This window comes from Gemmata obscuriglobus, assembly GCF_008065095.1.
GTDB lineage: Bacteria > Planctomycetota > Planctomycetia > Gemmatales > Gemmataceae > Gemmata > Gemmata obscuriglobus.
In genome coordinates this window covers 2,871,473-2,928,396 of sequence record NZ_CP042911.1, presented here as the reverse complement: position 1 = coordinate 2,928,396, position 56,924 = coordinate 2,871,473, and the positions used below count along the sequence as shown (strand labels likewise).

Below are 56,924 nucleotides of genomic sequence, written 5' to 3'. Positions count from 1 at the left end.
CGCCGGCACACGCCCCCGGCCGAGAACCAAAATCGCCCTCGGCCGTTGCTAAAGGACGATAGAATACGGGCCGCCGTCACGCAAACCCGGCGCCACCGGAATATCTCCCGCGGACACCGCTTACGGCTGCGCAACCTGCCCGGTCGGCGGTGCGGGCTCCGCAACCGTCACCGGCACCTGCAACGACTCGCGCGGCGGCGGCGGGTCGGGATTGAACGCCCGCCACACCTCCACGCCGACCGTGTACGGCAGCGTAACCGTGTCCCCGAAGGCCGACAGCCCCAGATCGATCGCGGACATCACCGGCAGCACAATGTAATCGATGAACGACGGCGTGTCGCGCCACGGGTACTCGGTCATCATGCCGAAGTCACCGCGGACCCCACCGTACACCCGGCACACGTGCGTGTTCGGACTGTTCGGCAGCGGGTAGACCGGGCGGCGCACGTTATCGACGGTCCCGCACCCACCGCCCAGCGCGGCCGCGAGCGCCGCGATCACAAGTTTGTTCCGGCCGCCCATACGGATTACCCCGAAAGCCGGCGCCGCGTGACCCGCGCCGCCGGTCCTGTTTATCGGGTTCGGCGGGCGGGCGGGTGGAGGAAATCGGCCGGGGCGAGACGTTTCCGGAGGAATGGGTAAGCGCGGCGAACCGTGCCGCGGGCCGTCGCGTACCGGCACCATGCGAATCTCGTTCGACCTTGACGACACGCTCATCTGCTACCACAACGGCGCGCGGCACGATCCGAACCGCGTGTGGTGGCTGTTGCGCGGCTGGCTCCACGAGCCGCAGCGGTCGGGCGCGGGCGCGCTGCTGCGGGAACTCGGTCGCGATCACGAGCTGTGGGTGTACACGACCTCGTACCGCGACCCGCGAACCGTGTGGTGGTGGCTCCGGTGCTACGGCGTGCGGCTCGGGTACGTCGTCAACCAGTACCGGCACGAGCGCACGTTCGGCCGCCGCGGGCCGAGCAAGTGCCCGGCGCAGTTCGGCATTCACCTGCACATCGACGACAGTTGGGGCGTGTGGGAGGAGAACCGGTGGGACCGGAACGTGTGCGTGGTGTCCCCGCACGACCCGGATTGGGCCGACCGCGTCCGCGCGGCCGTGGCGTGCGTGGCACGCAAGGAGCCCCCACCGGTCCCGCCGGAGGTGCCGGAGGAGTACCGCGCCCGCGGTTGGGTGTGAGCCGAAGCCCGCCCTTCCGAACCTGAAGCCCGGAACTATATTGAAGCCGCCCGAACTCTCTCACGTTCCGCGGTGACCCTCATGCCACTGAATTCCGTCTGCGTGTTCTGCGGGTCGGCCGCCGGCACGAACCCGCTCTACGCCGAAGCCGCGCGTGAGCTGGGCGCGGCGCTCGCCGGGCGCGGGCTGGCGCTCGTGTACGGCGGGGGTCGGGTCGGGCTGATGGGCGTCGTCGCATCGGCCACGCTGGCCGCGGGCGGGGTGGTGGTGGGTGTGATCCCGCACTCGCTCGCGCTCAAGGAAATTGCTCAGGAAGACTGCACCGAGCTGATCGTTGTCAACACCATGCACGAGCGCAAGGCGCTGATGGCCGACCGCGCCGGGGCGTTCGTCGCGCTGCCCGGCGGGTTCGGCACCGGCGACGAGCTGTTCGAGATCCTGACGTGGGCGCAGCTCGGCATCCACACCAAGCCGGTGGCGCTGTTGAACGTCAACGGCTTCTTCACCCCGCTGCTGGCGTGGCTCGACCACATCGTGTCGGAAGGGCTCCTCAAGCAGAAGCACCGCGAGCTGTTGCTGGTCGCCGAAACCGTTCCCGAGTTGCTCACGAAACTCGAAACGTGGCGGCCGGCGGAACCGCTCACGAAGTGGGTCGAGCCCGGCGAGCGGTGAGCACTGTGTCAGGACCGCCCCGGACAACCGCTCTTGCCCCGCCGCCCCCGTTTGCGTTATCACATGTGCCGCGTCACGGAGCGGTACTATGCGCAGGGTTTGTGTGATCGGCGCCGGCTCGTCCGGAATCGTCGCGGCCAAGACGTTCCACGAGCGCGGCGTCCCGTTCGACTGCTTCGAGAAGGGGTCGAACGTCGGCGGGCTGTGGCGGTACGAGAACGACAGCGGCGCGTCGGTCGCGTACCGGTCGCTGCACATCAACACGTCGCGCGCGAAGATGCAGTTCGCCGACTTCCCGATGCCGCGCGACTACCCGGACTTCCCGCACCACTCGCAAATCGCGCGGTACTTCGACGCCTACGTCGACCACTTCGGGCTGCGCGACCGGATCACGTTCCGCACCACGGTGCAGCGGGTCGAGCCCCTCGCCGACGGCACGTTCCGGGTCGAAACGACCGACGCGACGGGCCGCAGCGAGAGCCGCGCGTACACCGATGTCGTGGTCGCGAACGGGCACCACTGGCACCCGCGCGTGCCGACGTTCCCGGGCACGTTCGCCGGCACGGCGCTGCACGCCGGCCGGTACCGGTCCCCCGAGAGCTTCGCGGGCCAGCGCGTGCTGGTGCTGGGCGTCGGCAACTCGGGCTGTGACATCGCGTGCGAGGTGTCGCGCGTCGCCGACCGCACCTTCTTGGCGATGCGGCACGGCGTCCACCTGATCCCGAAGTACCTGTTCGGGCGCCCGCTCGACAAGCTGGTGTCGCCGTGGATGTGGCGCCACCTGCCGCTCCGGTTGCAGCAGTTCATTTTCGGCACGGCCCTCCGGGTCGCGCGCGGCAAGCTCAAGCGCTTCCACCTGCCGGAACCGCGGCACCGGATTCTGGAAGAGCACCCGACGATCTCGTCGGACCTGCTCAACCTGATCGGCCACGGCCGGGTCACGGTGAAGCCCAACATTCAGGAGTTCACCGGCGCCGCCGACGGGCGCGAGGTCCTCTTTACCGATGGCACGCGCGAACCCGTGGACGCGATCGTCTACGCCACGGGCTACGACATCCGGGTGCCGTTCCTGGCGCCGGAGGTGTTCGAGGCCCGCGACAACGAGGTGCGGCTCTACAAGCTGGTGGTCCACCCCGAGCACCGCGGGCTCTACTTCATCGGGCTGGTGCAGCCGTGGGGCGCGATCATGCCGCTGGCGGAGGAGCAGTCGAAGTGGGTCGCGGACCTCGTTGAAGGCAAGTGCGCGTTGCCGACGCGGGACGAGATGCTGACGGGCATCGGGCGCGACCGCGAGGCGATGCGCCGGCGCTACACGGCGTCGTCGCGGCACACGATCCAGGTGGACTTCTACCCGTACCTCGACGGGCTGCGAAAGGAGCGCCGGCGCGGCGCACGCGAAACGGCGCGAGCGGCGTGACGGCGTGACGGCGTGCTCAGGCGGCTACCACCGCAGCCCATGCCGAGATCACCCCGGGGGGCAACTGGCGGGCGTTTGCGTTCCAAGCTTCGGCGAGCTGGCGCACGCGCTCGGCCGCACCGACCCGATCGACGGGCGAGAGCGTCAGACGCACGGACCCGAACTCGACCTTGGCCGCGGTGAGCACTAACCCGCCCCCGCCGAGCGACTGCTCCTGAGCACTCAGTGAGAACACCAGGGGCTTGGCATGTTCGAACGCGGCGGGCAGGTCCGGCGCGGGTTCGTCATCCGACAGTTCGAGTTTGAGAACCAGTTCCGGCGGCAGAGATGCGCGCAGCCGGCTGAGTTCGGCCCGTGCCTCCACAACGTCCCGACGGGCCGCAGCGTCGGCCTCCCGAAGACGCGCCTCGCACGCGGCGCGATCGCGCCGAACCGTCCGCAACATCACGAGAACGAACCCCAAGCACGTCAGATACTCGATCGTGATCACGGCGTACACTTCCACGGTCACGCTCCTAACCGCTTGTTGAGTTCGTCAACGACCTTCGCCAGCCGTTTCAGCTCGCCCCGCAGGACCGCGGCGGACTGCTCGATCATTTGATTTTTGAACTCGCTCAACTCTCGGCGCGCCTGGCCGACATCCGCGCTCCACTGGTCCTCGCGCTGAAGGTACTGTTTGGTTTGAGCCTTCAGCTCCCGGTGCGCGTACCACGCCACGAACCCTACAATCACCACAATCGGGTACTGAATCACCACCTGAATCAGCCAGTCCGGCATAGCGGCACCGTGAGCGCGGGGTGTCGTCATTTCCCACTCTCTACAATACCCGCAATTCCCGCTCGTCTCCAGCACAGGAACCGCACGCCGATGCGAGAGTACCGCCTCGAAACCGACAGCATGGGGCACATCCGCGTCCCCGCCGACCGCCTCTACGGCGCGCAGACCGCCCGCTCGCTCACGCACTTCGCGATCGGCGCCGACACCATGCCCCGCGCCGTGATCCGCGCGTTCGGCACGCTCAAGAAGGCCGCCGCGCTCACCAACAGCGCCCTCGGGCTGCTCCCCGCCGACCGGTGCAAGCTGGTCTCCGACGCCGCGGACGAGGTGATCGCCGGGTACCTCGACGACCACTTCCCGCTCCGCGTGTGGCAGACCGGCAGCGGCACGCAGACCAACATGAACGTCAACGAGGTGATCTCGAACCGCGCCATCCAGATGGCCGGCGGGGTGCTCGGCAGCAAGAAGCCGGTCCACCCGAACGACGACGTGAACATGTCGCAGTCGTCCAACGACACCTTCCCGACGGCCATGCACATCGCCGCCGCGGAGGAGCTCGTTCACGAGTTGGTGCCGAGCGTGCGGGCGCTCCGCGACACGTTCGCCGCGAAGGCCGCCGAGTTCGCCGACATCGTGAAGATCGGCCGCACCCACCTCATGGACGCGGTGCCGCTGACGCTGGGCCAGGAGTTCGGCGGGTACGTCGCGCAGCTCGATTACGGCATCGCGGCGGTCGAGAAGGCGCTGCCGTTCCTGTACGAACTCGCGCTCGGCGGCACCGCCGTCGGCACCGGGCTCAACGCGCACCCGGAGTTCGCCGTCCGCGTCGCCAAGCAGATCGCCGACCTCACCAAGCTGCCGTTCGTCACCGCGCCGAACAAGTTCCAGGCGCTCGCGGGGCACGAGCCGCTGGCCTTCGCGTCGGGCGCGCTGAAGACGCTCGCCACGGCCCTGATGAAGATCGCCAACGACGTCCGCTGGCTCGCGAGCGGCCCGCGGTGCGGCCTCGGCGAGCTGACCATCCCCGAGAACGAGCCCGGCTCGTCGATCATGCCCGGGAAGGTGAACCCGACCCAGTCCGAAGCGATGACGATGGTGTGCGTGCAGGTCATCGCCAACGACCTCGCGGTGGGCCTGGCGGCGTCGCAGGGGAACTTCGAGCTGAACGTGTTCAAGCCGGTGCTGATCCACAACTTCCTGCACTCCGTCCGGCTCCTGACGGACGCCTGCCGGAGCTTCCGCGAGCACTGCGCCGCGGACATGCCCGAGACCGACTACGAGGCGCTCGAGTACGTCGTCGGCAAGGACAGCGGGATGGTGGAAGTCGACCAGTCGAAGATCGCCCCCAAGTCCGGCGGCAAGGTGCGCAAGGGGATCGACGCCAACCGCGCGACCATCGCCCGGATCGTGAACGAGTCGCTGATGCTGGTGACCGCACTAAACCGGCACATCGGGTACGACGCGGCGGCCAAGATCGCGAAGACCGCGCACCACAACGGCACCACGCTCCGCGCCGAGGCGATCAAACTCGCGCCGCCGCTCAAGGACGGGAGCGGCCCGCTCACCGCCGAGAAGTTCGACCAGATCGTCCGGCCCGAGAAGATGACCGCGCCCGGGGCCGACTGAGTTGGGAAATGCGGAGTGCGGAGTTCGGAATTCGGAATTAAAGAGACAGAGAAGAGCCAAAATACGCTCCGCACTTTGTCTTCAATTCCGCATTCCGAATTCCACATTCCGCATTACTAAAGAACACCGCCCGGCGGTGCGGGGACACCACCGGGCGGCCGGGAGACCGACCCACGCGGGGTGCGATCTTGCTGTCAGCGTAAACACGTCGCGCGGCCCGTTCAATGGCCTGACACGTTTTTTCTTAACCCTTCTCCGCCCAGGTCCGCGACAATACGGCCGATTTTCGCCTGCGCCCCAACTTTTTCGGCCGCCGTATCGTCCGGAATCGAGAAGCCCAGATGTCGCTCTCACTTTTCTCAGGCTCAACGAAATGCGGAAGTTCCTGCTCACAACCGCCGCTCTGGTGCTCGGCGTCGGCTCGACCGACGCCCTCATGATCGCCATCCGCCCGGCCCCCCAGCGCGCCATCACGGCCGAGGCGGTCGTGGTCGGAAAGGTCACGGCGATCGAAAAAGACACCGTTGAAGCGGTTTTGCCGTTCCCGGGCGCGAAGGAGAAGGTCACGTACCGGGTCGCGGTCGTGAAGATCGAATCGACGCTCGCCGGCGCCGCCAACCTCACGCACATCAAAATCGGTACGCAGCCCCCGCAACCGGCACCCGTTCCGGCCCCGCCCGGCGGCCCGGGCGTCCGGCCGATTCGCCCCATCCGGCCCGGGTTTCAGGCACCGGAGCTGAAAGAGGGTCAGGAGATGCTCTTCTTCCTGACCAAGCACCCGTCCGCCGACTTCTACATCATCCCGAACATGAGCCTGCCGGTTGACATCAAGACCGACGCCGGGAAGAAGGAACTCGAAGCGGTCAAGAAGGTGACCGAGGTGCTGGCCGACCCGATGAAGGCCCTCAAGAGCGATAAGGCCGAAACCCGGCTGCTCGCCGCCACGACGATGGTGACCAAGTACCGGTCGTACCCGGATTTCGGCGGCGAGGTCGAACAGGCGGCGATCGCCGCCGACGAGAGCAAGCTGATCCTCAAAGCCCTCGTCGAAGCGGACTGGAGCAACAAGGTGCGCCCCGCCCCGGGCGCGGACGTCTTCGCGAACCCGATCAACGCCTTCTACCAGCTCGGGCTGAGCGAGCAGGACGGGTGGGCGCAGCCGGCGTTCCCGCGCCCGCAACCGGGCCAACCGCCGGTCGACTTCAACGCGCTCACCAAAGAGGCGTTCGTGAAGTGGCTCGACGGCCCCGGCAAAGACTACCGGATCAAGAAGCTGGTCCCAAAGGCGACCAACAAGTAAGTGCGTCCCCGGCGGCCCGGCGGATGTTAGACCTGCACCGCTCACCACTCCCCCTACTGGTGGCTCATGTTCCGCTTACTCTGCGCGGCGCTGGCCGTCGGCTCGCTCGTTACGACCGCACGCGCCGACCGGATCGCGCCGTACGCCACACCCGTCGAGCGTGCCCTGCGCGCGCCGGTGGTGGTCGTGGGCAAGGTCACCGCGATCGAAAAAGAACCCGTCAGCGCCCCGCTTTACCCCGGCGCCCAAAAGGTCGCGCACACCATCGCGGTGGTGAAAGTCGAAAGTAACCTCTTGGGGGCCGAGAATCTCACGCACCTGAAGGTCGGGTTCGTTCGCCCGGCCGCCGAGCAGGGCGCCGGCGTCCAGGCGGGGCGCGGGCTCAACAACCCGGAGCTGAAAGAAGGTCAGGAGTGGCTCTTCTTTCTGGTCAAGCACGCCGACGGCGCGTTCTACGCCGTCCCGTACATGACGCCGCCCGTTGAGACGAAGAACGACGGCTTCAAGGACCAACTCGCGGGTGTCAAAAAAGCGCTCGCGGCCGTCGCCGACCCGGCGCGGGCACTGAAGGCCGAGAAGGAGCAGGACCGATACGAGGCGGCGGTCACAATCGTTTACACGCTTCGCACACCGCGCGAAGGGACACGCGGCGAGACGGAACAGGTGCCCCTGTCGGCCGAGGAAAGCGGCCCCATTCTGCGGGCGCTCGGCGAAGGGGTGTGGGCGCCGACGCCCGCGTCACAGAGTCTTAACGGGTACGGCGCGTTCTCGATGCTCGGGCTGACCGAGAAGGACGGCTGGACCGCGCCCGCCGTAGCCCCGGGCGCGGATTTCTTCGCTACCAGTCGCCAGGCGTTCGTGAAGTGGCTCGCCGGCCCAGGCAAAGACTACCGGATCAAGAAGCTCGTTCCGAAAAAGTAACAAGCACAGGAGCCCCACCCGGGGAATTTACATGATCCGCACGCTGTTCGTCGCGGCCCTCGCCGCGCTGCTGCTCGTGACCCCGGCAGAAGCCAAGCGCGTCCGCATGTTCACGCCGCTGGAAAAGCTGGCCCGTGCCAACGCGGTCGTGGTCGGCAAGGTGACGGCCATCGAGAAGGAACCGGCCGTCGTGCCGGCCGAGCCGGGCGCGAAGGAGAAGGTGTCGTACCGGGTCGCGGTGGTGAAAGTCGAAACGCCCCTCATCGGGGCGGGCGAGGTCACGCACATCAAGGTCGGGTTCGAGCCGACCGGGACCAACATCGACGCCCCGGCCCCGCCGCGGCGCGGCGGTCTGTCCCCGTTCCGCCCGACCGTGGACGCGGAAGGGCTGTTCTTCCTCGTCAAGCACCCCACCGGGGACTTCTACACGATCACCCCGATGCTGAGCCCCATACTGGCCGACACCGCGGACTACAAAGACCGGGTTGCGGAAGCGAAAAAGGCCGCCGCGACGCTGGCCGATCCGATGAAAGCCCTGAAAGCCGATCAGGCGGCCGACCGCACCCTGGCCGCCAACATCCTCATCGCCAAGTACCGTGCGTACCCCGAGGGCGGCGGCGAAGCCACGACCGCCAAGGTGCCCGCGGACGAGAGCGCCCTCCTGCTCAAGGCGCTCGCCGAAGCCGACTGGAAGGCCGAGGCGAGCGGGCTCACCGCGTACCAGTCGTTCAGCATGCTCGGGCTGAACGACAAGGACGGCTGGACGTTCCCAATGGTGAAGCCCAACGAGGACTTCATCGCGAAGACGAAAGAGGCGTTCGTGAAGTGGCTCGACGGCCCCGGCAAGAGCTACCAAATCGACCGCCTCATGGCCAAAGTGTCCGGGAAGTGAGCCGGTAAGTTTCCCGCCGTCGTGTTGCGCCACCCGCCTGCTGATGTCGGCGGGTGTATCTTTTGGGCGGTTTGCATCCCACGAGACGTTCTCGTAAACCCAACAAGAGGAACTATCGCCCCTGTTTGCCTAAATCCCCCAGACGCCGCGATGTTCACCAACCAGCACCACCTCAAGCACCTCTTGCGGCCGCACCATTACACGTCCGAAGAGCAGTACCGGGCGGAACTGCGGCACCTGTTCCAGCCGGCGTGGCACCCGGTCGCGACCACGAGCGACCTCGCCCGGCCCGGCGACTTCATCACGCTCGACCTGCTCGAAACCCCGTTCATCATCCGCAACTTCGACGGCGAGCTGCGGGCCTTTCTGAACGTCTGCCCGCACCGGCACAGCAAACTCACCGAGAAGCCCCGCGGGCACGCCGAGAAGCTCCGCTGCCAGTACCACGGGTGGGAGTTCAACAAGGACGGCGGGACCGGCAAGATCCCGGACGCGAAGGTGTTCCGCCCGTGGGACCGCGAGAACTCGTGCCTGAAGAAGTTCCGCGTGGACACCTGCGGCGATCTGGTGTTCGTGAACTTCAGCGCGAGCGGCCCGGGCCTGCGCGAGTGGCTCGCGCCCGTGTGGGACGTGTGGCGGCACTACGGCGGCGCGTACCGGCACGCGGCGACGTGGGAAAAAGAGTTCGCGTGCAACTGGAAGGTGGTGCTGGAGAACTCGCTGGAGTCGTACCACATCCCCGAGGTTCACCCGCACACGTTCAAAGAGTTCCCGGCCGAAGAGAACGTGTGGCACGAACTCACGGAGCGGTTCTCGTCGTTCAAGACGCTCCCGCCCAGCGACTTCGCCGGCCGCGCGCAGGCGTGGATGGTCCGCCGCATGGGCCAGCCGGTGACGAACGAGTACTGGCACCAGGTGCTGCACCCGCACGCGACCGGCAGCTCGCTGGACTCGTTCCGGATGATGCAGTGCGTGTTCCCCACCGGCCCGGCCACCTGTCGCTACCGGTGCATCTTCTTCACGCTCCGCGGGACGCGCACCAACCCGCTGGCGTGGGTCCTTTACCGCACGCTGAAGTCGATCGCGACGGCCATCGGGAAGAAGGTCTTCGCCGAGGACGGGTCGATTTACCTGGGCATCCAGCGCGGGATGGAGGCGAGCCCGTTCCCGGGGGTGATCGGGACGCGGGAAGAGCGCGTGTACCAGTTCCAGAAGTACGTGCTGGACAACACGAAGGGGCCGCGCGAGTTACCGCAAGCGCCGGCGCCGTCCGAACCGACGCCGGTCTGCGCGGGCTGAGACCGAAGGCGATTCTTGCCGGCACAATCAGATCACGTACTGGAGCGGCTCGCCGGAATCGACGAGCTGAGCGAGCGTCGTGGATTTGAGGATCGCGGCCTGCTTCAGAAGGAAGTCTTCGTGCGCGGTGCGGACGCGGTCCCACACGTCGTCGAGCGCCGCGGCCAGCGGTGACGTGGGCTTGCGAGCTTTCGTCCGCGTTCCGGCCTGCTCCGTCCCTTCCACCGCCGCGATCACGTCGGCCAGCGTGATCGCCGACGGCGCCCGCGCGATGTGGTACCCGCCGGCCGCCCCGCGGGTGCTGGTCACCAGCCCGTCCTTGTTCAACTGGATCAGGATCTGCACCAGAAAGCGCGGGGACGAGATCCCGTGCTTGTTCGCGATGTCCGTCAGGCGCACCGGCTTCGGGTCGCCGTAATGGGCGGCCAGTTCCAGCATCGCCAGACACGCGTATTCGGCACGAGCGGAAAAAAGCATAGCGTCACTAAGGAGTGAGAAGTGAAGCGCGAGGGGCCGAACGGGAGCGGCCGGCGCCCTCACGTTCTTGCCCCTCATCCTCACCCGAAACTAAATCCCTTCCCCGTCCTTGACCTCGATCACGTGCAGCCCGCACTCCTTCTTCGCTTTACCGGCCCAGCGGCCGGCGCGCTCGTCCTCGCCCGGCGCCACCGGGCGGGTGCAGGGCCAGCACCCGATGCTCGGGTAGTCGCGGTCGTGGAGCGGGTTGTACGGCACGTCGTGCTTGTGGATGAAGCCCCACACGTCCTTCTTGGTCCAGTTCAGCAGCGGGTTGAGTTTCACCAGCGAGAACTTCGCGTCCCACTGCACCACCGCCGCCTTCCCACGATCGGCCGTCTGGTCCTTGCGGATCGCCGAAATCCAGGCGAGCGGGTCGATGCGCTCGACCGCGCGCCGGAGGGGAAGGATCTTGCGGTCGTGGCAGCACTGGTCCGGGCGGAGCTGGTGCAGCGGCCCGCCGCGCTCGGCCTCGTAATCGGCGACGGTCTGTTCCGGGTAGATGTACTCGACCTCGGTGCCGTAACGGGCCTTGATCCGCTCGCGCAGCGCCAGCGTCTCGGGGAACTGGTACCCGGTTTCCAGGTTGATGATCCGCGCGTTCGGCTGGATCTCCGCCAGCATGTGGATCAGGCAGCACCCTTCCGCACCGAACGCGGTCGCCATCAGCAGGCGCGGCGAGAAGCGGTCACTCGCCCAGCGGAGCACGTCTTGTGGGGTCGCGTTCAGGAGCCGCTCGTTCGCCGCGGCGATCTCCTCCGGCGTGGCCTGCGTTACCGGCATCCCGTTCTCCGGACGATTCCAACACATCCCGCATTGCCATCGTAAAGATTCTACACCCGAACGCGCAGGTCGGAACTATCAGAATGCAAATTGCGGAATTCGTAAACCGTAACGAAGCGCAGAACGCGCAGCACTTCTCTGTTTCCTCTGCCCCTGGGGTGTGGCGAACGTTGCCCGGGGAATCGAGCATTTCCCTCTACACTGCAACAGCTTACGCCGAATGATCTTGAAGCCGATCGAAACCGCTGTCACTCGCCCGGCGGACGTTTGCGAGCGAGCTTCGAGCCAAACCGCTGCTCCAAGGTCTTCTCCCAGTCGGCAGGCAAGCTGGGTGCCCCAATCGTCACTCGCCGCAGAGATCGAAAGTCGGAAGCCGCGACAAATCGCGCAAGATGAGTGAAGGGACACGCCAGTTCTAAAACAAACGAGAGTTCACCAAGTCGATCAAGATTCGGCAGTTCGGCGAGGTAGGCCGGATCGACCGGCCGGGCGAATTCGAGGTGCGAAACGGGCACTACGCGGAACGCTTCCGCGGCACGGAACTCGATCTGATCCATTACGCGAAGCGTCGAAATTAACCCGCGGTCGTAGTTCCCGGTCGCGTAAGCGCCGGGCACCTGCGGCACTTCTGCGCGCCACCGATCGTCGTTCGCGGACAGCAGTTCCACGACCCGTTGAAGGGCAGCAATCCGTTTCGGGCCATCGAATTGCCCCCGCGCCAGACCGACCTGGAGGCGAACGAACTCCGCCCGTGTGCGATCCGCTGCGTCACCGTGCTCCAGAAGCCAGTCCGCGAACATGAGCCGCGGCGTGTCCTCTTCCGGGTGCTCGCAGACCGCGCCCCAAAGTGCCTCGCGTTCGCTCACGGTTTGGTCTCGTTCAGCGGTCGGTGCTGCGGGGCGATTGCCACCACCGGCAGCCCCAGCAGTCGCTTGATCGGGATGAACTCCCCGACATCATTTCCCTCGATCCGGTGCCCCACCCATTGCAGGAAGTACCCCAGAACGATCGCCCCCGCCCCCCAGTACCATTCGGCGAGGAACAGCAGCGGGACGCCCGCGAACGCGAGCGGTATCCCCAGCATGTGGATCCAGAAGTTCGCGGGGGTTTGGTGGCGGTCGAGCCAGTTACGGCGGGCGCGGCCGGCGAACCGGATCAGCGCGCGTGCGATCGGAAATCTCGGCATCGCTTGGGGTGTTTGGCGTTTCGTGGTTGGTGTTTCGTGCTGATTGTGTACTGTTTTCGGGGGGCGGTTTGCAGCCCCGCGCCGCCCCGAACACGAACCCGGCCACTCACATGATCGCACCTTCCATCCTGGCGGCCGACTTCTCGAAGCTCGGCGAGTTGGTCCGCGAGGTCACGAAAGCCGGCGCCGACCGCATCCACGTCGATGTCATGGACGGGCACTTCGTCCCGAACCTGAGCATGGGCGCGGTCGTGGTCGAGGGGCTCCGGCCGGTCACCACCATCCCGCTGGAAGTCCACCTGATGGTCGAAGACCCGGGCCGGTTCCTGGACGGGTTCGTGAAGGCGGGCGCGGACACTCTCATCGTTCACCTGGAGGTGCTGCCGGACCCGCGGCCGATGGTGGAGCACATCAAGAAGGCGCTGGGCAAGAAGGTGGGTCTGGCGTTCAACCCGGACATGCCGGTCGAGCGCATCGAACCGTACCTGAAGGACATCGACCTCGCGCTGTGCATGACCGTGTTCCCGGGGTTCGGCGGGCAGGCGTTCATCCCCGAGAGCCTCGAACGGCTCCGCAAGCTCAAAGCGCTGATCGGCGCCCACAACCCCGCGTGCGAGATCGAGGTGGACGGCGGCATCGGGGCGAAGACCATCGCGGACTGCGCCGCTGCGGGCGCGAACGTGTTCGTCGCGGGCAGCGCGGTGTTCGGCGCGAAGCAAGGCCCGGCCGCCGCAATGAAAGACCTCATCGCGCTGGCCAAGCAATAAAGCAGAGTGAGCCACGAAAGAAGACAGAAGAGAGATTGGCCACAAAAAAGCACAAAGGGCACAAAAGAAAACCGAAGAGAAAAGCAGAAGAGAGATTAGCCACAAAAAAGCACAAAGGGCACAAAAGAAGACCGAAGACCGAGACAGAGTAGTGAATTTAAAACACTTCTTTATTGTCTTGTCCTCGGCTTTCTTTTGTGACCTTTGTGCTTTTTTGTGGCTAACTCCGTCTTCTCTCTTCTTTTGTGCCCTTTGTGCTTTTTTGTGGCTAACTCTTTCTTCTATCTTCTTTTGTGCCCTTTGTGCTTTTTTGCGGCTAATCTTGAGCCCTTATCTCATCAGTACCCGATTTCTAATCCGAGGTTCACCGACTGCACGGAGAAGTCCGTCAGTTTGAGCCCGCTTGCGGCGGGGTCGAGCACATTACTCAAGCGCCCGGCGCGGCTCAGGTACTGGAACGAGTAGCCGACGTACGCCCGCGCCCGCGGGGTGAACTGCCAGCCCGCGGACACGTTCACTACCGGCATCACCGCGAACCGGCTCTCGTCGCGCGTGTCCAGGGCGGCGAAACGGCGGTAGTTCCCCCCGAGCAACCCCTCGGCGCCGGTGAACAGCCCGCTCGCGCGGACCTCCGGCGTGACCGCCCCGAATGCGACCTTGGCCGAACCGGCCACGTACCACCCGCTCTCGGCGCGGTAGTGCCCGGCCAGCCCGATCTGCCCGCCGTGGAACGGGTTCGCGACCGAGACCCGGTACGGCCCCGGCCCGCGCCAGTTCCGGCCCCGGTCATCGTTGTCGTTCACGCGGTCCGATTCGCCGATGAACAGTTCGTCTTTCAAGTACGCAAAGCGGTAGCCCGCGAGCGCGTCGAGCCAGGCGTGGCGGTCGCCGTAGAGCCGGTGCCGGTAGTTCACTTCGGGGGTGACGAACGAGTTCGTGAGGCGGGCGGGGAACACGCCCGTGAACATCGACGCGAGCGGCTCGAACAGCGGGAGCAGTTGCGGCGCGCGAGCCGTCCCCTGCGGGAACAGCACGACCACCCCCGGCGCGTACCCGTCGAACGAGTTTTCCGACGAGCGGAAGAAGAACCCCAGGTCCACACCGGACGTGTTACCCGCGCCGAAGCGGCGCCCGCCCTCCAGACCCAGCGCGGCGTCGAACCGGTTCGTTGAGCGCCCCGCGACCGGCAGCATCAGCCCCGGCCCGGCCCCGCCGAGCCCGGACACGACGGGGAGTCGGACGGTCGCCGGGAGCGTGTCGCGATCCGCCCACGCCAACCCCAGCGACACACCGCCCCACCACTTCCCGCCCGGCTCCTCTTCCGCACGAAACCGCGGCCGCTCGGGCTCGCGTTCCGGCAGGTACAGGTAGTTCGGGTCGTACTCGACGGGTGGCGGGGTGCCGCCCGGCTTGGGCACCTCGGCGAGAGGGGGAACGGGCGGAACCGGCAGCAGTGGTGGCAGGGTCGCGTTGTCCGGCGGTGGGGGCGTCGTGGGTGGCGTCGGCGCGACCGATGCGACCGGCGGGGGCGGGGGCGCGACCGGCAGGGGCGCGAGCGGCGGGAGCGCGGGCGGCGGAAGCGGCTGCGCACGCCCGACGCCGACCGAAACCAGCACCACCCCGACCGCGACCGGCCAACGGCTGCGCATTCCTCACCCCGTGCGTGTACGGTCTTTGCCCTCCGCGCGGATAGTCGCCACTGACGGCGATTTCAACTGGAGTTTCGCCCGGCAGAAGGCCGAAGACGGGAAACCATCTCGTTTCACCTTCCGCCCGCACCCGTTCCGGTGACTCATACCGAGTCCAGTCGTTTCGAGTTCGGGCCGTACCGCGGTTCCGGCCTGGAGTGTGGTCCGCTCACTCCGTGAGCGGTCGCTCCGCGTATCGGATCCGCTCCTGGTGTCATCCGCTCCGTCGCTGTGCGCAACGCGCATCCGATCCCCGGAGCGACCGCTCACGGAGTGAGCGGACCACACTCATACATGAACCCACCCGCGGTGTCGCTTTCTTGACGAGCCGCGACCGCCAGGGAGCGGTGCCACGTACCCCGCTCCCTGGCGGTCGCGGCTCGTCAGGAAAGCGACAATATTACCGGGTACGTGTCTCACAGAGACCGGCTACACAGTACAGCACTCTTCCACCCGTTCCGGTGCCCCACACGCCGCGCACTCGTCCGCGCGTTGTGCGGCCCGTCGGCTCGGCGTACACTGCCTGAACGCTCTCCCCTGGGCAGGAGGATTCAGGATGAACCGGGTGTTCGCTCTTCTCGTCGCGGTGCTCGCGCTGATCGCGTGCGGCGGGTACGTCGCGTACGACCAGTTGTTCCGCGCGGCGCCGCCCCCGCCCCCGCTGGCGCACGAGGACCACGGCGACAAGCTCCCGACGCAAGACGAGTTCGACACGTTGGCCCGAACGGACCCGGTCAAGGCACTGTCGGTGTGCCTCACGCGGTACCAGCGCGAGGTCCACGGGATGCGCTGCGTTCTTGAGAAGCAGGAACGGGTACAGGGGAAACCGGAGCCCCCGCAGTCCCCGCCGGTCGAGGTGCTCGAGTTGTGCGTGCGCGGCGACGTGCCCGACCCCGACACGAAGAAAACCGCAATCGAGGTCGCCGCGAAGTGGCGCTCCGGAGCGCGGTCGTTCCTGGGGTCCGAGATCACCGGCACGCTGTTCAGCGAACGTCCTGAAGCGGAGGGCGGCTTAGGGAACAAAGCCGTAACCTGGCGCCCGAAAGCCTTCGTCAGCAAGCTGAGCACCCCGATCCCGCCGGACAGCCCGCTCGCAACGGGCCAGTCGCGCTACTGCGTCCGCGACGCCGGGCTGTACCGCACCATGCTCCGCACCCACGAGGCGTGGAAGGACCGTCAGGAGACCGGCAAGTTCAAGTACGAGTACCTGGGAACCAAAACGGTCGAGAAGGCCGGGAACCGCGAGTGCCATGTGATCCGGCGCATGTGCGAGGGGGTCGAGGTGGACGCATTTCAGTTGGGCGGGGCCGCTAGCAAAGACCCGAAGGTGATCGCGGCCGAGGGGTTCACGGAAGTGACCATCTTCATCGACCGCGAGCGGTGGCTCCAGGTCGCGACCGAGACGCTCCGCGACGCACCGGGCGGCACGAAAGTGACGATCGGTACCTACTACTTCCGCGACATCGAGTTGAACCCCACCTTCCCGCCCGACACGTTCACGGCCGCCTGGTTGAAGACGCCGTAATACACGAACCCACCCGCGGTGCCGCTGTCTTGACGAGCCGCGTCTGCCCGGGAGCGGGAGACGTGGCACCGGGGCAGCGCGCCCGGCCCCGCGCTCCGGTGGTCACCCCCGGTCACCCGGTGGGCCGGGGGGGTGACCGCCGTAAGTCCTTGCGGCACAAGGCGCGGTCACCCCTGGTCACCCTGGTCACCCCTTTTCTTTTTTATTTGTCGAACATCTTCTCGCGGGTGTAACGTTCTCCGGTGTAACGTCGTCCGGCGCTCGTTACACACGCGCCAGGGGGGGGCGGCGGAGTGTTACGGGGGGTAGAGAGGGGGTGACCGGGGTGACCACGGGTGACCAAGCCTTGCGCCGCAAGGAGTTACGGCGGTCACCCGGGGTGACCAGAGGGTGACCGGGGGTGACCAGGGGGCGAAAGGCAACCTACCCCCCTGCCCCCTCCCTGAAGGGAAGGGGTGGCGCCGGGAGGGGTGGTCCCGGCGCGATATGCGCACGCGGAGCGAAGACCCACCCCCGGCCCCTCCCTGAAGGGAGGAGAGCAAAGGCAACCTACCCCCCGCCCCCTCGCCGTGCTCGCCGGCCCGGTCAGCAGAGCTTCCGTGGGCCGTCGGGAAGGGAGGGGGAGCAAAAACCACCGCGCACCCGAGGCGGAATCGATGCGCCCGTGCCTTGCTCCCCTCCCTTCAGGGAGGGGCAGGGGGTGGGTCTTCGCCCCGCGTGCGCATATCGCGCCGGGACCACCCCTCCCGGCGCCACCCCCTCCCTTTAGGGAGGGGGCCGGGGGGTAGGTTGCCTTTCCGCTCGCATCGGGACCACCCCTCCCGGCGCCACCCCCTACCTTTAGGGATGGGGACGGGGGTAGGTCGTCTTCGGGGCCGGGGCACCTTCACAGGCCAAGCACCCTTCTAGCTCAACCGGCGCAAACTATAAAACATATACACAGAAAACACGTCTGATTTCTTAACGAGCCGTGTCCCCCACTGTCATTTCCCGTTCGGGCGCGTGCCTTGGCGACCTCTACGGTCGCGGCCCGTCAACACAAGCGACACCGCAGGCGTGTTCATGTATGAGAAGCAGACGCACCCACCGGACCGAAGGCCGGTGCCATCTGCCGTAGAGGGGGGCGTTGCGCAGACACGCAACCGGGAATAGCCGTCCGAAGCACCGGAACGGAGCCACAACGTGACCGCTGCTAACAGCGCTGTGTGTGGTTATGCAGCGTACCACGGGTACGGGGTTGTGACTTCACCCACACGTTTTGCCGACGCCGGCCCTGGGGCTGTCCCCAAGTTCACTCGGCACTGTAACGGGGGTTACACTCGCGACATCACTGTACCCCCCGTTACACTCGCGTCGCGACGCCACTGTAACCTCCGTTACACTCGCGACGCGACACCACTGTAACCCCCGTTACACTCGCGTCGCGACACCACTGTAACCCCCGTTACACTCGCGTCGCGACGCCACTCGGGGGTTACAGTGCCGACGCGATCGCTGCCGATGGGTCACCGACTGGACGTTCGCTGGTGTTCGAATGGTCATGAGCTGGCAGTACGCTGGTGCGTCGCTACCACCGAATCGCACCTAAAACCCGCGCTCCGAGCCGTCAAAGGTTGAGTAGGATGGTTCCCACGGCGGCCAAGAGATGCGTCGCAACAGGTTTTCAGGAAGTCACTTGCGGCCGAAACGATCCAACCGAGCGGTACCCGCTCGGGCACAAGCCGGTGGAAGTTTCGCGGCCCGCAAGCAGCGAAACGAGACGAAACGAACGACCGGAAGCACCACCAGGGAAGCACCCGATGCCAATCGCAACGCAACAAACGAAGGGGCCGGTCCCCGCACGGGCGCTACTGCCCCAACCCGGCGAGTACGGCATCGACCTGGCTCAGGTCGGCGGGCTTCACGAAGTGGTAATCGAACCCGGCCTCTTTCGTGCGGCGTCGGTCCTCGTCCTTGCCCCATCCGGTGAGCGCGGCGAGAGCCATCCCGCTCAGGGCCGGATCGTCCCGGAGCCGTTCGGCCAGTTCGTACCCGCTCATGCCGGGCAGGCCCAGGTCGAGCAGCACCAGCCGCGGGCGGAACGTACCCAGCACCCGCATCGCCTCCGCCCCGTCGCGGGCGGTGCGCACCGTGTGCCCCTTCATTTCGAGCAGCTCGGCCAGCGACTCGGCCGCGTCCAGGTTGTCGTCCACGATCAGCACCGGCGCGCCGCGCTTCAGCCGCGGCTCGGGGGGCGCCGCAACCGGAGCCGCCGGTTCGGCCGCGGCGGGGCGGTTCACGAGCGGCAGGCGCACGACGAACTCGCTCCCCTTCCCCTCCCCGGCGCTGTGCGCGGCGATCTCCCCGCCGTGCAACGCGACCAGCCGCTTCACCAGCGTCAGCCCGATCCCCAGCCCGCCCTGGGCGCGGTCCACCGCGCTGCCGACCTGGGTGAACAGGTCGAACACCTGGGGCAGCATCTCGGCCGAGATGCCGATCCCGTTGTCGCCCACGCGCACCACCGCTTTCTCCCCCTCGCGGGCCGCCGAGAGGGTGATCCGCCCGCCCTTGGGGGTGTACTTCGCGGCGTTGTTCAGCAGGTTCGCGAAGATCTGCGTGAGCCGGGTGCGGTCGCCGTCGAGCAGGAGCGGCTCGGCGGGCACGTCGACAGTCAGCTCGTGGCGCCCGACCTCGATCAGCGGGCGGCTCGTTTCGACCGCGGTGCCGAGCACCGGGGCCAGTTCGAGCCGCTCCTTCCGGAGCACGATCTTGCCGCTGGAGAACCGGGCCACGTCCAGCAGGTCGTCCACCAGGTGGACCATCTGCCCGAGCTGCCGCTCCATCATCGCGAGCGTGCGCTCGCGCGCCGGCCCGTCCGGCTGCCCCACCCGCATCAGGTGGACCCCGTTGCGCATGGGGGCCAGCGGGTTGCGCAGCTCGTGCGCCAGGGTCGCCAGGAACTCGTCCTTGCGGCGGTCGGCCTCGCGCAGCGCCTCGGCGGTGCGCTGGGTCTCGGCCAGGAGGCGGGCGTTCTCGGCGGCGATGAGCTTCAGCTCGTCCCGCTGCCGCGCCACCTCCTGGCGCTCGCGCCACAGCTCGAAGAACACGTCGGCCTTGCTCCGCACCACGTGCGCTTCGAGCGGCTTGGTGAGGAAGTCCACCGCGCCGGTCTCGTACCCGCGGAACCGCCGCTGCTGGTCCGGGGTGCCGGCGGTGAGGAAGATGATCGGCACGCGCCGGGTGCGCTCGGTGCCGCGCATCAACTCGGCCAGCTCGAACCCGTCCATCACGGGCATCCGCACGTCCACGAACGCGAGCGCCACCTCGTGGACGAGGAGCAGTTCCAGCGCCGCGGGGCCGGACCGGGCCTTCAGGAGCGTCAGCCCGTCGCGGCGCAGCAGCCCCTCGAGCGCCAGCAGGTTCTCCTCAAGGTCGTCCACGAGCAGAAAGTGAACGGGTGCCGGTGTCGGTGTGCTCATGACGTACCTCCGAGCTCGCGGAGGTGAGCCGCGATTTGATCCAGCGTGAGCGCGCGGGCGGCGGGGTGGGCGGCCAGCGCGGCGAGGGGCATTGCCGCGGCCGCCGCGGTTGTCGGGGTCTGGACCAGCCCGGTTCCGCCGGCCGCGAGCACGGCCCGCAGCCCCCGGGCGCCGTCCGCGTTCGCGCCCGTGAGCACGACCCCGACCAGCCCGGGGCCGAACGCGTCCGCGGCGGACTCGAACAGCACGTCCACGGACGGGCGCGAGAAATGGACCTGCTCCTCGCTGGAGAGCGAGAGGCGGCGGTCCGGTTCCACGAGCAGGTGGTAATCGGGTGGCGCGAAATACACGGTACCGCCGGTCAACGGCTCCTTGTCGTCGGCCTCGCGCACGTCCACCGCGCACTTCCCGCGGAACAGCTCCGCCATCACGCTCTTTTTATCGGGCGGCAGGTGAACCACCACCATCACCGGCAGCGGGTACCCCTTCGGGAGCGCCGGCAGCACCGCGGAGAGGGCGTCCACCGCGCCGGCGGACGCGCCGATCACCACCGCCTCGGCCCCGGCGCTCACAGGTCCCCCTGTTTCTGGTAGACCCGCTCATCCGGGGCGAACGGGGCGAAGGCGTCCGCGTGCGCGGAGAACCGCAGGCTCTCCTTGGCCCCGAGCCCCAGGAACCCTTTCCGCACGAGCGAGTCCTTGAACAGCCCGACGGCGCGGTCCTGGAGGTCGCGGTCGAAGTAGATCAGCACGTTGCGGCACGACACCAGTTGCACCTCGGCGAACACCGCGTCGGAGGCCAGGCTATGATCCGAGAACACGGTCCGGCGGCGCAACGACTTGTCGAACACGGCGCTGCCGTAAGCCGCGGTGTAGTAGTCCGACAGCGACGACTTGCCGCCCGCCTTGCGGTGGTTCTCGGTGAACAGCGGGAGCCGGTCCAGGTCGTACACCCCGGCCTCCGCCCGCTTCAGCGCCTCGGGGTTGATGTCGGTGCCGTAGAACATGGTGCGCTCGTCAAGCCCCTCCTCGCGGAACAGGATCGCCAGCGAGTACACCTCCTCGCCGGCGCTGCACCCCGCGACCCACACCTTCAGCGACGGGTACGTTTTCAGATGCGGCACCACCTGCTCGCGGATCGCGCGGAAGTACGCCGGGTCGCGGAACAGCTCGCTGACCTGCACGGTCAGGTAGGCGAGCAGGGCCGGCAGCACGGCGGGGTCGTGGAGGACGCGGTCCTGGAGTTGGGAGAAGGTGTCGCAGCCGAACCGCTCGCGGGCCTGCGTGAGGCGCCGCTTGAGCGACGCCACGGAGTACCCGCGGAAGTCGTAGTGGTACCGCTTGTGGATCGCTTCCAACAAGAGCCGCAGTTCGATGTCTTCGGTCTTGTCGCTCACGGTGGGAGGTCTCAGGTCAGAACGCGCGACGGTTTAGAGGGCTCCACGAGCGCGGCGCGGGCCTTCCGAGGTGCAAGCGGCGGGCCAATGTCGTCACGCATTTGCGCCGAGCCATTCCCCGATCTTCGCGTCGAGTTCCGTTACGAACTGGCTCCGCGGCATCACCCGGTCGCACCCCGCCTGCCGGGCCGCGCGCAGCACGTCGGGCTCGACGTGCGACCCGTAAGCGATCACGCGCGGGGCGGGGTCGCAGACCGCTTTCAGGTCGGCGAGGAGCGCGGGCAGGTCCAGCCCCGGGTTGTGAACGTCGAGGATAACGCCCCCGGGCGTCGTGGCCCGGGCCGCGGCGAGCAGATCGGCGGCGGTGCGCACCATGCGGACGGCCAGCCCCGCCGCGCGTGCGGTTCCGGACACGCGGCTGAAGAAGATCAGGTCGTCGCACAGCATCAGTCCGGGCGCGCTCACTTCTTCTCCCCCAGTCCTTTCGCGTCGAGCGTCATGTCGATGGCCTTGTTCAGCCCCTCGTCGAACTTCTTCTCGCGGAAGCTGGCGATCAGCGCGGCCTTGAGCTTCGGGCCGAAGCCCTTGGGCAGGTCGGCGGCCTCGGAGACGTGAACGTACAGCGTCTCCGGCTTCATGCTCACGAACACGTGAACCCCCTTGAGGTTCAACTCCTTGGCCCGTGCGTCGGTGAACTCCTTGAAGAACTTCTCGCGCTCCGCCGGCCTCATCGCGGCGATTTTATTGGGATCGCCTTTCGGCGGGGACGGCGCCGTTTCGACCACGAAGTCGATGCCCTTCTCCTTGAACAGCCGCTCCGCGGCGGGCGCGAGTCGCGCCCACGCGGTCTCGCCGAACCGCTTCGCCTCGTCCTTGCTTTCCAGCGCCTTCTCGCGCTTGGGCGCGTCCTTTTGCGCGCCCGGCGCAACCGGCTCAGTCTTCTGGGCCAGCACAACCGAGCCAAAAGACCCCAGAACGATCAAAGCGAACAGAGTGCGGCGCATGCTTCACCTCACGGACGAATGGGGAGAGTACAGCCAATTCTACACCGGCACGCGCGGCGCACAGGGGGGAAGGCCCGAATCACCTGCGCCCCGAGCAAACGGTCGGCACTCCAGAAGTGGACTTGAGCGATTCCACGGTTTTCCTCTGGCGTCCCGCTCGCCGCCACGCTATCAGGCCGCAACACCGATTACAGTGTTTGCCACACACCCACGAACGGGGGAAGACATGCGCAAGAAGGCGCTGTTGGGAGCCAGTTTGGCGCTGCTGACGGGCGGGGTGGTCGTGGGCCAGCAGCCGGGAGCGCCGCGGCTCGCACCAGCTCTGCCGCCGGGCGTTACGCCCGTCGGGTCGGCACAGCCGACCAACCCGGTGGCGCCGGCCGGAGGGGCGTACCTCCCCCCGACCAGCGGCATTCAGCCCGCGAGCGTCACGTCCGCGCCGGTGCCGCTGCCCACGAACATTGAGATCAAAACCGCCCTGGGCGCCGACCACCCGTGGCTGCTCAAACCGGAGCACGGGGCGTTCTTCATCATGGTGAAGAGCTACGTGCGCCCCGCGAAGGACACGCCGGCGGCGAAAGAGGACCCCGGCGCCTCCGCCCGCGAACTGGCCGAAGGGCTGGCCCACGAGATCCGCGACACGTACCGGGTCCAGGCGTTCTTGTTCGAGTACATCTCGGAGGAACGTAAGGCGGAAATGCGCCAGATCGCGGCGGCCCGGCAGAAGGCGCAGGCTTACGCGGCCGAGATCGCCAAGCTCCGGCAGCGCAGCCAGTTCCAGGGGACGGAGTTCCTGGAACCGGACAACAAGATGCACGTGATGACCCACCACCACCGCGACCAGATCGGCGTGCTGGTGGGCGGGTTCCAGAACGAGGACGACGCCAAGAGGGCGCTGCTCAAGCTGAAGACCTGGCCCACCCCGAAGAACGAACTCTTGGTGGACAAGAGCGCGATCGTTCAGACCGGGGCGAACGGCAAGTCCGAGATCGTGAAGGCCGCGATCAACCCTTACGCCGGCGCGTTCGTCGTACCGAACCCGACCGTGCCGCGGTCCGCGCAGCCGCAGCAGGGCTTCGACCCGTTCATCGTGAAGCTGAACGAGGGCATGCCGTACAACCTGCTGAAGGCGAAGAAGACCTGGACGCTGGCGGTGAAGTCGTTCGTCGCGCCGGTCGAGATCACCAACAAGGAATCGACCCCGAGCGTGATGCAAAAGATGGGGTTCAGCAAGGGCGCGGACGCACTGGCGGCGGGCGCGGAACAGGCCGAAGGGCTCGCCAAGGCGCTCCGCCAAATGAAGGGGCCGAACGACCAGGGGCTGAACCTGGAAGCGTTCGTGCTGCACACCCGCAACGCCAGTCTCGTCACCGTCGGCCAGTTCGACGGGCCGGACGACCCGTCGCTGCTCGCGACCAAGCGGCTGCTGGCGGCGCTCCAATCGAAAACGCGGGTGACCGAGGACAAGACCGGGCTGCGGCCGGTCGCGAACGCCCCGACGCTGTTCGACAACATCATGCCGATGCCGATCCCGAAGGCGAAAGAGTAAGGCACCGGGGACGACCGCGGGCGGATCAGCGGTCGTCCGCGTTCAGCCGAAACGGGACGAAGAGCGGTTCGTGGTCCACGTCGTCGCCGTGGCACCCGTGGGCAAAGATCGGCAGGGCCAGCAGGGCTACCGTGACAAAGACGAGGAACCCCACGCGAGCGGGGGACACGAGTCCCCCGAGTACGAGTAACCGCTGACGACAATGAGCGGGCTGCCGGCAGGCACCACGTGTGCGCCGGCGTTGAAACCCACTCAAAGGGCTTCGTAACGCGGTTTTCACTTCTGCTCCTTCCCCTTCAGGTGCGTATCCAGGAACGTCAGGGCCTGAGTCAAGCTCTTGGCAAACGTCCGCCCGGTCCACCCGTGCCCCTCGCCGAACAGGGTGACGAGCTGGCAGTTCGCGCCGCAGTCCGTGAGTTTCTTGTGCAGCGATTCGGAGTGGACCACCGGCACCACCACATCGAACGTGCCGTGAAAGATCAGCACCGGGGGGGCCGTCTTTGACACGTACGTCACCGGCGACGCCTTTTTGAACACCTCTTTGTCGGTCTTGGCGTCCTTCCCGAACACCGGCACCAGGTACGCGTCCAGGATCGCCTCGGTGTTATACAGGCTCAGATCGGTGGGTCCGAAGAAGTCCACCACGCACTGCACCTTCGAGCTTTGGTCGAGGTTCGAGCCCGCATCCCAACCCGCGACCTTGTCCGCCAGACCCAAGAGTAGCGCGAGGTGCCCGCCGGCCGAGAACCCGGCCGCCGCGAACTTGTCGCGGTCGATGCCGTAGGTCTTGGCGTTCGCGCGCAAGAACCGCACCGCGGCCCGAACGTCCTGGATTTGGGCCGGGAACCGGTGCTTCGGCGCCAGCCGGTATCCGACCGACGCCACGACGTACCCCTTCGCCGCGACCTCTTCAATCAGTGACGCGCCGCCCTTCGGACCGACCGACAGGTCTTTGCGGCTCCCGCCGACCCAGGCGCCGCCGTGGAGCAGCACGATACAGGGGTACGACCCGCTCTCCTTCGGGGCGCAGATGTCGAGCTTCAGTTCCTGTTTGTCGATGGTGTCGTACACCACGTCCTTTTCCGTCTTCACCGCAAGGGGGGTGGCCCCGGCGGAGGTGGCTGGCGCCGGCCCGTCTCCGCGGGCCGGCAAGGCCGGAAGAGTCGCCGTCAATACGAATAACCCGGCCGCAAGGACCGAACGCATTCGCGTCATCGTCTGTTCTCCGAACTGGTTCCGGTGGGTGCCCATTTTACGCCCCGACCGGGTTTGCACCGCACGATTCTTGCCCGCGCTGAAACCTGGCACCGTCACCCGGTGTGAGCTACAGTTCGAGCGGCTGCCAAATTTAAAACATCGCCAGAACTCAGCCCGCACCATGAACCTGATCGTGAGCTGCCCCGGCTGCGGGCTCCGCGGCCGACTGCCCGACAACTTGCTCGGGCTCAAAACGATCGTGTGCCCGAAGTGCCGCACCGCGGTGCCGGTGGCCGAGTTACTGAACCGCGCGTCGCCGGTCGCGGACGACTCGTTCCCGATCTGGGTGGACGGCGAGTTCACCAGCGCCGCGCTCGCCCAGGCGCCACAGGTGCCGGCCCCATCGAAGGCCGAGGAGCCCGTTTACGCCGGCGACTTTATGAAGGAAGAGGCGGCCCGGTTCGAGCAGTACGTGGCGGCACGGCTCGGCGAGTTACACAAAAAGCGCCGCGAGTTGGCCGAGGCCGAATGCAAGTTCGAAGCGCTCACCATGCAGCGCAAGCAGGAGTTGCACCGCCAGCAGGGAGCGCTCGCCGCGACTTCCGACGAAGTCGCGAAACGCGAGAGCGACCTCCAGGCGCGTGAAGCCGCCCTCCAGGCGCGCGAGGCCGAACTGGCGGCGCGCGAAACGAAGGTGTCACGTTCAGACCAGCGGGCCGCGGACCTCGACCGGCGGGCGGCCGAACTCCGGGTCACCCTCGACCAGCTCGAAGGGCGTCGCGCCGCCGTTGCCGAAGAGCGAAGCGCACTCGAGCGACGGGCAGCCGAGCTCGACCGCATCGAGTTGGCCCTCCACCGCCGCAGCGCGGAACTCGACGAGTTGGACGAGCGCCTCCGACAGGAGCAAGAAGAATGGGAGCAATCGCACGAGCGCACGCGCTGAAAACCACACCCGGAACCGCCACAGCCACTCGTCTCGCGCCGGTCGTTCTCACTTGAGCGGGCGGATGCGGACGTTGCGGAACGCCGTCGGACCGTGGTCCGTCTGGAGCATGAAGGCCCCGGTCGGAGTCTCTTTCTTACCCCAGTTCCCACCGGTCGGTGTTTTGACCTCGGCGTTCTCGTGAATCACCTGCCCGTTGAGCGTCGCCTTCACCACCAACGCGCTCGCGCTCTTCTCGCCCTTCTCGTTGAACCGCGGTGACTTCCATGTCGCTTCAAGGGTCTGCCACTCGCCAAACGGCTTCGCGGCGTTCACCTTCGGCGGCACGCCCTTGTCCAGGTATCCGCCCCTCTCCAGGTTCGCCCGCGGGTAGATGCCGCCCATGTGGCTACCATCTAGGTTCTTCTTGCCGTAATCGTCCTGGATCTGGATCTCGTACACCTCGTGAAACTTGACCCCGGCGTTGGAGCCCTTCGCAATCAGAAACTCGACGTGGATCTCGCAGTCACCGAACTCCTCTTTCGTGATGAGGTTCGGGAGCCGCCCGGTCTCACCGTTAACCCACACCGCACCGCCCGGCTTCTTTTCCGCCTTCAGGCGCACGTCGGCTTTGCCCTTCGAATCCGGAGCGAGTTTCACCTCGCTCGCGAAGATCCACCGGTCGTCGACCTTCTTCCACACCTCGGGGCTCATCAGGTCGATCCACCCGTCGGCGCTCGCGGCGAGCTTTTTCGGCTCGTCCGCTCCCGCAACCGCGCCTGCGAGCACCGCAGCGACAAGGGCGACGAGCCTGTGCATGGCAGCATCCCGAATGGCAGTTTTCGTTACCCGTGTGTAACCACGGCCATTATCATCAACCCGCGACCCGCACGGGTCTACCGCGAATTCCGAAAGGAGCACTCTCCGATGCTGATTTCTCGCCTCGCACTGGTAGCCGCACTGACCGCGACCGGTTCGGCCGCGAACGCCGCCGAGCACTGGGTGTACTTCGGCACATACACCGGGAAGGGCGAAACGGACAGCAAGGGCATCTACCGGGCGAAGTTCGACGACGCCAGCGGCAAACTCACCGCCCCGGAACTGGCGGCCGAAATGGGCAGCCCGTCGTTCGTAACCGTCCACCCGAACAAACAGTTCCTGTACGCGGTGGGCGAAGGCGGCGGAAAAGAGGGCGGACCGGTCGTCGCGTTCGCGATCGACGCGAAAACCGGTGAACTGAAGAAGCTTAACGAGGACAAGAGCGGCGGCCCCGGGCCGTGCTACATCGTGATCTCACCGAAGGGCGAGTTCGCGGCGGTTGCGAACTACGGCGGGGGCAGCACCTGCGTGTTCACGGTGGAAGCCGACGGGAAACTCGGCAAGCGCCTCGGGTTCGTTCAACACACGGGCAGCAGCACCAACCCGAACCGGCAGAAGGAGCCGCACGCGCACTGCTGCGCGTTCAATGCGGCCGGCGACCACCTGTACACCGTGGACCTCGGAATCGACAAGATCAAGGTGTTCCACGTTAGCCTGAAGAAAGGTGTCGAAGAGGATACGGAAGAGGACATCACCACCCCGCCGGGGAGCGGCCCGCGGCACATCGCGTTCGCCCCGGACGGCAAGGGCATTTACGTGTGCGGCGAACTCGACTCAACGGTCAACGTGATTAAGGGCGGGAAGGTCGTACAGTCGCTCTCGACCTTACCGAAGCCGACCCCGGGCAACTCGACCGCCGAGTGCATCGTCTCCCCGGACGGGAAATTCGTGTACGTGTCGAACCGCGGTCACAACACCGTCGCGGCGTTCAAGGTGAAGGACGATCGCATGCTGGAAGCCGCCGGGCACATTGCCGGCGACATCAAGATCCCGCGCAACTTCAACATCGACCCTTCGGGGAAGTGGATGCTGATCGCGAGCCAGGACGGCGGTAAGGTCGGGGTGTGGGCGCGTGACGCCGAAACCGGCGGGGCCAAAGAGACCGGCACCACCGTGCCGGTGAGCCGGTGCGTGTGTGTGAAGTTCGTGCCAGTTAAGTAGTCAAACGCCGAAGGGCCGGAACCCGTAAAGCCGCCGGCCCGCGCTCTGAAGCGCCTCCGACGTTCCGGGTTCCGGCCTCACGACGCTTGACTACTTTTGCAGGATCGGCAGGTAGTTGTTCGGCAACTGGAGCACGATCAGGCTCATGGCGGTGGCGTACGCCGGCCCGTGAACGTGGTCCGCCCAAGTGCCGCCGCTGGCGCGGACCCGCCCGAGCAGTTCGTCGCGGATCGCCGGGAACCACGTCCGCCAGTAGTCGCCGCCGGCGGTCCACATCGCGAGGGCCGCGTAGTACTGGCCGTAGTAGTAGTGCGCCGCCGGCAACTCGCGCTGGTTGAACATGCGGTTCGGCATGTACTGCTGGAGGTATCGCAAACCGCGCTCGATGGCCCGGCTGTTGACTTCCTCGTCCTCGGGTACGCTGGCGCTGTACAGGCCCACAACTGCGGCCGCTGTGCGGGCGAACGCGCTGCCCCCCTGCCCCTTGAAGTAACTGAACCCGCCGTCCGGGAGTTGGCACCGGCGAATGTACTCCGAGCCCTGCCGGATCACGCTCTTGCGCACGAACACCCCGGCGTTCCGGGCGGCGCGCAGCGCCATCATGAACGCGACCGTCACGGACACGTCCGCGAACGGCGCCTTCGGCTCGTACCGCCACCCGCCTTCCTTATTCTGGGCGTCCACCGCGAACGCGGTCGCGCGCTCGAGCACCGCCCGCACCTTCTTCTGGCGCACGGCCTCCGGCAGCATCCCGCACACCTCCGCGAGGAACAAGCTCGCGAACCCGTGGCTGTACATCGCGCTCGGCTGGCTCCCGAACCGGAAATCGTCGGTGGTCAGGAACCCGCTGCTGGCTCCTTTCGTCCGGTCCACCACGTAATCGACGACCCGGCTGATGTGTTTCGCGTACTTCCCTCGCCCAGGTTGTTGCCCCGCACCTAAAAGGGCCAGTCCGCACAGACCGGTGATCCCGGCCGCGACCCCGCCCGCCAACAGCCCGCCGCCGAACGAGCCGTCCGACGCCTGCCCGTGCGCGAGCTGCGCGAGCCCGCGGTCGATGGCCTCCTGCGTTTCGGCAGTGATGAACTCCGCGCCGGTCTCGGACCGCGGCCCGCCCCCGGGTTGCGCGAGCCCGACGAGGTGCAGCCCCGCGGTCGCACCGCCGGACACCGTGGTCCGCAGGAACGTGCGTCGCGACACCGACCGCAGAGGGTCAAACATGGTGATAAGCTCGTCTGATCCGGGCCTTCAGTGGGTAGCGGCGTTATCAATTAGCTACGGATACGGCTGCTGGCACCTCGCAGCCCTGTGCTCTTACTTCTTCGGCTCGTTGGGCTTCGCGTTCTTGTCCGCGAGCGACGAGTAATACAGCCGCAGCAGTTCCGCGTACTTCGGGGTGAACTCTTCTTTGTAGTACTGAGACATCTGGCGCCGGAGTTTGTCCGGGAGGTGTCCCCACACGTTTTTCGAGGCGTCCTCTTCCTCGAACGGCAGCACGCCCTTCCCGCTCGCTTTACCCATCAGACCGTCGGGCAGCTTCACTGCCGGATCGCCCTGAGGTTTGCTGTCTTTCGACGCCTTCGGCTCCTTGCCCGCCTCCTTCGTGTCGTTGCCAGGCTTGTTCTGCTGCCCCCCCGGTTCCTGTTTGGGGTCGTTCATCGGGTCCCCCATCCGCGGCCGGCGCTCGCCCGTCCCCATCGGCTGCGAATCGCTCCGATCAGGTCCCATGCCACCTTCCTTGGGCATCGGCGGCTGGTTCATGCCGTCCTTGGGCATCGGAGCGTCGCTCTTCGGCGACATGCCGCCCATGTCGTTCTTTTTTTCGGGGCTGCCCGTGTTGTCTTTTTGACCTCCCTTCTTGTCCTGCGGTTTGTCGCTCTTGTCCTGCGGCTTGTCGCTCTTGTCCTGGTCCGGTTTCGGTGGGGGTGGGTTCTCTTGCTGGTTAATGAGCGCGTCGATGTCGGACAGGATCTTGGTCTGCGTCTTACGTGTGTCTGCTCCGGTATCTTTCTTCTCCAACTTGTCGCCAACACTCTTTGAGTTCGTGATGATGCGTTCAACGGTCACGGCCGGGTTCTCGGCTTTCACCGGTTCCGACCGCGGGACGGGGTCCCGCGAACCGTCCGGGCGCACCTCTCGCGGCGCCGGAGCGACCGGCAGTCCCGCGCGAGCCGGGGTGTGGGCCAACCCAACCGCCGAGAAGAACAGCGCGACGCACGCGAAACGGTTCTTCATGGTTTCCCCTGTGGCGGCACGTCTCCGGGCGCGTCTTTCGCGCCCCCCTGGGGCGCGTCTTGGTCTCTTTTCGGCCCCTCTTTCGAGCCGAACATTTTGGCGACCTGCTCGAACAGTTCCGCGATCTCGCGTTGCGCCTGTTCGAGTTCCTTCAGCTCATCGCGCTCGGCGGGCGTGAGCTTCTCGGGGTCCGGGTGGTCTGTGGCGAAGCGGGTGGTGCGCTCGTTCAGTTCCGCCTGGAGCGCCCGCAGCACCTTGAGCTGCGCGAGCGGCGGCACCACCTCTTGGTCCCCGCCGCCCGACGCGTTCGGCGGCTGCGGCCCCTTGGGCGACGGTTGCGGAGCGCCGCCCTTCTTCGCCGGTTCCTTCTTGTCGTCGGGCTTGAGCGCGTCGGCGAGTTGCTCCAACCGACGCAGCGCGAGTTCCATCGGGCGCATGACGTTACGGTCCCCGAGCGCCTCCAGTTCCGCATCGTAAGCGGCGGCGAGGTCCGCGTCGTCGCACCGGACTTTGATCTTTTCGCGGGCCAGGTCCATCGCCCCCGCGGCGTCGGTGAGCAGGCGGGCGAGCACGGGCAGAGGTGCGAACTCGTTGCCCCCGAGTTTGCGTGCCTCGGCGGCAAGTTCCGCCTCGCGTGCGGTCTCGATGTCGGAATAGCTGGTGAGGAGGGGCCGGTCCCAGCCCTTTTGTTTGGCGACCTCCCCATGAACCCGAAGCGCTTCAGCGACCGCGGCTTTCTGTCGCTCGGCGAGCGACCTCACCTGGTCGGCGAGTTTGCGGCGCTTCTCGTCCGAGAGCTGCTGGCCGCCTTGCGCGGCGGCGAGGTCGAGTCGGTCCCGAACGGCGTCGAGCGTCTCGACCGCGGCCCGCTGGTCGCGGGCGTTCGGCTGCCCGCGCTCCAGGTCGTCGCGCGCCGCTTCCATTTTGTCCACCGCGTTGCGCGTCTCACGAGCCGCCGCGTCGGCCTTCTCGGCCGTCAGCTTCTGGAGCAGTTCGCGGCCCCGCTCCAGGAGCTTGTCCTGTTCCGCCCCCAACACCTTGAGGGTCTCGGCGCGCTGCACCGGGTCCTGAATGTTATTGGCGGCCTCGACCCGCTTGCGGAGGCTGTCCTGCGCCCCGGCGAGGGCGTCGAGTTGGTCGGCGGCCCGCCTCTGCGCCTGCGGCTTGGCGAGTTCGGGCGCGGCGTCGCCCTCTTTCTCGGCGAGGGCCTCGGCAAGGGCGCCGAGGCCCTCGCCGGCCGCGCGAAGCGCGTCCGCGCCGTCGTTCTGGCGGTTCCGGCGGAGGCGCTCGGCCGCGCCGCGCAGGTCGTCGGGCAGTTGCTGTCCGCCCGCGGCGTCGAGCCCCGCGCGGAGCGCGCGCGCCTCGGCCCCGGCCTTATCCGCCGCGGCGCGCAGGTCGGCCGCGGTCCCGGCCGCCGCATCCGCTTGCGCGTTCAGAGCCGACTTCTCGACCGGGTTGCTCACGGCACCGGCCTGCCGCTTCAGAGCCCCGGCCTCTTCGTCCTTGAGCGCGGCCTGCGTGCGGAGCCCGGCCGCCTGACCGTCCTTCTCGGCGGCAAGCCGGGCCGCCCGGGCGATGAGCTGTCCGGCCTGCTCGGCCGCCTGTTCCGCCCGCACGCCGGCGCGGTCCAGTTCGCGCCGCTCGTCGTCGGTCGGGTTCAGTTTCCCTTCTCGCACCCGCCCCTTGAGCTGCTCCAGCGCGTTCAGTTGCCGCAGGATGTTGTCCTTTTGAACGCGGGCCTCGCCGCGGATCTCGCCCGCCCCGCCCCACATCGCGAGCAGGTCGAGCAGCGCGGATACGGTGTCCTCGACGCTCCTCTGGCTCCGCCCGGCGCGTTTCAGGTAATCGGCCAGTTCTTTGTCCAGTTCGGGCGCGGGCGGCTGCCCGAGCAGCCGGATCGCGTCGGCCAGGTTCTGCTGGACCGTGCCGAGGTCTCGATCGGCGGTGCGACCGAGTTCTTCGGCGACCAGCGTCACGCGATCGGTGGTGTTCGACCGGGGCAGTTCGTTCGCCCGCACCGTTTCGCGTAAGAGGTCCGCCCGCGCGCGCAGTCCCTGGGTTGGGTCGGTGACGCGCCCGACGATCTGGCGCTGGCCCTGGTCGGCCCCGACCAACCGGTCGCGGTCAAGCGGCGACAGCACCCCGCCCGGGAGCGGCGTCACCTCGGCCACCTTCTGCCGGGCGTCGCGCTGCTGCTCACGGATGCGGACCAGGTCCGGACGAAACGCGGCAAGCTCCTTCTGGAGCCACGCGTCGACGGCCTCCGGTGAGGCGATTCGGATCTCCACTTCCGCGGCGCTGCGGCCGAGCCCCTTCAGCGGGGCCACGTCGTCGAAATCGTCGGCCGCGGCGCGAAGCACCAGCAAATCCCCTTCGCGCACGGGCGCCCCGTCGGCTCGCGTGAACGCCGAAACCGGAACGCGGGTGGTCGCTTCGATCGCCCCGGCCGGCGGAACGGCGGCGCCCGCAGGCCCGCCCGCGACGCCCGCGAGCGCCGCGGCGGGTACGCGCCCCGCGCCCCCGAGCGGGATCGTGCGTACCGAACCGTCACGGCCGACTCGGTACTCCAGGAACAGCCGGCGCGCCCCGTAGAGTGGGTCTTCGGCGGCGGCAGCGACGCGCACGGTCGCGGCCGGCGTCAAGTACTGGGGGTCGCGCCCCGCTGCCGGCCGGCTCAGCGTCACCTTTGGCACCGGATCGGGCGTGAGGTCGATTTTAAGGGTTCGCGTGCCGGTCAAGCCGGTGTCGTCGGCCAGCCGCAGCGCGTACAGGCCCGACAACCGGGGAATGAAGGTCGCGGAGATGTGGGTACCGTCCCCGGAGACCGCGAGCGGGATGTCGGCGATCATCTCGTCGGCCAGCGCCTGTGCGGCAATCGCGGCCAGGGGATCGAAGTGCCCCAGGTGAGCGAACGGCGCGGCCGGTGCGACGGCCCCGGGATCACCGGCGAAGGTGAGCGTCGCGGCAGAAAGCCTCACGTCGGTCGCCGCGCGAAACCCGACGAGCGTGCCAACGGGCACTTCGAACCGCTCGACGCCGTCAATGTCGAGCGGGGCGAGCCCCGTGTAAGCCGGTCGCGTGAGTACGAGGTGCGGCGACGGCCGCCCGTCCAGCGGGACGAGCCGGGGCGGCGGGACCACGTCCACCGTGTGCCACTCCGTGGCACCATCGTTGGCGGTCACGCGCAGCTCGAACGTGTTCGACACGCGGGCGGGATCGAACCGGGCGGTCACGACCGCGGCCCCGGGCACCTGGGTGTCGTTGTTCATGGTGAGCGGGAACTGCTCCTCGAACTCGCCACCGTCCCGGACCCGCACGCACACCGTCGCGGGTCCGTTGAGCGCCCCGCGCACCGCGAACCGGAGCTCGAACGCCTCGCCCTTCGCGATCCGGGCGGGGAACTCGCGGGGCGAAAGGAACTCGACCCGCGTCTTGGTGGGCCAGGGGTGCGCGCCGAACGGGTCCGCGAGCCGGGCGGCCGCAACACCGGCCGCGTCGAGGTTGAGTAACGTCAACGGCAGCGCCACGGCCAGCGCGGCGGCACAAAGCCACCCGTTCCGCCAGCACGGCCCGTAGGGCACCAGGTGCTCGAGCGGCAACCGGCCCACACGCCGCTCGGCGGCCCGGACCGCGACCGAGGTGAGCCGGTTCGACACACCGGGCCGCGCAGGCGGGCGCTCGTCCTCGTCGGCGTTACCGAGAAACGACACCGCCGACGCAAGCGAGTCGTTGAGCGCGGGGAACCGGTCTTCGAGTTCGAGTGAGACGGCGAGCGCGTCGGTACGGAGTCGCCGGGCGCGCCCCAACCCGCGGAGCCACACGACCCCGACCGCCACAAGGACCGCCACCAGGGCGAACGCCCGGGCCGGGGGAGAAAGTTGAACCGTCGCGTCGAGCGCCCCCGCACTCGCGGCACCGCCAACGGCGACCGCAGCGAGCGCGAAGCCCCCGGACGCAACCGCAACCCGCTTCCGCGTGCGGCCGAGTTCGGCGAGCCGGTCGGTGAGCGATTCGCGATCCGTCGGCGGGCGCAGCAGCAGTGCCATGCGGACCTCTTCTTGACGGTGCGGGGCGCGGTAACGAAAGCGACCGTGTTGCAATGAACCCGATCCGCGAACGACGTTCTCAATTCCGATTCAACTTCTCTGAAAGGAAGCCGCCGGAAGAGCAAAACGTGCGTACCGGCCGCGCTCGCTCCACCTGCAGCGCCCGACGGCGGTTTTCACCGCGGCGCGTCCCCCAATCATAACAGCCGCTCGCGCTTCCGCAAAAGCCACTCGGCCAGCAGCAGCGACAGAACCAGCGCGTACAGCAGCGGGTGGTTCCACAGCGGCACCGGAGGGCACGGCTCGTTCAGCGTCACCCGCTGCGCGGCCTTCATATCGTTGAAGACATCGGTCGCGTTCGCGAGCGTGTAGAAACCGCCCCCGGAAACGCTCGCCGCAGCCTGAAGGTCGGCCCGGTTCAGTTCGGTCCGCGCCCGCTCGTCGACCGGGGGCAGCACCCGCGCGAGCGCGAACGGGCGGGAGCCCGGCACCTCCGGGTCCACCAGTTCGAACCGGTACTCGCCCTCCGGCGCCCGCGCCAGGGTCGCCGCGAACACCACGTTCGGCCCCGGCGCCCGCGTCAGGGTTAGGGTGGCAGTCTCGGTTCGCCCCGGGCGCGGGGCGCCGTCCTCGTTGGTCAGCGGCGCCCGGGTCATGAGGATTCGCACCGGGTTGTTGCCCACCGGTGCCGGCGCCTCGACCGGAAACCGCACCTCCACCGTCACCTTTTCGTCGCGGCGGAACTCGGACTTCGGCTGCACCCGCACCTCGGGGCGCCGCACCCGCGACCGCGCCAGCACCCGCACCGCCTGCATCCAGAACCGGTCGAAGTGCTCCTCGTCGTTGCGGAACCGCCACCGCCAGGTGTCATCGAACCCGAAGAACAGTACCGGGCCGTTGCCCACGAACTGTTGAACGACGAGCGGGTGGTTCTCGGCCGCCGGGCCGCCCTCGGCGCGCAGGGTCGGGTGGGTCGCAAGCACCCGGGCGGCGGGCTTTGTGCGGTACCCCTTGGCGTACCACAGTAGTTCCTGGAACTGGCTCCACTGCCGCGCCGACGCGCCCTCGTCGGGCGAGAGCAAGAACAGCGGGTGCTGGCGGCCGCTCGGGGTCCACTTCGGCCGGTACCCCTCGACCAGTGGTTGCTCCTCCGGGGGACGGGTCGCGGCGGGCGGGTCGCCAGGGGTGACGGGGAGCACCTCGGCCAGCGGGGTGTCGGCGAAGGCCGCGGGGGTGCCGTGCTCGCCGCACAGGAACAGTAACCCGCCGCCCTTCTCTTTCACAAAATCGGCCAGGTCGCGCAGCGCCACCGCGGGCCGCGGCACCTGCTTCGGGTCCACATCCCCGAGGATCACCACGTCGAAGTTAAACAGTTCGGTGCGGGTCGGGAAGTCGCCACGGAACGCCGACCGGTCGGTCTCGGCCCACCCCTTCGAGGCGTCCAGCAGTACCACCTGCGCCTCAATCGATTTCCCGCCGATCGACCTGTCCGACTCGCGCTCGAGCAGCACTTTTACGAACCGGAAGTCGTACCGCGGGTACCCCTCGACGTACAGCACGCGGACCCGCCGCGACTCGGTGACGAGCACCGTGCGTTGGGCCTCGTTGTTGCGCCTGTTGGTCTCGCTCGGCACCGCGGGCACGCTGAGGATGAACGTCTTCTCGCCCACCTCCTCGGGCACGTGCGTGAGGGTCACGTCCACCGGGTTACCGTTCAGATCGGGTGTGACGGTGGAGCGGCCGCGCTCCACAGCTTTGCCGTTCGGGAGCTTTTCGGAAAGCACCACGGTAACGGGGCTCGGCGGCACCTCGCCCCGTGCGGTCAGCCGCGCTTTGAAAACGAGTTGGTCGCCCCGCCCGACCACGTCCTCCACCTGGAGGTCGGTGAGCGCGAGGTCCGGCGCCTGCCACGGGTCGCCGGTACCGACGAGGTACAACGGCACCCCCTCGACCGCCGCCGTGCGAGCCGCCTTGGACAAGTCGTTGCCGGCGGTGGTCACCCCGTCGGTGAACATGATGACCGCCGCGAGGGCACTGCCGCGGAACCGTTTGAGCACGTCTTCGACCCCGTCGCCGAGGTTCGACCCGTCGCCGGCGGGTGGCAGTCCTACGAGGGCCTCCCGCACGTCATCGAGTCGCCCTTCCTCGTCCGCCGTAACGATCTGCCGCACCTGCGTGTCCACGGCAAAAACGTGGACGCGCACCTGCTTCTCGCGGAGCAACCGGTCGAGCCAGTCGGCGTCCTTGCGGGTGAGTAGCATCTGGGCCAGTTTCAGCCGGTGCGCGTCGGACAGGTTAGCGGCCTCGACCAGCTCCTCGGCCTTTGCACGCACCGCGGGGTCGCGCAACTCGTCCACCTTCGCCATGCTCGCGGACGTGTCGAGCAGGATCACGACCTCGGGCCAGCCCTCGCGGTCGAACCGGAGCGTCAGTTGGGCGAGTAGGACGTAGAACGCGAGCGCGAGTGTGACCGCGCGAAGGAGCGCCAGGACCAGCACGCGACCGCCCCCACCCGCCGCCCGCCGCTCGCACCAGTAGACCACTCCGGTGAGCGCGAGGCACAGTCCCGCGAGCCCCGCGACCGCGCGGCGGTCGGCGAGGGGGTTTTTGAAGAAGGCCGCGGTGCCCTCGAACCGCCACTTCGTCCCCTCGCCGGGGCCGGCCGCGGGCACGCCTGCGGCGCCTTCAATGGCGGATCGGATGTTGTGCGGGAGGAATGCGAGCGGGCTCCCGGTACGATCGGCGTGGAGCACCGCGAACAGCAAAAACGCCCCAACCCCGAGCGGAAGCAGCGCGCCAGCGAGGGCGAACACCTTTGCGGGAATTGCGCGCGCGGGCGGCGGCCCGGCCGCGCCCGCGCGCGACGGCCCGAGCCGCCAAGCGGCGACTAGTTCCGCCACCATCAAGAGCACCGCGAGCAGCACGGCCGCGCGAGCCACCTGCGGCCCACGGGGCTTCGGCGCGGTGGTGATCGTGGCCCCGCTCTCCTCGCTCGGCTTCACGTCAGCCGCGTCGGTCACGAACTGGAGCCCAGGGAGCGCACGGAACTCGCGCGGGTCGAGGCGCGCGAGGTCGGATTCAGTGGGCACGCCCGGCACGAGTTCGGGCACGTTGACCGCGAACACGCGGTCCGGTGCCCCGCTCAGTTCGAGCCGGTACAACCCGCTCACCGTGGTGCCAGCGAACCGGGCCACGCCGGCTTCGCCCTGCATGACAAGGGGCACGCTGGCGGCGAGCCCGTCCGGGCCGGTGAGCTTCGTGGCGAGCCCGGCGGCGCTGGCCGGGAAGAACTCCTCGATCCCGTCCCCGACGCGCAACGTGTGGCGGTCCGGGTTCGCGACGCAGTACTTCAGAAACTCGTGCCAGAACACGAGGTACGTCTGCATGGCGGGCCAGTCGGTCCAGTCGCGGTTGAACGTGCTGGCGAACGCGTACACCCGACCGCGGTGCTTCTTCCACTCGACCAGCGCGGGGTCCGGCTTCGCGGCGGACGCGCCCGGCGCCACAGGCGCGGAACCGGTACGAGAGAAGGCGAGGAGACGGTTCGGGTCGCCCTCGGCGGGCGCCTCGATCCGGACATAGGACCGGAACGGCTCGTTAATCAGCTCGGTCCGCAGTTCGGGGGCGCCGAACATGAGTAGGGGCGGCCGGCGGTAGGCCTCGTCCTCGGCGGCAAGCCGGAACCCGGGGTCATCCGGGCCACTCGCGGCTACGGTCTCAACGAGCGCACCGGGCAGCACGCCCTCACCACCGCGGTGAAAAACGGCGTTGTACTGGGCGCGATCGCGTGCGACGTTGGGGCCGCACCCGAACACGACGCTTCCGCCCCGCCGGAGCACCGCGTCCAGTTTCGCCGCCATGTCAGGAGTGGGTCCCGGTACGTCACAGAAGAACACGCAGTCCACTCCGTCCAGATCGCCGGCGGCGGTATCGGTGAACTCGGCCGGCGTGACCACCCTAGGGCGGTTCGGAGTGTCTGTGTATTTGGCCTGGGGCGGGAGCAGCGCGAAATTGAGCAGCGTGGCAGCCCGGCGCTTCGGGTCCGGATCGGATCGGCCGTCGACGAGCAGCGCGTGAATGCCGTCACGCACCTCGACCGCGATCGCGCGGGCGTCATCTGCCGGGAGGTCATCACGTCCGGCAACGCGTGCGAGCAGGACATGCACCCCGCGCTCGCGGAACCGATGAGGCACGTCCAGATCGAATCGGACGCTCTGTCGCCCGCCCGGCGTAACGGGTTCGAGTTCCTTCTGTGCAACGGGGACCGGTTCGCCCCCGGTCGGGCGCCCCACGAGGAGTTCGACGCGAACGCCCTTGCGCTCGGTCCGCCCCAAGTTCGCGACGCTAACGGTGACCGAAACGGGTTGGTCGACGAGCGGCCTGGGGTCTCCGAGCGCGACCTCGGCGACCGCGAGATTCTCGGCGTCACGCCCCGCGCAGTCCACGACGACGACATCGGCGCGAGTGGCGACGCGCTGCCACGCTTCGGCGGTGCCGTTCTCGGCACGGGGGACGGCGTTAGCCCAGGACGCCTTTTGGAGGTCGGTGAACACCGTCAGTTGACGGCGAGGGTACGCGCGGGGAGAGTGAGCCAAGATGTCCGCAAGGTTGGCGAGCACAGCCGCGTAGTCTCCGGCCCCATGTGTGGGCTTCACTTTTCTGAGTTCGGCTATAACCTTATCGCGGTCGTTGGCCGGCCCGGGAACGAGAGGCTGCGCGGCGCCGAGAACGAGGACGGTGTACCCGTCGCCATCGCGACCGGCGTGTACGAGCGACTCCGCTTGCGTGAGGGCGCGCTGGAACCGAGTCTGGTCACTGTCGGTGCGCGCGGTCATACTGAGTGAGGCGTCGAGCACGATCACGTGGTGCGTGCGTGGCACGTTGGCAACGGTTTCCGTGGCACCAGGCGTGATGCGCTGCCACAACTCTTCGGCGTTACGGCTGGTGGCCAGCATCGCGAACAGAACAAGGAGCAACGCGAAGACGCGGAGCACGAGGAGGAGCCACTGATCGATGCGGCGCTTGTGGCGACGCTCGGCGACAACGAGGAACCTGATCGCAGCCCAGGGAACGACCTGATAGCGTTTGCGGTAGAGGAGATGGATGAGGAGCGGGCCGGCGACGGCCGCGATACCAGCGGCGACCCAGGGAACGAGCGCAACGAACAGTGTGTACATGCGGTGCGCCGGTTTGCTGCGGAGCGAAACGGAAAGCGCGACTGGAACGGCGCGAACCAGCGGTAGCGGCTGGTGTCTTCAGTATGACGTGGGACGAAGCCGGTGGCAACGGACAGAAGAGGTCGGCAGCGGGTATTGACTCTGGGGTACCGGCCGATAACATAACCTCACGAAGGAAGCAACGGGCTGTAGCTCAGCTTGGCTAGAGCGCTTGGTTCGGGACCAAGAGGTCGTAGGTTCAAATCCTATCAGCCCGACTCGCAACCCCTGGCAACACCAGGGGTTGCAGTCTTTTCTGACTCCAGGTTCGGTTTGAATCTGCCCCTGCGGGCTTTCGCTGCGGGCAATCCGAACCGCAATAAACCGAACCAGACCAAACAAAATTTCCCGTCCGGTTGCCGCACCCACCTCTCGCGGGGTTACTATCCCCGGTTTCAAAACGAGAGGACCGAGATGCCGCGCGAACCGAAGCCGTACGTGGAGCGGGGCTGGTACATCAGCCGGCCCGGCGGGCAGTATCTGAAGTTGTGCCCGGTCGCCGACGGGATGACCGAGGCCCGCCGTCTGCTCAAGCTGGAACTCGGACGACTGGAAACCGAGCGCGAGCAGTCGAGCGGACGCCTCCCGACCAAGATGACGGTCACCGAGTTGTTCGTGATGTTCTTGGAGGACGTGCTGGCGACGAAGACCGAGGCCACGTTCCTCGACTACCAGCGGTGGTGTACCGAGTTCGCCAAAGAGTATGGCGGCAAGACGGCCCGGTCGCTGACCCGAGCCGACGCCAACGACTTCAAGCTGGCCATGACGAAGAGGACCTACGTCCGGGGCAAGAAGCCCCCCGAGCCGTACAAGCCGAAGACCGTTAACCACGCCCTCATCACCCTCCGCGCGGCCTTCAACTGGGCCATCGACACGGACCGCCTGCCCGCCGGCAAGAACCCGTTCGCCAACATTGAACTGCTCCCCTGCGAGGGCCGGCAGCGGGTGGCCACGGATGAGGAGTACCAGGCCCTGCTGAACCACTGCACGGACGACGCGTTCCGGGACGTGCTGGTCGCCATGCGGCACACCTCGGCGCGGCCCCAGGACATCTACAACCTGACCTGGGCGATGGTGGTGTGGGGGCGCAGCCGATGTGGGTGCTCACCAAACACAAGGGCCGGCGGACCGCCAAGAAACCGGAGCCCCGGGTCATCGGGATGCCGACCGCGGTCGAGACCGTGCTCCGGCGACGGATGGAGCAGTTCGGGACGACCGGGCACGTCTTCTTGAACGCCGACGGCCAGCCGTGGACGAAGAACGCACTCGGGCTGCGGATGCGGCGGCTCCGGGTCCGCGCCGGGGTTCAGGCGGATGAGCAGGGAGAGGAGTTCGTCCTCTATACCAACCGCCACACGTTCATGACCGCGGCCGGGGCCGACCCGACCATCTCGCCGCCCCACCTCGCTCGGCTCGGTGGGCACACCAACACCAAGACCACCGACAAGTACATCCACGCGAACTTGGCGGCGGTCGCCGATGCGGGACGCCGGGTCGGCGAGGGCATCAGCACTTCAGCCCCGGCATCAGGCGGTTGACCTTGTCCCTCAACTGGGTCCGGGTCGGCCGCTGGATGTCGGCCCGGTCCTTGCTCATCGACCATCTTTCCTAACTGGCTGCTGGCCTTATCAAGTAATCGTAAGCGTTCATGGGGGTGCGCCACCCGCTTTTGCCCGTCATTTTAGCCCGTTTGGATACGCGGTTGCCACAAGCGGGCATGTTCCGTAATCGAGCAGACGTCATGACGCCTGTTCCTCAACCGCCGGAACTGCCCGATAACTTACCACCGGCGGTGGTGGCGTATATTCGCGCCTTGGAGGCCACGATCACTGCTCTGGTGGCCGAGGTCGCCGAACTCAAGGCCCGACTCAACCAGAGCTCCACCAACTCGTCGAAGCCGCCCTCGTCCGATCCTCCGCAGGTGAAACTGGCCCCGCCCAAGGCCCCTTCGGGGAAGCGTCGGGGCGGGCAACCGGGGCATCCCAAAGCCGAGCGCACGCTCCTGCCACCCGATGAGATCCGGACCCTCAAGCCGTCCGTGTGCCGGGACTGCTCGCGGTCGCTGGCCGGGGACGATCCGGCTCCGGCCATTCATCAGGTCCACGAGTTGCCCGTTATCAAACCCCACGTGACCGAGTATCGGTGCCACCGGCTCCGGTGCCCCCACTGCGGCACGACCACGGTGCCCGCGGTGCCGTCGGAGGCGCGCACCGGATACGGCCCCCGGGCGCAGGCGGTGGCCGCGCTTCTCACCGGCTCGTGCCGTCTGGGCAAGCGGGGCACGAGCCAACTGTTCGACGATCTGTTCGGCCTGCCCCTGAGCCCGGCTATGGTGTGCAAGCTCCAGCACCGAACCGCCGAGGCGCTGAAGCCGGTGGCCGAACAGGCCCTGGTGTACACCCGCGGGCACCCGGCCAACGTGGACGAGACCGGTTGGAAGCAGGGGCGTCAGCGGGCCTGGCTGTGGGCCGCCGTGACCACGTTCGTGGTGGCGTTCCTGATCCGCCGGACCCGGGGCCGGGCCGCCTTTGATGACCTGCGTGCCGGGTCCACGGCCGTGCATACGACGGACCGGTATCCGGTGTACACGCACCTCGACAAGTACAAGCGTCAACTCTGCTGGGCGCACCTGCGACGCGATTTCCAGGCGATGATCGACCGGGGCGGTTCCGGACAGGCGATCGGCGCGGCTCTGTTGGCGTGTTCGGACGCCCTGTTCGAGAACTGGTATCGGGTCCGGGACGGAACCCTCGCGCGGTCCACATGTCGCTCGACCTACATCCCCGCGTTGCGTCGTCAGGTCGGCACGCACCTGCGGAACGGGGCGGCGTGCGGCTGCGCCAAGACCGCCACGACCTGCGCGGAACTGTTGTCGGTCGAGGCGTCGTTGTGGACGTTCGCGCGTGTCGTCGGCGTGGAACCGACCAACAACGCGGCCGAGCGTGAGGTGCGTCACGCCGTGTGCTGGCGCAAAACCAGCTTCGGGACCGACAGCGAACGCGGGAGCCGGTTCGTGGAACGAATCCTCACGGTGATCGCCTCGTGCCGCCGCCAGAAGCGCAACGTCTTGGCGTTCCTCATCGACGCCGTCACCGCACACCGGACCGGCGCGAAGGCACCGACGCTCGTTCCAGCTGAAGCTCAACAACAGAACGTTGTGAATCCGCTACTCGCCAACTGTTGATACACTGCCGCATCACCCGTGAACGCTTACCAGTAATCGCTTACGATTCTCGTAGAACTCCTTAACACCCGGTTGGGTCGCATCATCTGGATTCACGTCTTTGTCGGCGAATACAATCATCACCTCTTGGTCGTATTTAATAATGCCAGTTCGCAGTTCCTTATCAAACTTTACCGCTGCGGCGAGTTTCGAGCACATCGCGGCGAGGGCGGCATGAGTGGTCTGGACCGCGGCCTTGCGATTCTCGGCGATTTCCGTTCGGTTCTGCTCCTCCCGCAATCGTGCGAGTTCGGTTTGCTGCCGCTCCGTCTCCTTGCGATGACGTTCGGCTTCAACGCGCTGTTCCTCGACGAGCTTGGTTTGTTGCCCACGCATCTGCGCGCGCTATCGCTCAACTGTATAATTCTTTGTGATAGTACGTGCTCTTCGACCGACAAAGGTCCACCAACTACTGAAAACAAGAAGCCCAAACATTGCGAGGGCAACCCGTCGTGCAGCGTGTACATTGGGGCGTCCGGGAACTCAGCCATCAGCCGCGCACACGTCCGCAACACGCAGATGTAGCTCTCCACCGCCTGCATCCGGCGGGCGACCGCTGCGTTGTCGCGCCCGTTCACCTCGCGGACCGCCGCCCAAGCGGCCGGGAACTCGGCCGCGAACGCCTGACCAACCCGGGTCGTCGCCGCTTGCTCTGGCTTCCCGTACGCGACCGCGAAGAACTTCTCTTTGACCGTCGCCCGGTCGTACCCGGTCCGGTCCATGAGCCGCTCGTACAGCTGACCCTCGACGCACACCTCCAGAAACCGGTCCAGGTCACTCTGACTACCACCTGAATAGGTTCCCACATAAGGGAGAGGGCTTTGGGATGGGTTTGGTGGTGGTGTGTGTGGGGCAGCTAGCCATTGGGTGTAGGCTGCTAGCCCAGGGTCTATAGCTGCATCGGCCCGAAGGGTCAGTGCCATCAGCAACGGCTGACTGTTTGCCACGTCCGCGGCCCAGAGCGGCCGGCCGGCGTGCCGGACGAACGGCCGCAGCTCGCGACTCAGGTTCGTGAGGTTGGTGTGGACCCGCCCTTGGGCGCAGACCGTGAAGAAGAACTCGCGGTCCGCGATGCAGGTCAACGGGAGCGACACCTTCGGGTACCCGTCGCCGATGTCATCGCGATGGGCGAGCCAGTAACGCAACGACTTCGTGTAGAAGTAGAAGGTCGTGTTCGCCCGCGAGCGGGCGGCGGCGACCCACGCCGACATGTAGGCCAACGAGAAGAAGTCCCCGGAGTCGTGAACGCGGAGCACGGTGCAGAATACGCTCAAGCTGTCGAGGATGAGCCGCGTCATCTCGGCTGAGGAGTGGCACGCCCGCAGCTGCTCCAGGTTGTGCCAGCGTGACCGGCGCACTGAAGAGTGCCGGGCCTCGCCCATCGCGGCGTAGCAGCGAAAGGTAGTGTGCCGGCCGTCCTTAATCCGCCCGCTCTGGCGGTCGGCGCGGCTCTGGCATTGCCGAGCGAAGGGGCAACTATGCCCCGCGGGAAGGCTGAACGTCCATATGCCCGGGGCCAGTTTAGCGTTCCCGGACGCGAAAAACCGAAGCGGCCTGCGTGGGTGAGCGTCATTAGACTCGTTGCGCAATAGCGGTCGGTGGGCTATTCATAGGGCATGACGAATTACGAGAAGTTGTGTCGTAAGCCGTTGTTGTTCCGGATGTTCACGGGGTTGTCGGCCGCCGAGTTCGACCAGTTGGTGGCAGATCTCGAACCCGTGTGGCTCGCCCGCAAGGCCGAACGAGCCGCGGGCCGCCCGCGCCAACGCAAGCCCGGGGCCGGGCGCCCGGTGAAGCTGCTGTTCACCGAACGGCTGCTGATGGTGTTGCTGTACTATCGGGTGTACGTCCCGCAGGAGTTCGTCGGGTTCTTGTTCGGGGTCGATAAGGGAACCGTCTCTCGTGGCGTTCAGGAACTGGGACTGTGCATGGCCGGGGTGTTCCGCATCCCCGAGCGCCAGGTGCGGATCGATCCGGACGATCTGGTCGCGGTGTTCGTGGACGCGACCGAGCAACCGGTCAACCGCCCGAGTCGGAGGCAGCGGCGCAGCTACTCGGGGAAGAAGAAGCGTCACACGGTGACGCACCAGGTGGTGGTGACGCGCAAGCGAAAGGAGCCGGGGGACAAGCAGAAGGTGCGGATCAAGGCGGTGTCGAAGGCGGCCAAGGGTCGCGTTCACGACAAGAAGATGTACGACCAGTCGCGGCTGCGAATCGCCCCCGAAGTACCGAAGTCGGGTGACAGCGGGTACCAGGGGAGCAACCTGCGGGTGCCCAGGAAGAAGCCGAGGAACGGTGCGCTGAGCGACGAGGAGAAGCGATCCAATCGGCGCTTGGCACGGGAGCGGATCGTGGCCGAGCACGGGATCGGGAAGATGAAGATCTGGCGGATCGCGGCGGACCGGTACCGCAACCCGCCGCGCCGGCACACGGTCATGATGAAGAATGTGGCCGAGCTCCACAACCGCATGTACGGCTAATGCACACACATAATGGTGAGCACGGGGGCCGCCTCAACTCACGCCTATTGCGCAACGAGTCTATTAGTGTTGGTAGATATCAGGCAGCGAGTGAGGCCCAGTAGTCGTTCCACTGGGTTTTCTCACTGCGGAACAAGGCGCGGAGGTGGCAGGGATTTCTGACTCACACTCATTATCCCATTAAACCGACAAAAATGCCACCAACTTCTGTGACGCCCACCCGGCCTGCGTGTGGGCACGCTTGGCCTATGGACACCGGCCAAAGCTGGGTTAGTATGGGCCATGACTCTCTCCTGCTCATCAGGGGATGGTCAAGCACCTGGGGGAGTTAGGCAAGGGCGGGAATTTAATCTCCCGGCTCTTGGGGTTGGATCGTGAGGCTCCACTTGGGCAGGGTAGCTGAGCGTATCAGCCGTGCGGCGACGGTACGGAACGCGGCTCGAGCCACCCGCACGCCCTTCTCGTAAGCCGTCGTGGTTTCCCGAACGATCGGATGGAGCCCGCGCCACGTCATCGTTGCGGCCCACCGAAGTACATCCGCCACGGACGCGAACACGGTCCCGTTCCAGTGCCGCTCCAAGATGCCCCAACAGCGCTCGATCGGGTTGTACTTGCTGTGATACGGGGGTAGGTACACCAACTGCACCGTCACCCGGTGACGGTCCGCGAACGCGACCAGGCGCTTGAGGAATTGGGTTCGTGAGCTGTTGACTTCGGGGCCGTTATCCAACTCGAGGTGCAGGTGGGTGACGCCGGGGTACGCGACCTTCCGCTCGGCCCACCACCGTTCCAGCCCGTCGGCCCAGAAGTCGCTCGTCTCCCGCGAGTGCCCGAACAGGAACCACGGCTGATGGATCGGTTCGGCCCCGCGATTCAATTCCAGCACCCCGAACGGGACCAGCACCGCCTCGGGGGCCATGTCGTGATCGAGGGCCTTCACCGGTTCCGTCCCGCGGGCCGCACCACCGCGGGAGAACGCGCCCACCGCCACCTTCGCCTTGGTGTCGAGGGACACCCTCCGCGTGTCCGGGGCGGTTGCGGACGCGGCGCGGGCGTGTTGGACGTGGGCGAAGATGGCGTCGGTCTGGGGGACCTTTTTTGCGGCCGCGCCTTGAGCACCCGGCGCAGCTTATAGCCGAGGCGGTTGAGGATGTCACCGACCGTTTGGCGGGTCGGCACCTGGCCGGCCAGTTCGGGGACGGCCAGCAGCGCCTCGCGGACGGCCTTGGCGGTGATCCGCGTGTACGCGAACGGGGTCTGGAACGTGGGATCGGCCTGGGCGTGTGGATCGACCAACCGCCGGATGTGCTCCTCCACCGCGGGGTACAAATCCTCGGTGGGCGTGCGGCCGCGGGACTCGAACGCCTCCAGGCACCGGATCCCCGAGCGGAGTTCGTTCAACCCGGTGTGAACCGCTTCCCGGCCCCAACCGAACGTGGTCTCGGCGCGACGAGCGGACCCGCCGCAGTACGTGTTCGCCATCTCGGCTTGGAACCGGCGCCGCTTATGACCGGTGAGGAGCGTTGCGCCCAACAGGATAGTCCGGCGCAAGTCGTCCGTGAGTTCCGCCATCGACGCCTCCGTTGCGAGGCATACCTTGTAACAGGTTCCCGAGGACCCTGGTAGATCAACTTCCCGCTACTGCCTTAGCCGCTCCTCCAGGTGCAACTCGTACACGGACTCGCCAGCGGCGCCAGCGAAGGTCCGAAACGAACATGAGCCGGACTAAGCCGGCTCGAAGTCGAAGGTGCTTGGTGATTACGGGAGCATCGTCGAGGTGTACCCGGTGCCCTCCGTCTCAATCCCAATCGCGCTAAACGTCACGAGGACGAGTGCCATGCGGGTTCGCGTCATCGGGGCCTTCGCGCTCATCTGCCTGGGCGTTGTGACTGCGGCCATTTACTACCGGTGGCGGACCGCCGGCTACGAGGAGGTGCAGGCGGTCACCGAGCGTATTGCGGCGGCCTCAGCACGGCAGGACCGCGAGGCCCTGGTATCTGACCCCCTCCTTACGAACCACGCCGCCGCCGCTGACTTTCTCCTGCGGCACAGCGCGGAGCTCGGCACCGGTTACCGCGTGAAGGCGGTCCGAAACGGCGCAGATGGTTACCAACTTATGTCCGGCAATGTGACTCATTTGGGCCGTGTATCGACGGCCTCGGGTACGTTGCACCTGGGCTTCCGGTACGACCGTGAGAAGATGCAACTGGAGTTCGTCACTGCGTCATTCTCAACCCTCAGTTCGCCGATGGGGTGAGGGCGAGGGCGCCCCGGACAAGTGGCCCTGGCCTCGCGGGCATCTTCTTTAGTGGAACGCCCAGTTGCCGCAAGTGCTCGGCGAACGAGGCGATCGACCGAACCGACCGGTTGTTGAGCTTCCGTGCGGCCTCCGCGGCGGTGCTGCTCTCGTACCAGATGGTGATGAAGCGCTCGGCGTCGCGTTGTGCCAGACTCTTTGGTTGTGGCGTTGGTGCGAGCCGTTGGTGGATTCGTGCCGGAACCTCGAAAGAACGTAGAGCCCCTCTCTCCTGCTCAACGAGGGGTTCGTGTTCGGCCCCGCGCTCGCAGTGCGGTTCATCCGGCAGGTCCGGCAGTATGAGTCTAACGCGGTAGTGCGCGGCGAGTCGTTCTCGGAGTTCGTCGGCTGCTCCGGCCGTGCAGAGGCCCAACTCGCGGGCCTTCATCCGGAGGCTCAGGTACTCTTTCTTCGCCACCGACTCCTTCCGACGGCTTGTGTCGGGCAAAGAGCCGATGAGTTCGGCGGCAGCTTCGTCTTCTTCAGTACGGCGTCGGTGTTCCTCGCTGCGGATGCCACAGCCGGTCTGGTGACGGTGCGGACGTGACCACCCGTACGGAAAGGAGTCCGACGTGACCGAGCAACCCACCGCCGCCCCGCCGGACGGAGCGCCGGCCGAGTCCGGCACCGCGACGAGCACGCCTCCGCAACTGCTGCTGAAGATCCTGTTCCACGCCCTCCGGGTGAGCGACCCGCTCCTGAACGAGGCCGCCGCGGAGTTCCTCGTGCAGTTCGGCACCAAGCCGGTTCCGCGACTGGTGCAGGTCGCCGTCGACCGCAAGAACCGCCGGCCCCACCGCCTCCGCGCCCTGACGCTCATCGGCCGGATCGGCCAGCTGTCGTCCGCCGACGACTACCTGGGCCTGCACGCACTCCTGCTGGAAGACGACCCCGTTCTGCGGGACGTCGTGCACCGGGTGCTCCCGGCCCTCGGCATCCCGGCCGGGCGGCCGCAGCCAGCCCCTGCCGCGAAACCCGGTACGAGATCCAGGAAGAAGGCCGCCGGGTGACGGCCATCGACACCAACTACCGCCGGCGAGCCTCGGCTCGCCCTGCGTCAGCTCGAAGCTCATGAACGGCCAAAACGGCCAGCCGTGGCAAGGGAGTCGGCTGCCCCGGGTTGACCACTCTGGACGGTCGAAGTGGAGGTGAGCCAGCCCCCGTCCCGGGTGAGGGTTGAGTATCTCATCCCTGTGTACATGACGTGGGCGGTCGTAACCTGTTGGTGACGATTGGAGTTCTGCCCCGCACGGATGGACGGCCATGCTCTTCGGTGAGGTGTTCGATCGGTTCGCGGCCGAGTCCCCGGTCAGCGTCATGGCCCGAGCGGCGTTCGAGCACGCCCTTCCGGCTGAGGCCGTGGACGAGTTGTTCGCCGAGCACGCCGAGCGGCAGTACACCCGCGAGTTGCTCTTCTCCCAGTTGGTCGATCTGATGGGGTTGGTCGTCTGCCGCGTCCAGCCGTCGCTCAACGCCGCCATCCGCAAGCGGGCGACCGAACTCGGGGTGACCCGCAAGGCGGTGTACGCCAAGGTTGCCCGCACCGAGCCAGGTCTGGGGGCCGCCTTGGTGCGGCACACCGCCGCCCGACTCGGACCGGTCGTCGCGGCCCTCGGCCCGGCCGCCGAGGAGCCGGTGCCGGGGTACCGTGTGCGGGTCATCGACGGGAGCCACCTGCCGGGAACCGAGCACCGCCTCCGCCCGCTCCGGCGGACCCGGGCCGGAGCTCTGCCGGGTCAGGCGGTGGTACTGTTCGAGCCGGCGAGCGGGCTGGTCCTCGACGCCATCCCGTGCGAGGACGCCCACGCCCAGGAGCGGTCCCTCACCCCGGCCATCCTGGGGTGGGCCGAGCCGGCCACGGTGTGGGTCGGGGACCGCAACTTCTGCACCACCCGGCTGCTAGTCGGCACGGCCGGTCGGTGCGGGTGCTTCGTCGTCCGCCAGCACGGGCTCACCCCGACCGAACTCGGCGTCGGGGAGCGGACGGCCGCCGGGCGTACCGACACCGGGACCGTGTTCGAGGAGGCGGTGCGGGTGTCGGATGGGGCCGGCGGGGAGTTGACGGTCCGCCGGGTGACGGTGGCCCTCGACACGCCGACCCGGGACGGCGACCGGGAGATCCGCATCCTGACCAACCTGCCGGCGAGACCAACCTGCCGGCGAGCGTGCCGGCGGCTCGGGTGGCCGAACTGTACCGGGGGCGGTGGGGGATCGAGGCCGCGTTCGGCGAGTTGGCCGCGGCCTTGCACGGTGAGGTGGCCGGGCTCGGGTACCCTCGAGCGTCCCTGTTCGCGTTCGCCGTCGCCCTGTGCTCGTACAACGTGCTGGCCGGCATCAAGGCCGGCATCCGGGCGGCCCACGGGACGGCGGTCGAGCCCGGATGGCGAAGGTATTGATCGTGCTGGCCGGGCATGTGCGGCCGGCCGATTTCGTGACCAGCCCGCGGGGGCCGAAGAAGCCCCGGCCACCGCGGGACAGTGGAACCGGAACAGGTCACGTCGCCACGGCCCGACTGCTCAAGGCCGAAAAACCGTAGCGGTCATGTACACAGGGGTGGGTTGGGTATCTGTAGCCTCAGTGCCGCGGTTGCTGTCTCTGGCCTGTACCCCGCAACCGCGACCGCCGGGGCGTCACGCACCACTCTCCAGTCGTCGCCGCATCGCGTTCGTGACGGTGAGCAGTTCCCCGCGAACGACGATCTGGCCCCTCAGCCGAGTTGCCCGCAACTCAGGAGGTGCCGGATCAGGCACTTCGGGCACATCGGACCCACGTCGCTCCCGGCCTTACACTCCACTCAGTAGGGCTCGGGCAGTTCGCCCCGTGCGCGTCGCTCGAAGTGCGACGCGGCGACGCCGCCGGGCCGGGTGTTCCCGCCCGGGGGCTTCAACGCCCCGAGATCAGGCAGGTCGGCCGGATAGCCCATCAGTCGCCGGAAGAGTTCCGGGTCGTGTCTCGCCGCCAGGGCGACGATGCCGATCCACAGGCAGCGGAACTCGGTGTACTCCGCGTCGTCGAGGCCGAGGACGCGGATCAGTCGCCGGGCCTCCGGCGTGTCGCCTTCGATCGCCCCGTCCTCCGCCACACGCACGTCGTCGCGCAAGAGCACCTCGCACGGGTCGGGCAGCGCGTGGGCCGCCTTCCCCGCGTTGCAACTCGCGCACACGTAGACGAGGTTGTCGTAGTCGGTGGCGACGTCGGGGCGGACGGCTACGGGGACGAAGTGATCGACCGCGAACGTGCCCTTCACCAGCCCCCACTGCTCCCGCCGCGGGCAGTACACGCACCGGGACGCAAACTCGTCCCGGAGCCACGGCCGGTAGCCGTCGTGGTCGGCGTACCCCCGCGGCGGCGGACGTGCGGCAGGGCCGGGTAGGCGAACGGGGGTGTCATGCGGTCGGGCCGCCGGCCGCCTTCGCCAGCAGCTCCCGGTGCAAGCGCCGGGCGTCGTCGAGCGGGAGCGGGGCCACCTTCCGCCGGTGCCAGAGCATCGCCGCCTGGAGGGCCTGCAACTCCGCGGCCTCGCCGCCGGTGATCGTCCCGGCGATCTCCCGGTCGATGAGTTCGCACCGGCGGGCGTCCTTCGCCGCGTCCCAGTCGTCGGCGGCTTCACCCGTCGCCAAGATCGGCAGCACGTGCGCGATGGGCCTTCCCCCGAGTTCCAGCGCGGCCCCGCCCGGGGTGAGCGCGAAGGACAGGACGAAGTTCTTGACCGCCTCGTCGCAGTCATCGAGGTTGACGTGCTTCATGGCCCCGGCCTGTCGTTCCGACGGTGGTTGCTTGCTCGCCATGGCGCCTGGACCGACATTCCTCGCGCGGCGTGCGTTCCACACCGCCGGGGCGTTCGGAGGGTCGCTACGCGATGAGGACGGCCTCCACCGCGTCGTACCAGCTCACCACCTGCTCGACGATCCCGTCGAGCAACTCGTCGGTCAGGGGCGCGCAGTTCGCCTGATCGTGGTGGACGAGCTTCGGCCCGGCGTCGGTCACGCGGGGCTCGGCCAGCCACGAGAAGAACGCCTGCTCGTCCCGCATGGTGAAGAAGAACAGGCACACCGGGTAGGTGAACTTCCGCATCCCCTGGAACTGTCCTATCGTCGGCCCAAGCACCTTGTTCGCGTGCTCGGCCGTCACGGGGGAGGACACGCCGCGCAGGAGGACGCCGAACGCGAGCCGCATCGGCTTGTCCTCGCGCTCGACGTACACGTGGTAGTCCAGGCCGGTGCTCTGCTTGGTCTCGGCGACGGCCAGGTCGTCGCGGCGGGTCAGGACGACGGTCGCCAGCGCCCGCACCCGGTCGGCGATGAACAGCTCCTTCGACTCGTTCGTCACGACAGCACCTCAGTTCGTGAACTGGGACGCGGCCCGCGTCATGTCGCGGCCGTGCCAGAACTCCCGCACCTCGTCCCACAGCAGCTTCAGCGTGTCGCAGGTGAGTTCGTGCCCGGTGGTGATCGACGGGATGGCCTCGCGCATCTCGCCGTGTACGGAGACGACGAACGCCCGCTCGTCCTTCTCGTACACCCCGACCACATACGTCGGGGCTGGGAATGCTGCCAACCGCCGCACGTCGGTGTCGGACACATCGACCCGCAGCCGCGGCGGGGTCTGGGTCGTCGTGTATGCCTTCCGCGTGCTCTTCACCTGCACGAAGAAGAACGGCGTCTTCTCCCCGGCGTCGACCAACTCGACCAGGAAGTCGAACGCCGGGCACTTCTCCCCCAGGTAGTGGGGCCAGAAGTACGGCAGGTCGTCGGCCCGGCAGATCCGCGTGAGCCGGGGGAAGGCGATCGCCTCGCCCCGCCCGCCGACGAAGTCCGACTTGCCCATCTGCGGATCGGCTCCTCACCAGGCACGGCCACGAACGCCGTCATTCTACCAGACGGGTCGGCGTGCGCGCTGCCGAACTCCGGGCGGCGCAAGAGCGGGATGTCCCGCTTCGGGTTGCTGTTGCCGTTTGCCGATGGAGGTCGCGTACTGGATTTCGGTGCGCGGTACTGCGAAAACCTGCTACGAATCGCATCGGACTGCTCGCCTTGCCTCGGCGGGCTCAGTGCGATAAAGTGCATGTATTCCAAGGCGTTTCAGGTAGATCGGCACGACGGATCGGGGCAGTGCTGTGCACAACTGAGTTCAGGGATCCTCGTTGGGCTTGTGGGCTTGTCGACGCCGTTGGACGGAGGTGTGTGCCCCCTTCTGTTTCGCGGCGTGCGGGTGGGCACGGGGCGCCTTGTTGCGTGTCTTGTCCCAGCCCGGCTTCCACATCGTGCCCAATAACTGATCCAACAACGTTCCCACACTCTCTGCCGTCTGATCCGTCGGGATCAGGGACACGATCATCGACACCTCGACCAACTCCTTGAGCGCGGCCAACTGACGATGCCAGTCCGTGCAGAACTGCGCCGTCGAGAGGTCGTCGATGGTCACCTTCCGCTTCGCAACCACATAGCCCTGGAGGACCTGCACCACGTTCGCGAGGACGAAACACATCGACGCCTGAAACACGGTCGCCTCCGGTGTCGAACCGATGAACCGACCCAGGGCGAAGATCGCCGTCACCTTTTGGAACGTGCCTTCGATGGTCCACCGGATGCGGTACAGGTCCAACAGATCGGTCGCCGGGTATGGGGCCGAATCGAGCAGGTCCGTGAGGATTGTAATCGCTTCGCCCACCGGGCGCGCGACGGTGATCCGCCGGACGTACCGGCGGAGCTTGTCCTTGGGCTTCCCGGCCCACCCCCATTCTTCGACCACGGCTCGTTGGGATGGGTCCGCGGTCGTGACCGCGGGGCGCTTCGGGTCGGGTTCGAACGACAGGGTCCGCGCGTACCGCACCACGAAATGACCATTGTCCTTGGTGAACTCGGCGAAGTGCTTCGACGCACAGAACAACCGATCCCCGACCACCAGTTTCGCCGGACCGCCTCGGGCGTGCACTCGGGGCATCAAATCGGGGATCAGTTTGGCCTCGTTGGTTTCGCCATCGAGATCGGCCGCCATGTCGAGCACCAACCCGTCACGGGGCCGGTACGCCACGAGCAGTTTTCCGCCCAAGAGCTTGCCCGGTGTGCCCCGCGTGTCGACGAGTCGCTTGGCCACCTTCTTGAGACTCTTGCCGTCGAGGATCAGAACCTCCAGGCGGTCGAAGGAGGTCGGAAGGCGGTGCGCGACGACCTCGGGGAACAGGGCGGTGAACCGGTCGGTGACGTCCCGCAGGAACGCTTCGCTCAGGCCCCGGGGGATGCGCCGGAGCTTGCCGTAGAACGCTTCGTGGCACCCGTCGTCGGGTTGCCGGTGGCGTCGCAGGTGGGCCTGCCGCCCCGAGCCCTGGTGTTCGATGAGCGCATCGAAGATCCAGGTGACCAGTTGGGCGAAGGTCACGACGTCCTCATAGCCGCGTCCCCGATGTCGCTCGTAGAGGTCCGCGAGGACCGGGTCGGGAACGCCATAGGCGAAGAGTGCGAGCGACGCGTGGGCCAGTGGCAGGCCCTCCAGGACCTGGCGCGCGAAGTCCGTGGGCGCGTGCGGTTGGGAGCGTGGGACGCGCTGATGAGGTGGCAGAATCACGGTGACCTCCATGTCCCGGGTCGCGGACCCCGCACCACCCCGCGTCCCACGACCACTCGGTTAACCCCAATTTCGTCGCAGTGAAAACCCTAAATCAGCAATCCGCAATCAGTTATACAAATCCAAGATGTGCATAGCACTGGGATCGGGGTGCTTCGGGACCAAGAGGTCGTAGGTTCAAATCCTATCAGCCCGACTTGTTGATACGCGAGACCCTCGCTGACAGTAATTGTCAGCGAGGGTTTTTCGTTGACAGCCATTAAATCCTGTTCAAGATAAGCAGAATTACTTGTCAGCAATTGGTTTGATTCAAATGCGCTAATTTATATTCAAGACTCTTATCTGAAAGAGTTTATGTCTATTCGTTCCTTATCGTGAACAGGGTCTATTGTCTACACTCCCGATCTGGATCGCTGAGGACGTGCACGGCCAGGGCAAACGCACTCAATCCCCTAGGAATCGCTGGATTCTAGCTAATTTTGAGGCGTGTGATCGAGCGGCCATCGCTCGCCTCCTGCGCATGTGCGGCCCCGCCTCCATATGATTCTGGCGCGCCCTCACCGCCTCGGAGTCTGCCGATGAGTGCCGCCCCCGGCCCACGCCCGTTAATCGAGTACCTGTCCCAGATCCCGGATCCGCGGGTCGAGTTGAAGTGCTTCCACGACTTGATTGATGTACTCATGATCGTGACCTGTGGGACGATCGTCGGGGCCGATGACTTCGTGTCGATCGCCGAGTTCGCGCGGGCCAAGGAGTCCTGGTTCCGGGACCGGCTGGGGCTGACGCTGCGCAACGGGATTCCGTCCCACGACACCCTCAACCGGGTGTTCGCGCTGGTCCGCCCGGAGGCGTTCGGGCGGTGCTTCCGGGCGTGGGTCGCGGACGCCGCCGAGGGCCTCCGGGTGCCCCACATCCCGATCGACGGGAAGACCATGCGGGGGTCCAAGCGGGTCACCGGCACGGGGGCTCGCAAGGCCACACACATCGTCAGCGCATGGGCTCAGCAGTTGGGCCTCACGTTGGCCCAGGTGAAGACCGACGAGAAGTCCAACGAGATCACCGCGATCCCGGAACTGCTGGAGCGGCTGGACCTCGCGGGGGCCCTGGTGAGCATCGACGCGATGGGCACCCAGAAGGACATCGCCCAGCAGATCGTGGCCGCCAAGGGGGACTACCTGCTGGCGGTCAAGGACAACCAGCCGCGGCTGCTCGAGGACATCCAGCGGTTGGCCGAGGGGGCCCTAGAGGCGAGCTACGCGGGCCGCTCGACCGACCTCAACGAAGGAACGGGCCACGGGCGCGAGGAGATGCGGTTCTGCTTCGTGATCGACGACCTGGAGTCGATCCGGGACCGGAATGTGTGGCCCCGGTTGCGGTCCGTCGTGGTGCTCGTCAGCAGCCGCACGGTCGCCGGTAGGACGAGCGACGAGGTGCGGTATTACATCAGCTCGCGGAAGGCATCGGCCAAGCGGTTCCAAACGTGGATCCGGGCTCATTGGTGCATCGAGAATTCATGCCATTGGGTGCTGGATGTCGCGTTCCGAGAAGACGACCACCGACTCCGTGAAGGGCACGGCCCGCAGAATATGGCCCTCGTGCGCAAGATCGCCTTGGCGATGTTGAAGAAGGCAAACGCCAAATGTGGGATCAAGAACCGGCGACTCAAGGCCGGATGGGATAATACCTACCTCGAACAGGTACTACTGAAAAATCCCGAGGATTGAGTGCGTTTGCCCTGCGTGCACGGCCCGTTAGATCTCGAAGCCACTTACGAAGAAACGTGCCGCGCACTGCGAATCGCCTGAGCGATGTATCGTGTCTGACGTGTCCGTTGTCGCCCCGAAGAAGTTGATCGAAGTTGCCCTCCCGCTGGACGCCATTAATGCTGCCTCCACGGGAGAAGTCGGTCCGCCACCTGCACTACACCTCCTATGTGCACTGCGGCCGCTCGCCCCAGCGCGTGCGGTCATCTTCGCACAACCGGTCAACGGCCCCAAAGACCTGTGGCGTGCCAAGAACCCTCGCACGGAGCCCAGTCGCAGCAAAATGGTAGGGTCACGCAGACCCGCGGGTAACATCTTCCGGACCACCGGAATGGTGCTCGTCGGCCTGCATGCGCGTCAACAACGCTCGGATCTCGGCAGTCGTCCCTGGAATTGGATGTCGCACTCGGTCAGGCAGTGCGCCCGCCGTTCGGCACCAGTGATGGCGGCATCTTCTCGCCACACTGCAGGTCGATTAATACCGCTTGCAAGGATTTGTGTACCGGCGTATACTGCCAAAAAGACCGGGTAAACCCGGCTTTGGTAGGCAAATTTGGCCGGTCGGGTACCATGCCGGTATGCTCCGCGAAGTATCCGTCCAAAATCTGGCCCTGATCGAAGACGTGCGGGTCGAACTGCACGCAGGGTTCTGCGCGTGGACCGGCGAGACCGGGGCCGGCAAGTCGCTGCTGCTCGGCGCCCTTGGGTTGCTCCTCGGCGAGCGCGGCAGCGCCGACCTGATCCGCACCGGGGCGGACGAGTTGCGCGTAACTGGGCGGTTCGAGCTGACCCGCCCCGAGCAGCGCGAGGCCGCGTCCCAGGCCCTCCAAACGGCCGTCGAAGAGGACGACCTCATCCTCACCCGCCGGCTCTCACGATCGGGCCGCAGTTCGGCCCTCGTGAACGACGTGCCCGTCGCCGTTTCGACCCTGCGGCGGATCGGCGAAATGCTGGTGGACGTTCACGGCCAGCGCGAG

General features: G+C 67.1%; 52 protein-coding genes, 1 tRNA gene and 2 pseudogenes (1 of these 55 cut by a window edge). 25 read left to right on the top strand and 30 right to left on the bottom strand.

Annotated elements, in window-relative coordinates; translation table 11 throughout:
• Positions 1-120: 120 nt before the first annotated feature.
• Positions 121-522, bottom strand: coding sequence for a YceK/YidQ family lipoprotein (locus tag GobsT_RS12205; protein ID WP_010045948.1), 402 nt, complete (start codon positions 520-522; stop codon positions 121-123).
• Positions 523-682: 160 nt separating this feature from the next.
• Between GobsT_RS12205 and GobsT_RS12200 the strand changes: the two genes are divergently transcribed.
• From GobsT_RS12200 to GobsT_RS12190, 3 genes are all read left to right on the top strand, one after another.
• On the top strand, positions 683-1,189 hold the full coding sequence (locus GobsT_RS12200) for a hypothetical protein (protein WP_081471844.1): 507 nt from the start codon (positions 683-685) through the stop codon (positions 1,187-1,189).
• Between the two features lie 81 nt (positions 1,190-1,270).
• Positions 1,271-1,861 carry an LOG family protein gene (locus tag GobsT_RS12195; RefSeq protein ID WP_010045953.1) on the top strand — a complete coding sequence of 197 codons (591 nt, stop codon included), beginning with the start codon at positions 1,271-1,273 and terminating at the stop codon, positions 1,859-1,861.
• Positions 1,862-1,949: 88 nt separating this feature from the next.
• The gene (locus GobsT_RS12190) at positions 1,950-3,278 is read left to right on the top strand and encodes an NAD(P)-binding domain-containing protein (RefSeq protein WP_029601144.1); all 1,329 of its coding nucleotides are present in this window, start codon (positions 1,950-1,952) and stop codon (positions 3,276-3,278) included.
• A 16-nt stretch (positions 3,279-3,294) separates the two neighbouring features.
• Here the strand turns inward: GobsT_RS12190 and GobsT_RS12185 are convergent, their stop codons facing one another.
• The gene (locus GobsT_RS12185; RefSeq protein ID WP_033199237.1) at positions 3,295-3,783 is read right to left on the bottom strand and encodes a hypothetical protein; all 489 of its coding nucleotides are present in this window, start codon (positions 3,781-3,783) and stop codon (positions 3,295-3,297) included.
• A gap of 2 nt (positions 3,784-3,785) precedes the next feature.
• Positions 3,786-4,085, bottom strand: a complete 300-nt coding sequence (locus GobsT_RS12180; protein WP_148087710.1) for a hypothetical protein — start codon at positions 4,083-4,085, stop codon at positions 3,786-3,788.
• Positions 4,086-4,145: 60 nt separating this feature from the next.
• On the opposite strand from GobsT_RS12180, the gene fumC reads away from it, so the two are divergent.
• From fumC to GobsT_RS12155, 5 genes are all read left to right on the top strand, one after another.
• Complete coding sequence (fumC, locus tag GobsT_RS12175; RefSeq protein ID WP_010045961.1) at positions 4,146-5,681, top strand: class II fumarate hydratase; 1,536 nt, start codon at positions 4,146-4,148, stop codon at positions 5,679-5,681.
• Positions 5,682-6,054: 373 nt separating this feature from the next.
• A complete protein-coding gene (locus GobsT_RS12170) occupies positions 6,055-6,981 on the top strand; it encodes a hypothetical protein (RefSeq protein WP_010045963.1) in 927 nt (308 codons plus the stop codon).
• A gap of 66 nt (positions 6,982-7,047) precedes the next feature.
• Positions 7,048-7,902 (top strand): hypothetical protein, encoded by an 855-nt coding sequence (locus GobsT_RS12165; protein ID WP_010045967.1) that lies wholly within the window; start codon positions 7,048-7,050, stop codon positions 7,900-7,902.
• A 31-nt stretch (positions 7,903-7,933) separates the two neighbouring features.
• On the top strand, positions 7,934-8,794 hold the full coding sequence (locus GobsT_RS12160) for a hypothetical protein (protein WP_010045968.1): 861 nt from the start codon (positions 7,934-7,936) through the stop codon (positions 8,792-8,794).
• Between the two features lie 150 nt (positions 8,795-8,944).
• Positions 8,945-10,093, top strand: coding sequence for an aromatic ring-hydroxylating oxygenase subunit alpha (locus GobsT_RS12155; RefSeq protein WP_010045970.1), 1,149 nt, complete (start codon positions 8,945-8,947; stop codon positions 10,091-10,093).
• Between the two features lie 27 nt (positions 10,094-10,120).
• On the opposite strand, the gene GobsT_RS12150 is transcribed toward GobsT_RS12155, so the two are convergent.
• The 4 genes from GobsT_RS12150 to GobsT_RS12135 all read right to left on the bottom strand — a co-directional run bounded on the left by GobsT_RS12150 (position 10,121) and on the right by GobsT_RS12135 (position 12,578).
• Positions 10,121-10,570: an RrF2 family transcriptional regulator gene (locus GobsT_RS12150; RefSeq protein WP_033199238.1), complete on the bottom strand. Its 450-nt coding sequence runs from the start codon at positions 10,568-10,570 to the stop codon at positions 10,121-10,123.
• Positions 10,571-10,660: 90 nt separating this feature from the next.
• Positions 10,661-11,392: a phosphoadenylyl-sulfate reductase gene (locus tag GobsT_RS12145; protein WP_010045974.1), complete on the bottom strand. Its 732-nt coding sequence runs from the start codon at positions 11,390-11,392 to the stop codon at positions 10,661-10,663.
• 248 nt (positions 11,393-11,640) lie between these two features.
• A complete protein-coding gene (locus tag GobsT_RS12140; protein WP_010045976.1) occupies positions 11,641-12,258 on the bottom strand; it encodes a TIGR02996 domain-containing protein in 618 nt (205 codons plus the stop codon).
• Positions 12,255-12,578, bottom strand: a complete 324-nt coding sequence (locus GobsT_RS12135; protein WP_010045978.1) for an Mpo1-like protein — start codon at positions 12,576-12,578, stop codon at positions 12,255-12,257. The genes GobsT_RS12140 and GobsT_RS12135 overlap by 4 nt, the downstream gene beginning before the upstream one ends.
• Positions 12,579-12,688: 110 nt before the next feature.
• Here GobsT_RS12135 and rpe point away from each other — a divergent pair, with 110 nt between their 5' ends.
• Entirely contained in the window at positions 12,689-13,345 is a 657-nt protein-coding gene (rpe, locus tag GobsT_RS12130; protein ID WP_010045981.1) for a ribulose-phosphate 3-epimerase, read from the top strand.
• Between the two features lie 338 nt (positions 13,346-13,683).
• Here the strand turns inward: rpe and GobsT_RS12125 are convergent, their stop codons facing one another.
• On the bottom strand, positions 13,684-14,994 hold the full coding sequence (locus GobsT_RS12125; protein ID WP_010045983.1) for a BBP7 family outer membrane beta-barrel protein: 1,311 nt from the start codon (positions 14,992-14,994) through the stop codon (positions 13,684-13,686).
• Positions 14,995-15,589: 595 nt separating this feature from the next.
• On the opposite strand from GobsT_RS12125, the gene GobsT_RS12120 reads away from it, so the two are divergent.
• Positions 15,590-16,558 (top strand): DUF1571 domain-containing protein, encoded by a 969-nt coding sequence (locus GobsT_RS12120; RefSeq protein ID WP_010053375.1) that lies wholly within the window; start codon positions 15,590-15,592, stop codon positions 16,556-16,558.
• Between the two features lie 1,847 nt (positions 16,559-18,405).
• Here the strand turns inward: GobsT_RS12120 and GobsT_RS12115 are convergent.
• The 5 genes from GobsT_RS12115 to GobsT_RS12095 form a co-directional block, all read right to left on the bottom strand.
• Positions 18,406-20,016: a response regulator gene (locus GobsT_RS12115; protein WP_010047540.1), complete on the bottom strand. Its 1,611-nt coding sequence runs from the start codon at positions 20,014-20,016 to the stop codon at positions 18,406-18,408.
• Positions 20,013-20,588: a chemotaxis protein CheB gene (locus GobsT_RS12110; RefSeq protein WP_010047541.1), complete on the bottom strand. Its 576-nt coding sequence runs from the start codon at positions 20,586-20,588 to the stop codon at positions 20,013-20,015. Before GobsT_RS12110 ends, GobsT_RS12115 begins: the two co-directional genes overlap by 4 nt.
• Positions 20,585-21,412 (bottom strand): CheR family methyltransferase, encoded by an 828-nt coding sequence (locus tag GobsT_RS12105; protein WP_010047542.1) that lies wholly within the window; start codon positions 21,410-21,412, stop codon positions 20,585-20,587. Before GobsT_RS12105 ends, GobsT_RS12110 begins: the two co-directional genes overlap by 4 nt.
• A 93-nt stretch (positions 21,413-21,505) precedes the next feature.
• On the bottom strand, positions 21,506-21,877 hold the full coding sequence (locus GobsT_RS12100) for a hypothetical protein (protein WP_010047544.1): 372 nt from the start codon (positions 21,875-21,877) through the stop codon (positions 21,506-21,508).
• Complete coding sequence (locus GobsT_RS12095; RefSeq protein ID WP_010047546.1) at positions 21,874-22,416, bottom strand: TPM domain-containing protein; 543 nt, start codon at positions 22,414-22,416, stop codon at positions 21,874-21,876. Before GobsT_RS12095 ends, GobsT_RS12100 begins: the two co-directional genes overlap by 4 nt.
• A 226-nt stretch (positions 22,417-22,642) precedes the next feature.
• Here GobsT_RS12095 and GobsT_RS12090 point away from each other — a divergent pair, with 226 nt between their 5' ends.
• The gene (locus GobsT_RS12090; RefSeq protein WP_010047548.1) at positions 22,643-23,965 is read left to right on the top strand and encodes an SPOR domain-containing protein; all 1,323 of its coding nucleotides are present in this window, start codon (positions 22,643-22,645) and stop codon (positions 23,963-23,965) included.
• 25 nt (positions 23,966-23,990) lie between these two features.
• Here the strand turns inward: GobsT_RS12090 and GobsT_RS37720 are convergent, their stop codons facing one another.
• On the bottom strand, positions 23,991-24,134 hold the full coding sequence (locus tag GobsT_RS37720) for a hypothetical protein (RefSeq protein WP_157506967.1): 144 nt from the start codon (positions 24,132-24,134) through the stop codon (positions 23,991-23,993).
• Between the two features lie 107 nt (positions 24,135-24,241).
• Positions 24,242-25,180, bottom strand: a complete 939-nt coding sequence (locus GobsT_RS12085) for an alpha/beta hydrolase (protein WP_157506970.1) — start codon at positions 25,178-25,180, stop codon at positions 24,242-24,244.
• Positions 25,181-25,343: 163 nt separating this feature from the next.
• On the opposite strand from GobsT_RS12085, the gene GobsT_RS12080 reads away from it, so the two are divergent.
• Positions 25,344-26,105: a hypothetical protein gene (locus tag GobsT_RS12080; protein WP_029601198.1), complete on the top strand. Its 762-nt coding sequence runs from the start codon at positions 25,344-25,346 to the stop codon at positions 26,103-26,105.
• A 48-nt stretch (positions 26,106-26,153) separates the two neighbouring features.
• Here the strand turns inward: GobsT_RS12080 and GobsT_RS12075 are convergent, their stop codons facing one another.
• A complete protein-coding gene (locus GobsT_RS12075; protein ID WP_010047554.1) occupies positions 26,154-26,903 on the bottom strand; it encodes a 3-keto-disaccharide hydrolase in 750 nt (249 codons plus the stop codon).
• 108 nt (positions 26,904-27,011) lie between these two features.
• Here GobsT_RS12075 and GobsT_RS12070 point away from each other — a divergent pair, with 108 nt between their 5' ends.
• Complete coding sequence (locus GobsT_RS12070) at positions 27,012-28,124, top strand: lactonase family protein (protein ID WP_010047556.1); 1,113 nt, start codon at positions 27,012-27,014, stop codon at positions 28,122-28,124.
• Between the two features lie 90 nt (positions 28,125-28,214).
• Here GobsT_RS12070 and GobsT_RS12065 read toward each other — a convergent pair whose 3' ends face one another.
• The 4 genes from GobsT_RS12065 to GobsT_RS12050 form a co-directional block, all read right to left on the bottom strand.
• Entirely contained in the window at positions 28,215-29,345 is a 1,131-nt protein-coding gene (locus GobsT_RS12065) for a prenyltransferase (RefSeq protein WP_109571128.1), read from the bottom strand.
• A gap of 93 nt (positions 29,346-29,438) precedes the next feature.
• On the bottom strand, positions 29,439-30,359 hold the full coding sequence (locus tag GobsT_RS12060) for a hypothetical protein (protein WP_010051633.1): 921 nt from the start codon (positions 30,357-30,359) through the stop codon (positions 29,439-29,441).
• Positions 30,356-34,405: a hypothetical protein gene (locus GobsT_RS12055; RefSeq protein ID WP_109571129.1), complete on the bottom strand. Its 4,050-nt coding sequence runs from the start codon at positions 34,403-34,405 to the stop codon at positions 30,356-30,358. The genes GobsT_RS12060 and GobsT_RS12055 overlap by 4 nt, the downstream gene beginning before the upstream one ends.
• A 197-nt stretch (positions 34,406-34,602) precedes the next feature.
• Positions 34,603-39,582: a VWA domain-containing protein gene (locus GobsT_RS12050; protein WP_109571130.1), complete on the bottom strand. Its 4,980-nt coding sequence runs from the start codon at positions 39,580-39,582 to the stop codon at positions 34,603-34,605.
• Between the two features lie 182 nt (positions 39,583-39,764).
• Here GobsT_RS12050 and GobsT_RS12045 point away from each other — a divergent pair.
• The 4 genes from GobsT_RS12045 to GobsT_RS12025 all read left to right on the top strand — a co-directional run bounded on the left by GobsT_RS12045 (position 39,765) and on the right by GobsT_RS12025 (position 42,805).
• Positions 39,765-39,839, top strand: a tRNA-Pro gene (locus GobsT_RS12045).
• Between the two features lie 196 nt (positions 39,840-40,035).
• Positions 40,036-40,854, top strand: a complete 819-nt coding sequence (locus tag GobsT_RS12040; protein ID WP_010043070.1) for a phage integrase N-terminal SAM-like domain-containing protein — start codon at positions 40,036-40,038, stop codon at positions 40,852-40,854.
• Entirely contained in the window at positions 40,782-41,159 is a 378-nt protein-coding gene (locus GobsT_RS12035) for a tyrosine-type recombinase/integrase (RefSeq protein WP_162683565.1), read from the top strand. Before GobsT_RS12040 ends, GobsT_RS12035 begins: the two co-directional genes overlap by 73 nt.
• 203 nt (positions 41,160-41,362) lie before the next feature.
• On the top strand, positions 41,363-42,805 hold the full coding sequence (locus GobsT_RS12025; RefSeq protein WP_029600604.1) for an IS66-like element ISGob4 family transposase: 1,443 nt from the start codon (positions 41,363-41,365) through the stop codon (positions 42,803-42,805).
• 170 nt (positions 42,806-42,975) lie between these two features.
• Here GobsT_RS12025 and GobsT_RS12020 read toward each other — a convergent pair whose 3' ends face one another.
• Positions 42,976-44,433, bottom strand: a complete 1,458-nt coding sequence (locus GobsT_RS12020) for a GP88 family protein (RefSeq protein WP_162097374.1) — start codon at positions 44,431-44,433, stop codon at positions 42,976-42,978.
• Between the two features lie 27 nt (positions 44,434-44,460).
• Between GobsT_RS12020 and GobsT_RS12015 the strand changes: the two genes are divergently transcribed.
• Positions 44,461-45,324, top strand: coding sequence for an IS5/IS1182 family transposase (locus GobsT_RS12015; RefSeq protein ID WP_010040951.1), 864 nt, complete (start codon positions 44,461-44,463; stop codon positions 45,322-45,324).
• A 346-nt stretch (positions 45,325-45,670) separates the two neighbouring features.
• On the opposite strand, the pseudogene GobsT_RS39540 reads toward GobsT_RS12015, so the two are convergent.
• Positions 45,671-46,806 (bottom strand): annotated as a pseudogene (locus tag GobsT_RS39540) (ISAzo13 family transposase).
• Between the two features lie 265 nt (positions 46,807-47,071).
• On the opposite strand from GobsT_RS39540, the gene GobsT_RS12000 reads away from it, so the two are divergent.
• Entirely contained in the window at positions 47,072-47,581 is a 510-nt protein-coding gene (locus tag GobsT_RS12000) for a hypothetical protein (RefSeq protein WP_148087709.1), read from the top strand.
• Here the strand turns inward: GobsT_RS12000 and GobsT_RS11995 are convergent.
• Entirely contained in the window at positions 47,562-48,038 is a 477-nt protein-coding gene (locus GobsT_RS11995) for a hypothetical protein (protein ID WP_148087708.1), read from the bottom strand. The two genes, GobsT_RS12000 and GobsT_RS11995, sit on opposite strands and share 20 nt — an antisense overlap.
• Positions 48,039-48,192: 154 nt before the next feature.
• On the opposite strand from GobsT_RS11995, the gene GobsT_RS11990 reads away from it, so the two are divergent.
• Entirely contained in the window at positions 48,193-48,630 is a 438-nt protein-coding gene (locus tag GobsT_RS11990) for a hypothetical protein (protein WP_010043087.1), read from the top strand.
• Positions 48,631-48,805: 175 nt separating this feature from the next.
• On the opposite strand, the gene GobsT_RS11985 is transcribed toward GobsT_RS11990, so the two are convergent.
• A complete protein-coding gene (locus tag GobsT_RS11985) occupies positions 48,806-49,312 on the bottom strand; it encodes a hypothetical protein (RefSeq protein WP_157506806.1) in 507 nt (168 codons plus the stop codon).
• A 44-nt stretch (positions 49,313-49,356) separates the two neighbouring features.
• Entirely contained in the window at positions 49,357-49,746 is a 390-nt protein-coding gene (locus GobsT_RS11980; protein WP_148087706.1) for a hypothetical protein, read from the bottom strand.
• A gap of 54 nt (positions 49,747-49,800) precedes the next feature.
• Here GobsT_RS11980 and GobsT_RS11975 point away from each other — a divergent pair, with 54 nt between their 5' ends.
• On the top strand, positions 49,801-50,016 hold the full coding sequence (locus GobsT_RS11975) for a hypothetical protein (protein ID WP_010043093.1): 216 nt from the start codon (positions 49,801-49,803) through the stop codon (positions 50,014-50,016).
• The gene (locus tag GobsT_RS37715) at positions 50,001-50,156 is read left to right on the top strand and encodes a hypothetical protein (protein WP_168217252.1); all 156 of its coding nucleotides are present in this window, start codon (positions 50,001-50,003) and stop codon (positions 50,154-50,156) included. Before GobsT_RS11975 ends, GobsT_RS37715 begins: the two co-directional genes overlap by 16 nt.
• Positions 50,157-50,414: 258 nt before the next feature.
• On the opposite strand, the gene GobsT_RS37710 is transcribed toward GobsT_RS37715, so the two are convergent.
• From GobsT_RS37710 to GobsT_RS11955, 5 genes are all read right to left on the bottom strand, one after another.
• Positions 50,415-50,900 carry an HNH endonuclease gene (locus tag GobsT_RS37710; protein ID WP_010043099.1) on the bottom strand — a complete coding sequence of 162 codons (486 nt, stop codon included), beginning with the start codon at positions 50,898-50,900 and terminating at the stop codon, positions 50,415-50,417.
• Between the two features lie 106 nt (positions 50,901-51,006).
• Positions 51,007-51,408 carry a hypothetical protein gene (locus GobsT_RS37705; protein WP_010043102.1) on the bottom strand — a complete coding sequence of 134 codons (402 nt, stop codon included), beginning with the start codon at positions 51,406-51,408 and terminating at the stop codon, positions 51,007-51,009.
• Between the two features lie 64 nt (positions 51,409-51,472).
• A complete protein-coding gene (locus tag GobsT_RS11965; RefSeq protein ID WP_010043105.1) occupies positions 51,473-51,949 on the bottom strand; it encodes a hypothetical protein in 477 nt (158 codons plus the stop codon).
• Between the two features lie 9 nt (positions 51,950-51,958).
• The gene (locus tag GobsT_RS11960) at positions 51,959-52,447 is read right to left on the bottom strand and encodes a DUF4365 domain-containing protein (protein ID WP_010043107.1); all 489 of its coding nucleotides are present in this window, start codon (positions 52,445-52,447) and stop codon (positions 51,959-51,961) included.
• 303 nt (positions 52,448-52,750) lie between these two features.
• Positions 52,751-54,184, bottom strand: coding sequence for a transposase (locus GobsT_RS11955; protein WP_162097345.1), 1,434 nt, complete (start codon positions 54,182-54,184; stop codon positions 52,751-52,753).
• A 578-nt stretch (positions 54,185-54,762) separates the two neighbouring features.
• Here GobsT_RS11955 and GobsT_RS11950 point away from each other — a divergent pair.
• The 3 genes and pseudogenes from GobsT_RS11950 to recN all read left to right on the top strand — a co-directional run.
• On the top strand, positions 54,763-55,908 hold the full coding sequence (locus GobsT_RS11950; protein WP_010033957.1) for an ISAs1-like element ISGob5 family transposase: 1,146 nt from the start codon (positions 54,763-54,765) through the stop codon (positions 55,906-55,908).
• Between the two features lie 88 nt (positions 55,909-55,996).
• A pseudogene (locus GobsT_RS41010) lies at positions 55,997-56,218 on the top strand (DUF1156 domain-containing protein); the annotation flags it as partial.
• Positions 56,219-56,525: 307 nt separating this feature from the next.
• On the top strand, positions 56,526-56,924 hold the start of the coding sequence (gene recN / locus GobsT_RS11940) for a DNA repair protein RecN (RefSeq protein WP_010043115.1). Its footprint extends 1,311 nt past the window's final position; only the first 399 of its 1,710 coding nucleotides appear in the window; its start codon is at positions 56,526-56,528; the stop codon falls past the right edge of the window.

Excerpts from the sequence above, each read along its gene's own strand:
- GobsT_RS12040 (WP_010043070.1), top strand. The coding sequence starts at position 40,036 with ATGCCGCGCGAACCGAAGCCGTACGTGGAGCGGGGCTGGTACATCAGC.
- GobsT_RS12205 (WP_010045948.1), bottom strand. The coding sequence starts at position 522 with ATGGGCGGCCGGAACAAACTTGTGATCGCGGCGCTCGCGGCCGCGCTG.
- GobsT_RS12170 (WP_010045963.1), top strand. The coding sequence starts at position 6,055 with ATGCGGAAGTTCCTGCTCACAACCGCCGCTCTGGTGCTCGGCGTCGGC.
- GobsT_RS12035 (WP_162683565.1), top strand. The coding sequence starts at position 40,782 with ATGCCGACCGCGGTCGAGACCGTGCTCCGGCGACGGATGGAGCAGTTC.
- GobsT_RS12120 (WP_010053375.1), top strand. The coding sequence starts at position 15,590 with ATGAACCGGGTGTTCGCTCTTCTCGTCGCGGTGCTCGCGCTGATCGCG.
- GobsT_RS12165 (WP_010045967.1), top strand. The coding sequence starts at position 7,048 with ATGTTCCGCTTACTCTGCGCGGCGCTGGCCGTCGGCTCGCTCGTTACG.
- GobsT_RS12145 (WP_010045974.1), bottom strand. The coding sequence starts at position 11,392 with ATGCCGGTAACGCAGGCCACGCCGGAGGAGATCGCCGCGGCGAACGAG.
- rpe (WP_010045981.1), top strand. The coding sequence starts at position 12,689 with ATGATCGCACCTTCCATCCTGGCGGCCGACTTCTCGAAGCTCGGCGAG.
- GobsT_RS12150 (WP_033199238.1), bottom strand. The coding sequence starts at position 10,570 with ATGCTTTTTTCCGCTCGTGCCGAATACGCGTGTCTGGCGATGCTGGAA.
- GobsT_RS12065 (WP_109571128.1), bottom strand. The coding sequence starts at position 29,345 with ATGTTTGACCCTCTGCGGTCGGTGTCGCGACGCACGTTCCTGCGGACC.
- GobsT_RS12070 (WP_010047556.1), top strand. The coding sequence starts at position 27,012 with ATGCTGATTTCTCGCCTCGCACTGGTAGCCGCACTGACCGCGACCGGT.
- GobsT_RS11960 (WP_010043107.1), bottom strand. The coding sequence starts at position 52,447 with ATGGGCAAGTCGGACTTCGTCGGCGGGCGGGGCGAGGCGATCGCCTTC.
- GobsT_RS12080 (WP_029601198.1), top strand. The coding sequence starts at position 25,344 with ATGAACCTGATCGTGAGCTGCCCCGGCTGCGGGCTCCGCGGCCGACTG.
- GobsT_RS12055 (WP_109571129.1), bottom strand. The coding sequence starts at position 34,405 with ATGGCACTGCTGCTGCGCCCGCCGACGGATCGCGAATCGCTCACCGAC.
- GobsT_RS12135 (WP_010045978.1), bottom strand. The coding sequence starts at position 12,578 with ATGCCGAGATTTCCGATCGCACGCGCGCTGATCCGGTTCGCCGGCCGC.
- GobsT_RS12190 (WP_029601144.1), top strand. The coding sequence starts at position 1,950 with ATGCGCAGGGTTTGTGTGATCGGCGCCGGCTCGTCCGGAATCGTCGCG.
- GobsT_RS12095 (WP_010047546.1), bottom strand. The coding sequence starts at position 22,416 with ATGCGCCGCACTCTGTTCGCTTTGATCGTTCTGGGGTCTTTTGGCTCG.
- GobsT_RS12160 (WP_010045968.1), top strand. The coding sequence starts at position 7,934 with ATGATCCGCACGCTGTTCGTCGCGGCCCTCGCCGCGCTGCTGCTCGTG.
- GobsT_RS11950 (WP_010033957.1), top strand. The coding sequence starts at position 54,763 with ATGAGTGCCGCCCCCGGCCCACGCCCGTTAATCGAGTACCTGTCCCAG.
- GobsT_RS12125 (WP_010045983.1), bottom strand. The coding sequence starts at position 14,994 with ATGCGCAGCCGTTGGCCGGTCGCGGTCGGGGTGGTGCTGGTTTCGGTC.
- GobsT_RS12200 (WP_081471844.1), top strand. The coding sequence starts at position 683 with ATGCGAATCTCGTTCGACCTTGACGACACGCTCATCTGCTACCACAAC.
- GobsT_RS12025 (WP_029600604.1), top strand. The coding sequence starts at position 41,363 with ATGACGCCTGTTCCTCAACCGCCGGAACTGCCCGATAACTTACCACCG.
- GobsT_RS12085 (WP_157506970.1), bottom strand. The coding sequence starts at position 25,180 with ATGACGCGAATGCGTTCGGTCCTTGCGGCCGGGTTATTCGTATTGACG.
- GobsT_RS12075 (WP_010047554.1), bottom strand. The coding sequence starts at position 26,903 with ATGCACAGGCTCGTCGCCCTTGTCGCTGCGGTGCTCGCAGGCGCGGTT.
- GobsT_RS12015 (WP_010040951.1), top strand. The coding sequence starts at position 44,461 with ATGACGAATTACGAGAAGTTGTGTCGTAAGCCGTTGTTGTTCCGGATG.
- GobsT_RS12195 (WP_010045953.1), top strand. The coding sequence starts at position 1,271 with ATGCCACTGAATTCCGTCTGCGTGTTCTGCGGGTCGGCCGCCGGCACG.
- GobsT_RS12115 (WP_010047540.1), bottom strand. The coding sequence starts at position 20,016 with ATGAGCACACCGACACCGGCACCCGTTCACTTTCTGCTCGTGGACGAC.
- GobsT_RS37705 (WP_010043102.1), bottom strand. The coding sequence starts at position 51,408 with ATGGCGAGCAAGCAACCACCGTCGGAACGACAGGCCGGGGCCATGAAG.
- GobsT_RS12090 (WP_010047548.1), top strand. The coding sequence starts at position 22,643 with ATGCGCAAGAAGGCGCTGTTGGGAGCCAGTTTGGCGCTGCTGACGGGC.
- GobsT_RS11980 (WP_148087706.1), bottom strand. The coding sequence starts at position 49,746 with ATGCGGATCTCCCGGTCGCCGTCCCGGGTCGGCGTGTCGAGGGCCACC.
- fumC (WP_010045961.1), top strand. The coding sequence starts at position 4,146 with ATGCGAGAGTACCGCCTCGAAACCGACAGCATGGGGCACATCCGCGTC.
- GobsT_RS12180 (WP_148087710.1), bottom strand. The coding sequence starts at position 4,085 with ATGACGACACCCCGCGCTCACGGTGCCGCTATGCCGGACTGGCTGATT.
- GobsT_RS12155 (WP_010045970.1), top strand. The coding sequence starts at position 8,945 with ATGTTCACCAACCAGCACCACCTCAAGCACCTCTTGCGGCCGCACCAT.
- GobsT_RS37715 (WP_168217252.1), top strand. The coding sequence starts at position 50,001 with ATGGCGAAGGTATTGATCGTGCTGGCCGGGCATGTGCGGCCGGCCGAT.
- GobsT_RS12060 (WP_010051633.1), bottom strand. The coding sequence starts at position 30,359 with ATGAAGAACCGTTTCGCGTGCGTCGCGCTGTTCTTCTCGGCGGTTGGG.
- GobsT_RS12050 (WP_109571130.1), bottom strand. The coding sequence starts at position 39,582 with ATGTACACACTGTTCGTTGCGCTCGTTCCCTGGGTCGCCGCTGGTATC.